This is a genomic window from Tepidimonas sp. (assembly GCF_036825565.1).
Classification (GTDB): Bacteria; Pseudomonadota; Gammaproteobacteria; order Burkholderiales; family Burkholderiaceae_C; genus Tepidimonas.
The window spans coordinates 1-44,836 of the sequence record NZ_DAISXZ010000008.1 but is presented as its reverse complement, the minus strand read 5'-3'; the positions used below and the strand labels follow the sequence as shown (position 1 = coordinate 44,836).

41 protein-coding genes and 2 pseudogenes are annotated in these 44,836 nt (G+C 69.4%); 18 read left to right on the top strand and 25 right to left on the bottom strand.

Annotated features, from left to right (window positions below):
- A partial coding sequence (locus V7026_RS02625; RefSeq protein ID WP_334153686.1) for an IS256 family transposase occupies nucleotides 1-680 on the bottom strand: 680 nt, incomplete at its 3' end.
- Between the two features lie 148 nt (nucleotides 681-828).
- On the opposite strand from V7026_RS02625, the pseudogene V7026_RS02620 reads away from it, so the two are divergent.
- The 8 genes and pseudogenes from V7026_RS02620 to V7026_RS02585 all read left to right on the top strand — a co-directional run.
- A pseudogene (locus tag V7026_RS02620) lies at nucleotides 829-2,013 on the top strand (urease subunit alpha); the annotation flags it as partial.
- Between the two features lie 8 nt (nucleotides 2,014-2,021).
- Complete coding sequence (ureE, locus tag V7026_RS02615; RefSeq protein WP_334153685.1) at nucleotides 2,022-2,537, top strand: urease accessory protein UreE; 516 nt, start codon at nucleotides 2,022-2,024, stop codon at nucleotides 2,535-2,537.
- A 30-nt stretch (nucleotides 2,538-2,567) separates the two neighbouring features.
- Complete coding sequence (locus tag V7026_RS02610; RefSeq protein WP_334153684.1) at nucleotides 2,568-3,242, top strand: urease accessory protein UreF; 675 nt, start codon at nucleotides 2,568-2,570, stop codon at nucleotides 3,240-3,242.
- Nucleotides 3,220-3,913: pseudogene (gene ureG / locus V7026_RS02605) on the top strand (urease accessory protein UreG). Before V7026_RS02610 ends, ureG begins: the two are co-directional and overlap by 23 nt.
- 324 nt (nucleotides 3,914-4,237) lie before the next feature.
- A complete protein-coding gene (locus V7026_RS02600; protein WP_334153683.1) occupies nucleotides 4,238-5,122 on the top strand; it encodes a prepilin peptidase in 885 nt (294 codons plus the stop codon).
- On the top strand, nucleotides 5,122-5,727 hold the full coding sequence (gene coaE, locus V7026_RS02595; RefSeq protein ID WP_334153682.1) for a dephospho-CoA kinase: 606 nt from the start codon (nucleotides 5,122-5,124) through the stop codon (nucleotides 5,725-5,727). The genes V7026_RS02600 and coaE overlap by 1 nt, the downstream gene beginning before the upstream one ends.
- Before the next feature lie 7 nt (nucleotides 5,728-5,734).
- Nucleotides 5,735-6,493: a cell division protein ZapD gene (zapD, locus tag V7026_RS02590; protein WP_334153681.1), complete on the top strand. Its 759-nt coding sequence runs from the start codon at nucleotides 5,735-5,737 to the stop codon at nucleotides 6,491-6,493.
- A gap of 17 nt (nucleotides 6,494-6,510) precedes the next feature.
- Complete coding sequence (locus V7026_RS02585; RefSeq protein ID WP_334153680.1) at nucleotides 6,511-6,717, top strand: DNA gyrase inhibitor YacG; 207 nt, start codon at nucleotides 6,511-6,513, stop codon at nucleotides 6,715-6,717.
- 168 nt (nucleotides 6,718-6,885) lie between these two features.
- On the opposite strand, the gene V7026_RS02580 is transcribed toward V7026_RS02585, so the two are convergent.
- The 7 genes from V7026_RS02580 to V7026_RS02550 all read right to left on the bottom strand — a co-directional run bounded on the left by V7026_RS02580 (nucleotide 6,886) and on the right by V7026_RS02550 (nucleotide 14,354).
- Nucleotides 6,886-7,365, bottom strand: a complete 480-nt coding sequence (locus tag V7026_RS02580; RefSeq protein WP_443082304.1) for an NUDIX domain-containing protein — start codon at nucleotides 7,363-7,365, stop codon at nucleotides 6,886-6,888.
- Nucleotides 7,362-8,240 carry an ATP-binding protein gene (locus tag V7026_RS02575; RefSeq protein ID WP_334153679.1) on the bottom strand — a complete coding sequence of 293 codons (879 nt, stop codon included), beginning with the start codon at nucleotides 8,238-8,240 and terminating at the stop codon, nucleotides 7,362-7,364. The genes V7026_RS02580 and V7026_RS02575 overlap by 4 nt, the downstream gene beginning before the upstream one ends.
- A 10-nt stretch (nucleotides 8,241-8,250) precedes the next feature.
- Nucleotides 8,251-9,486 (bottom strand): bifunctional glutamate N-acetyltransferase/amino-acid acetyltransferase ArgJ, encoded by a 1,236-nt coding sequence (argJ, locus tag V7026_RS02570; protein WP_334153678.1) that lies wholly within the window; start codon nucleotides 9,484-9,486, stop codon nucleotides 8,251-8,253.
- A 22-nt stretch (nucleotides 9,487-9,508) separates the two neighbouring features.
- Nucleotides 9,509-12,265 carry a preprotein translocase subunit SecA gene (gene secA, locus V7026_RS02565; RefSeq protein ID WP_334153677.1) on the bottom strand — a complete coding sequence of 919 codons (2,757 nt, stop codon included), beginning with the start codon at nucleotides 12,263-12,265 and terminating at the stop codon, nucleotides 9,509-9,511.
- Between the two features lie 165 nt (nucleotides 12,266-12,430).
- Nucleotides 12,431-12,730, bottom strand: a complete 300-nt coding sequence (locus V7026_RS02560) for a DciA family protein (protein WP_068608745.1) — start codon at nucleotides 12,728-12,730, stop codon at nucleotides 12,431-12,433.
- Nucleotides 12,731-12,764: 34 nt separating this feature from the next.
- Nucleotides 12,765-13,064 (bottom strand): hypothetical protein, encoded by a 300-nt coding sequence (locus tag V7026_RS02555; RefSeq protein ID WP_334153676.1) that lies wholly within the window; start codon nucleotides 13,062-13,064, stop codon nucleotides 12,765-12,767.
- Nucleotides 13,065-13,181: 117 nt separating this feature from the next.
- Complete coding sequence (locus V7026_RS02550) at nucleotides 13,182-14,354, bottom strand: PQQ-dependent sugar dehydrogenase (protein WP_443082305.1); 1,173 nt, start codon at nucleotides 14,352-14,354, stop codon at nucleotides 13,182-13,184.
- Nucleotides 14,355-14,522: 168 nt separating this feature from the next.
- Here V7026_RS02550 and rpoH point away from each other — a divergent pair, with 168 nt between their 5' ends.
- Entirely contained in the window at nucleotides 14,523-15,476 is a 954-nt protein-coding gene (gene rpoH / locus V7026_RS02545; protein ID WP_443082303.1) for an RNA polymerase sigma factor RpoH, read from the top strand.
- A 13-nt stretch (nucleotides 15,477-15,489) separates the two neighbouring features.
- Here the strand turns inward: rpoH and lysS are convergent, their stop codons facing one another.
- The 6 genes from lysS to V7026_RS02515 all read right to left on the bottom strand — a co-directional run bounded on the left by lysS (nucleotide 15,490) and on the right by V7026_RS02515 (nucleotide 22,297).
- Entirely contained in the window at nucleotides 15,490-17,040 is a 1,551-nt protein-coding gene (gene lysS / locus V7026_RS02540) for a lysine--tRNA ligase (RefSeq protein ID WP_334153674.1), read from the bottom strand.
- A 106-nt stretch (nucleotides 17,041-17,146) separates the two neighbouring features.
- Complete coding sequence (locus V7026_RS02535; protein ID WP_334153673.1) at nucleotides 17,147-17,872, bottom strand: ABC transporter ATP-binding protein; 726 nt, start codon at nucleotides 17,870-17,872, stop codon at nucleotides 17,147-17,149.
- 1 nt (nucleotide 17,873) lies between these two features.
- Nucleotides 17,874-18,644: an ABC transporter ATP-binding protein gene (locus tag V7026_RS02530; RefSeq protein WP_334153672.1), complete on the bottom strand. Its 771-nt coding sequence runs from the start codon at nucleotides 18,642-18,644 to the stop codon at nucleotides 17,874-17,876.
- A gap of 10 nt (nucleotides 18,645-18,654) precedes the next feature.
- On the bottom strand, nucleotides 18,655-19,755 hold the full coding sequence (locus V7026_RS02525; RefSeq protein ID WP_334153671.1) for an ABC transporter permease subunit: 1,101 nt from the start codon (nucleotides 19,753-19,755) through the stop codon (nucleotides 18,655-18,657).
- A 24-nt stretch (nucleotides 19,756-19,779) separates the two neighbouring features.
- Nucleotides 19,780-20,709 (bottom strand): branched-chain amino acid ABC transporter permease, encoded by a 930-nt coding sequence (locus V7026_RS02520; RefSeq protein ID WP_334153670.1) that lies wholly within the window; start codon nucleotides 20,707-20,709, stop codon nucleotides 19,780-19,782.
- A gap of 256 nt (nucleotides 20,710-20,965) precedes the next feature.
- Nucleotides 20,966-22,297, bottom strand: a complete 1,332-nt coding sequence (locus tag V7026_RS02515; protein WP_334153669.1) for a replication-associated recombination protein A — start codon at nucleotides 22,295-22,297, stop codon at nucleotides 20,966-20,968.
- Nucleotides 22,298-22,376: 79 nt separating this feature from the next.
- Between V7026_RS02515 and V7026_RS02510 the strand changes: the two genes are divergently transcribed.
- Complete coding sequence (locus V7026_RS02510) at nucleotides 22,377-22,988, top strand: LysE family translocator (protein WP_334153668.1); 612 nt, start codon at nucleotides 22,377-22,379, stop codon at nucleotides 22,986-22,988.
- Nucleotides 22,989-23,036: 48 nt separating this feature from the next.
- On the opposite strand, the gene lolA is transcribed toward V7026_RS02510, so the two are convergent.
- Complete coding sequence (gene lolA / locus V7026_RS02505; protein ID WP_334153667.1) at nucleotides 23,037-23,693, bottom strand: outer membrane lipoprotein chaperone LolA; 657 nt, start codon at nucleotides 23,691-23,693, stop codon at nucleotides 23,037-23,039.
- 67 nt (nucleotides 23,694-23,760) lie between these two features.
- Nucleotides 23,761-26,208: a DNA translocase FtsK gene (locus V7026_RS02500; RefSeq protein ID WP_334153666.1), complete on the bottom strand. Its 2,448-nt coding sequence runs from the start codon at nucleotides 26,206-26,208 to the stop codon at nucleotides 23,761-23,763.
- Nucleotides 26,209-26,285: 77 nt separating this feature from the next.
- Here V7026_RS02500 and trxB point away from each other — a divergent pair, with 77 nt between their 5' ends.
- The 3 genes from trxB to rpmG all read left to right on the top strand — a co-directional run bounded on the left by trxB (nucleotide 26,286) and on the right by rpmG (nucleotide 27,921).
- Nucleotides 26,286-27,239 (top strand): thioredoxin-disulfide reductase, encoded by a 954-nt coding sequence (trxB, locus tag V7026_RS02495; protein ID WP_334153665.1) that lies wholly within the window; start codon nucleotides 26,286-26,288, stop codon nucleotides 27,237-27,239.
- A gap of 252 nt (nucleotides 27,240-27,491) precedes the next feature.
- Nucleotides 27,492-27,725 carry a 50S ribosomal protein L28 gene (gene rpmB / locus V7026_RS02490; protein ID WP_132963501.1) on the top strand — a complete coding sequence of 78 codons (234 nt, stop codon included), beginning with the start codon at nucleotides 27,492-27,494 and terminating at the stop codon, nucleotides 27,723-27,725.
- 25 nt (nucleotides 27,726-27,750) lie between these two features.
- Nucleotides 27,751-27,921, top strand: a complete 171-nt coding sequence (gene rpmG, locus V7026_RS02485) for a 50S ribosomal protein L33 (RefSeq protein ID WP_043698878.1) — start codon at nucleotides 27,751-27,753, stop codon at nucleotides 27,919-27,921.
- A gap of 103 nt (nucleotides 27,922-28,024) precedes the next feature.
- Here rpmG and V7026_RS02480 read toward each other — a convergent pair whose 3' ends face one another.
- Nucleotides 28,025-29,254, bottom strand: a complete 1,230-nt coding sequence (locus V7026_RS02480; protein ID WP_334153664.1) for a DesA family fatty acid desaturase — start codon at nucleotides 29,252-29,254, stop codon at nucleotides 28,025-28,027.
- A 269-nt stretch (nucleotides 29,255-29,523) separates the two neighbouring features.
- Here V7026_RS02480 and V7026_RS02475 point away from each other — a divergent pair, with 269 nt between their 5' ends.
- From V7026_RS02475 to V7026_RS02465, 3 genes are read left to right on the top strand one after another with little or no spacing between them, the layout of a single operon-like run.
- The gene (locus V7026_RS02475) at nucleotides 29,524-30,267 is read left to right on the top strand and encodes a hypothetical protein (protein ID WP_334153663.1); all 744 of its coding nucleotides are present in this window, start codon (nucleotides 29,524-29,526) and stop codon (nucleotides 30,265-30,267) included.
- A complete protein-coding gene (locus V7026_RS02470) occupies nucleotides 30,209-31,540 on the top strand; it encodes a hypothetical protein (protein ID WP_334153662.1) in 1,332 nt (443 codons plus the stop codon). Before V7026_RS02475 ends, V7026_RS02470 begins: the two co-directional genes overlap by 59 nt.
- A complete protein-coding gene (locus tag V7026_RS02465) occupies nucleotides 31,537-34,785 on the top strand; it encodes an error-prone DNA polymerase (protein WP_334153661.1) in 3,249 nt (1,082 codons plus the stop codon). Before V7026_RS02470 ends, V7026_RS02465 begins: the two co-directional genes overlap by 4 nt.
- 13 nt (nucleotides 34,786-34,798) lie before the next feature.
- Here V7026_RS02465 and ispH read toward each other — a convergent pair whose 3' ends face one another.
- Nucleotides 34,799-35,740 (bottom strand): 4-hydroxy-3-methylbut-2-enyl diphosphate reductase, encoded by a 942-nt coding sequence (gene ispH / locus V7026_RS02460; protein WP_334153660.1) that lies wholly within the window; start codon nucleotides 35,738-35,740, stop codon nucleotides 34,799-34,801.
- Complete coding sequence (locus V7026_RS02455; RefSeq protein ID WP_334153659.1) at nucleotides 35,740-36,186, bottom strand: FKBP-type peptidyl-prolyl cis-trans isomerase; 447 nt, start codon at nucleotides 36,184-36,186, stop codon at nucleotides 35,740-35,742. Before V7026_RS02455 ends, ispH begins: the two co-directional genes overlap by 1 nt.
- A gap of 60 nt (nucleotides 36,187-36,246) precedes the next feature.
- Between V7026_RS02455 and radC the strand changes: the two genes are divergently transcribed.
- Together radC and V7026_RS02445 are read left to right on the top strand one after the other, a co-directional pair.
- On the top strand, nucleotides 36,247-36,918 hold the full coding sequence (gene radC / locus V7026_RS02450; RefSeq protein WP_334153658.1) for a RadC family protein: 672 nt from the start codon (nucleotides 36,247-36,249) through the stop codon (nucleotides 36,916-36,918).
- Between the two features lie 52 nt (nucleotides 36,919-36,970).
- Nucleotides 36,971-37,633 (top strand): Smr/MutS family protein, encoded by a 663-nt coding sequence (locus V7026_RS02445; protein WP_334153657.1) that lies wholly within the window; start codon nucleotides 36,971-36,973, stop codon nucleotides 37,631-37,633.
- Nucleotides 37,634-37,648: 15 nt separating this feature from the next.
- Here V7026_RS02445 and V7026_RS02440 read toward each other — a convergent pair whose 3' ends face one another.
- From V7026_RS02440 to V7026_RS02415, 6 genes are all read right to left on the bottom strand, one after another.
- Nucleotides 37,649-40,201 carry an ABC transporter permease gene (locus tag V7026_RS02440; protein WP_334153656.1) on the bottom strand — a complete coding sequence of 851 codons (2,553 nt, stop codon included), beginning with the start codon at nucleotides 40,199-40,201 and terminating at the stop codon, nucleotides 37,649-37,651.
- A 22-nt stretch (nucleotides 40,202-40,223) separates the two neighbouring features.
- Nucleotides 40,224-40,868, bottom strand: coding sequence for a uracil phosphoribosyltransferase (gene upp / locus V7026_RS02435; RefSeq protein WP_334153655.1), 645 nt, complete (start codon nucleotides 40,866-40,868; stop codon nucleotides 40,224-40,226).
- Complete coding sequence (locus V7026_RS02430) at nucleotides 40,865-41,740, bottom strand: formate dehydrogenase accessory sulfurtransferase FdhD (protein WP_334153654.1); 876 nt, start codon at nucleotides 41,738-41,740, stop codon at nucleotides 40,865-40,867. Before V7026_RS02430 ends, upp begins: the two co-directional genes overlap by 4 nt.
- Nucleotides 41,741-41,755: 15 nt before the next feature.
- The gene (locus V7026_RS02425; RefSeq protein ID WP_334153653.1) at nucleotides 41,756-42,070 is read right to left on the bottom strand and encodes a hypothetical protein; all 315 of its coding nucleotides are present in this window, start codon (nucleotides 42,068-42,070) and stop codon (nucleotides 41,756-41,758) included.
- Nucleotides 42,071-42,092: 22 nt separating this feature from the next.
- A complete protein-coding gene (locus V7026_RS02420; RefSeq protein WP_334153652.1) occupies nucleotides 42,093-43,508 on the bottom strand; it encodes a formate dehydrogenase subunit gamma in 1,416 nt (471 codons plus the stop codon).
- 132 nt (nucleotides 43,509-43,640) lie between these two features.
- Entirely contained in the window at nucleotides 43,641-44,633 is a 993-nt protein-coding gene (locus tag V7026_RS02415; protein WP_334153651.1) for a helix-turn-helix transcriptional regulator, read from the bottom strand.
- Between the last annotated feature and the right edge of the window lie 203 nt (nucleotides 44,634-44,836).

The window sequence follows — 44,836 nt, the reverse complement described above, 5'->3', positions numbered from 1 at the left end:
AGTTCCATCTGCAGCAGAACGCCGGCGCGCTCACTACCCGGCAGGAGGCGAGAAATCTCGGCTTCCGAGGTGGCGACCTCGCAGCCCAGCACACGGCGTTTGCCGGAAGCTTCGATGCCGACGGCGATCAAAACCGCGCAATCGACGATGCGGCCTTCCATGCGGACCTTCTCGTAGCGCGCATCCAGAAAAAGGTAAGGCGTCTCACCCAAGGGACGTTCGCGCCAAGCCCTGAGTCCCTCGTCGAGCTTGGCCGCAGCGCGGCTGACCTGGGCGCTGGAAAGCGAAATCTCCGGTCCGAGCAGGCGCTGCAGGACGTCGATGACGCGGCGGGTAGAGACGCCCTGGACATACATCTCGGCCAGGGCGAGATTGACCGCCTGGTCGGTGCGGGTGCCCTTCTCCAGGGCGGAAGGGTAAAAGTCGCCGGAACGCACTTGGGGCACCTGGAAGGTCACTTCACCCAGCCGGGTGAGCAGGGTCTTGGGCTTGAAACCATTGGCGTAATCGCGCCGTGTTTCGGTACGCTCGTAGGGGCGGGCGCCGAGAAACGCGCTTCGCTCGATCTTGGCGGCTTCATTGACGAGGATACGCAGGGCTTCGCCGGCGCCGTCCAGGCCATTTTCAAGCAGGGCGGCATAGGCGGCTTCCAAAGGATTCGTTTCGACACGCATCGCCATGAGGGATACACTCCTTTCTCGAAATCATGGCGTCAGACCCACCGTCGTGCCGCCTGCTGGGCGGTGACCTCCGGCGCTACGCGCCTACGCTCCCCGCCCAGCAGGCCACGGGCAAAACGGAATTTACAGAAAGAACGATACACAACTGGCCGCTGATGCCTTCCCCATGAACCTGGGCTTTCTGGGCAAGGGAAACGCCAGCCAGCCGCAGGGCTTCATGGAGCAGGTCGAGGCCGGCGCCATCGGCATGAAGCTGCACGAGGACTGGGGCACCACACCCGCGGCCGTCGACGCCTGCCTGGACGTCGCCGAACGCACGGACACCCAGATCTGCATCCACACCGACACGCTCAACGAAAGCGGCTTCGTGGAGGATTCCATCGCCGCCTTCAAGGGCCGCACCATTCACACCTTCCACTGCGAAGGCGCAGGCGGCGGCCATGCGCCAGACATCCTCAAGGTGTTGGGCGAAGCCAATGTGTTGCCGTCGTCGACCAACCCCACGCGCCCCTACACCGTCAACACGCTGGAAGATCATGTGGACATGCTGATGGTCTGCCACCACCTGGATGCGTCCATCCCCGAGGACCTGGCCTTTGCCGAAAGCCGCATCCGCAAGGAAACCATCGCCGCTGAAGACATCCTGCACGACCTGGGCGCCATCAGCATCATGAGCAGCGACAGCCAGGCCATGGGCCGGGTGGGCGAGGTCATCTGCCGCACTTGGCAGACCGCGCACAAGATGAAGGTGCAGCGCGGCTGGCTGGCCCCCACACCGGGTCGCGCCGAGAAGGTGGAACAAAGCGACCGCAACGACAACCTCCGCGTCAAGCGCTACATCGCCAAGTACACCCTCAACCCGGCGATTGCGCACGGCGTCAGCCACATCGTCGGCTCGGTGGAAGTGGGCAAATGGGCCGACCTGGTGCTTTGGAAGCCTGCCTTCTTCGGCATCAAGCCGGCGCTGGTGCTCAAGGGCGGCATGATTGCGGCCGCCGCCATGGGCGACCCGAACGCCTCCATCCCCACGCCGCAGCCGGTGCACTACCGGCCCATGTTTGGCAGCTTCGGCGGCGCCCTGCACCAAACGTCGCTCACCTTTGTGTCCCAGGCTGGACTGGCCGCCGACATCGGCCAGCGCTTTGGCCCGCAAAAACCATTGGTGGCCGTCAAAGGTTGCCGCACCATTGGCAAGCGCGACATGGTGCTCAACGACTACGCCCCGCGCATGGACATCGACCCCCAGACCTATGCCGTGCGCGCCGACGGTGTGCTGCTGACCTGCGAGCCCGCCGCCGAGCTGCCGCTGGCCCAGCGCTACTGCCTGTTCTGAACGCCGCCATGTTGACCGCTGCCCGCCTCACCCCCCGTGGCCAGGGCCTGGCCGCCGCCCTGCTGGACCGCAGCGCCTGGATCAGTCTGAACTGGGACCAGCGCCAGAAAAGCCGCTTCGACTGCGACGACTCTCACGGGCGCTGGGTGGGGGTGTTTCTGGCGCCCGGCACGGTGCTGCGCGGCGGTGATGTGCTGCTCACCGAGGATGGGGCGCTGCTGCGCGTGCAGACGGCCGCCCAGCCCGTCTTGCGCGTGACCCCGTGCCCCGAACACGGCACCCCGCTGGACCTGCTGCACGCGGCCTACCACCTGGACAACCGGCATGTGCCGCTGGAGGTGCAGGCCGATCACCTGAAACTCGAACCCGACCCGGTGCTGGCCGACATGTTGCGGCAGATGCAACTGATCGTGACCGAGGCGCGGGAGCCGTTCGAGCCCGAAGCCGGGGCCTATGCCGCTCACCCCCACGGGCATTCCCACGAACACTCCCACGGCCACCCGCACGACCAGCCCCCGCCGTGAACCCCGCCCGTGGCCGCCTCATCGACCCTTTTGCCCCTGCTCTGGCTGGCCTCGCCCGCCCTGCCGGTGGGTGCCTTCTCGTATTCCGAGGGGCTGGAAGCGGCGGTGGAGGCCGGCTGGGTGCATGACGAGGCCAGTGCTGGCGGCTGGATCGAGGATCAGCTGCACCTGAGCGTCGCCCGCGCCGACCTGCCAGCCGCGGCCCGCGCCTGGTCCGCCGCACGCGCGGGGGATGCGGCCGCCCTGCGGGCTGTGGACTACTGGGTGCGGCACAGCCGCGAGACCGCAGAACTACGGCTGCAGACCGAACAAATCGGCCACGGGCTTTGGGCCTGGCTGAACAGCCTGGATGCCCGCCCGACCGGCTGGTGGCCCCACCGCACGACCCCGACCCAGCCGGTCGCGCTGGGGATGGCCTTGGCCGTGCAGGCCCATCCCGACACGCCTCTCGCGGATGCGCTTGCGGCCATCGCCTTCGGCTGGGCCGAAAACGCCGTCCAAGCTGCCATCAAAGCCGTTCCCCTGGGCCAGGCCGCCGGCCAGCGCATCCTGCGCCGGCTCGTCCAGCAGATACCTGCCGCCGTCGACGACGCCTGCCGCCGCAGCCACGACGCCGACCCGCTGGCCCTGCAGGCCTACACCCCCGGGCTGGGCGTGCTGTCCAGTCGCCACGAAACCCAGTATTCGCTCCTCTTCCGCTCATGAACGCCCCCTCGTACCCCCCGCTGCCGCCCTGCACCGCATCCCTGGCCGCACCAAACGGCTGCCCCCGCTGCGCGTCGGCATCGGCGGGCCGGTCGGCTCCGGCAAAACTACGCTGCTGGAGATGCTGTGCAAGGCCATGCGCGACCGCTGGGACCTCGTCGCCATCATCAACGACATCTGCACCAAGGAGGACCAGCGCCTGCTCACCGCCAGCGGCGCGCTGCCGGCCGAACGCATCCTGGGTGTAGAAACTGGCGGCTGCCCACACACCGCCATCCGGGAGGACTGCTCCATCAACCTGGAGGCCATCGACCGCATGCTGCGCCAGTTCCCCAACGCCGACATCGTGTTCGTCGAGAGTGGCGGCGACAACCTGGCCGCCACCTTCAGCCCCGAGCTGTCCGACTTGACGATCTGCGTGATCGACGTCGCTGCCGGCGAGAAAATCCCCCGCAAAGGCGGCCCCGGCATCACCAAGATGCGACCTCGTCACCAACAAGATCGACCTCGCCCCCCACGTCGGGGCCAATCTGGTCGTGATGGCCGCCGACACCGCCCGCACGCGGCCCGATGCGCAACGCCGCCCGTGGGTGATGACCAACCTCAAGACCCTGCAAGGCGTGGACGAGGTGGTGGCATTCATCGAGCGGCGCGGGCCGCTCACCGCGTGACGCCTCGACCTCGCTCGGCCAGCGCACACGCTTCCGCTGGCGTCCACCAGGACCCATGGCCCTTCGCGCGACGTGCCCCATGTCGCATCCGATACAGTGTCCAGTATCGCGGTCACAGTGAACCGCACACGGCATGGGACCATGACCGCGCCATCGCCATCCGGGACGTGGTCATCGCCGGCTCACCGCAGGAGGCACAGCGCGAGTTGGCCTTGACGACAACGGTACCGTCGGCTTCACCCACCGCTGTGAGCCCAGCCGACCGGCGCGCGCCGAACGATCCCGGATGAGTGGACGGCGCCGCCCAGCCACTACACTGCGGACATGGTCACCTCCTACCTTGCCACCCTGCCCGAACCGTGGGGATGGGTCGTCTCTGCCATGCTGGGGCTCATCGTCGGCAGCTTCCTCAACGTCGTGATTCACCGCCTGCCGCGAATGCTGGAGCGCCGCTGGGCGGCCGAATGCGCCGCGCTGCAAGCGCCCGCCGCAGGCGGCACCGGGGATGCGGCCGCCCCGGCCCCAGCGCGCTACGACCTGCTGGCACCACGCTCGCACTGCCCGACGTGCCACACCCCCATCCGCTGGTACCACAACGTCCCGTTACTGGGCTGGCTGGTGCTGCGCGGCCGTTGTGCGGCGTGCGCAGCGCCCATCCCCTGGCGGTACCCGCTGGTCGAGGCGCTGACCGGCCTGGCCTTCGCCCTGGTGTTTGCACGCTACGGGGCCGGCGCGGCCACCGTCGCGTGGTGGGGTTTCATGGCCGCCGTGCTGGCCCTTGCCTTCATCGACTGGGACACGACGCTGCTGCCGGACGACATCACGCTGCCGCTGGTCTGGGCCGGCCTGATCGCCGCCGCTACCGACGTAAGCGGTGTTGCCCTGCCCGATGCGCTGTGGGGCGCCGTCGCGGGCTATCTGTCGCTGTGGAGCGTCTACTGGGCGTTCAAGTTGCTCACCGGCAAAGAGGGTATGGGCTACGGAGACTTCAAGCTGCTGGCCGCGCTGGGGGCTTGGCTGGGCTGGTCCGCGCTGATCCCGCTGGTGCTGGTTGCCTCGGCGCTGGGGGCCGTCGTCGGGCTGGTCATGAAGGCATCCAACGCCCTGCGCGAAGGCCGCTATGTGCCGTTCGGGCCCTTTCTGGCCTTTGGCGGTCTGCTGGTGTGGGGGGTGGGGCCGCAGCGCCTGCTGGGCGCGCTGGGGTTGTGATGGGCGCGCCCCTGCGCATCGGGCTGACCGGCGGTATCGGCAGCGGCAAAAGCACGGTCTCGGCCATGCTCGCCGCGCTGGGCGCGACCGTGGTGGATGCGGACGCCATCTCCCGTGCGAGCACCGCGGCTGGCGGCGCCGCGATCGAGCAGATCCGGCAGGCCTTCGGCGATGCCTTCATCACGCCTGCGGGTGCGCTGGACCGCGACCGCATGCGCGCGCGGGTGTTCAGCGACGCCGACGCCAAGGCGCAGCTGGAGGCCATCGTCCACCCCCTGGTGCGGGCCGAGATCGACCGCCGCATCGCCGCCTGCACGGCCGACGCCATCGTGCTGGACTTGCCGCTGCTGATCGAGTCGGCGGCGTGGCGGCAGCGCTGCGACCGTGTGTGGGTGGTCGACTGCGCGCCGCAGACGCAAATCCGCCGCGTCATGGCCCGCAACGGCTGGCCGCGCGAGCAGGTGCTGGCCGTGCTCGCCCAACAGGCCAGCCGGGCCCAACGGCTGGCCGCGGCCGACGTGGTGATCGACAACGACGACGTCGATCTGGACACCCTGCGCGAGCGCGTGCGACGTGCGTGGGATGCGCGGGGATTGCCGCTATGATGCCCGCGTGATCCTGTACGAATACCCCTTCAACGAGCGCATCCGCACCTACCTGCGTCTGGAGCACCTGTTGCGGCGGCTCGCCGAACTGATGGCGCGCACGCACGCGCTGGATCACCACTACGCGATCCAGACGCTGTTCGAGATCATGGACGTCGGCGCCCGCGCCGACCTCAAAACCGAGATCCTGAAAGACCTGGAGCGCCACAAGCAGATCTTCAACGGCTATCGGGGCAATCCCGCCATCTCGGAGGTGGCGCTGGACCAGTTCATTGCCCGCATCGACACCTGCTACGCGGCCCTGCGCGACGACGAGGGTAAGGCGGGCCATGCGCTGGCCGGCATCGAGTGGTTGACGGCCATTCGCAACCGCATCGCCATTCCCGGCGGCATCTGCGAGTTCGACCTGCCCGCCTACCACGACTGGCAACACCGTCCGGTCGAACAGCGGCAGGCCGACCTAGCCCGCTGGGCGGGCGAGATCGCCTGCTTGGCCGAGCCCGTGCGTCTGCTGCTGCGGCTGCTGCGCGAATCCGGCCTGGCGCAAAAGGTCTATGCCACGCGCGGCCAATACCAGCAAAGCCTGCCGCAAAGCCGCACCTTCCAGTTGCTGCGCGTGTGGATGGACCCCGCGCTGCATTTGATCCCGGAAATCAGCGGCAACCGGCTGCTGTTTTCGGTGCGGCTGCTGCGTCGCACCGACGACGGTCGACTGGAGCACGCCGCCGACGCCGAAGCCGAATTCGAAGTCCACCTGTGTGCCTGATGCCGGCGCGCGCCCCGATGACACAGCCCTTTGCCGCCCGCACCATCACCTGCCCCGCCTGCGGGGGACCGTCGCGCTATGCGCCCGACAACCCCTGGCGCCCCTTTTGCAGCAAGTGCTGCAAGCAACTGGACCTGGGCGCCTGGGCCAGCGAGCGCTTTCGCGTACTCGACCCGACGCCCCCCGATCCGGGCGAGCTGTCCGAAGGCCGCATCCCCTCGTGATCGCGCGGGCCGCGCGATCAGGGCCGCACGCTCGCCTTGCGTCTGGGCACGCGCAACCCCTTCGTCCTGCTGCCGTTCGCCCTTACCCTGCCCCCGGGGTGGGAGGTGGTAGCCCTGATCATCGTCCTGCAATCGCTGGTGGAACTGGTGGGGATGGTGGGCGGCGGCCTAGGCCATCGCGGGACCGCCCTCTCGCGCCATCCAGCGCAGCAGCGGCCAGGTGCCGGGCAGCACCGGCGCCACCGTCACCGGCAGCGTCTGCCACGCGTACGCCTGGCCCTCGTGCATCTGCAGCTCGCCGCGCCACTCGAACACACGGCAGACATGCAGCCGCACGTGCGCGTGCGGGTAGTCGGCCTGCAGCACGCGCCACGGTTGCGCCGCCCCGATCGTCACGCCGATTTCTTCCTGCAGCTCGCGGCGCAGCGCCTGCTCCACCGTCTCGCCCGGCTCCACCTTGCCGCCGGGGAATTCCCAGTGCCCGGCGTAGGCCTTGCCGGGTGGGCGTGTGGACAGCAGGAAGCGCCCGTCGCGGTCGATCAGCACGCCGACCGCCACGTCCACCAGCGGCCGCGGGCCGGGCGCGCGTGGCCGGTCCGCATCGACCACCAGCACCTCATCGGGGACCGGCGCGGCGGGCGCGCTCACGACCCCTCCGGCGGCGTGCGGCCTGCCCAGTCACGCGCGAACTGGTAGGCCACGCGCCCGCTGCGCGCGCCGCGCTCCAGCGCCCACACCAGCGCCGCGCGGCGCGCCTCGTCCCACTGCGCCTCGGGCGCGCCGTAAGCGGCCAGCCACTGCCGCACCACGGCCAGGTATTCGTCCTGGCTGAACGGGTAAAAGCTCACCCACAGGCCGAACCGCTCTGACAGCGACACCTTCTCCTCCACCGCCTCGGCCGGATGCAGCTCGCCGTCGTCGCCGTAGGTGGCGGCAAGGTTGTCGCGCATCTTCTCGGGCAGCAGGTGGCGGCGGTTGCTGGTGGCGCAGATCAGCACATTGGGGCTGGCTGCCGCCACCGATCCGTCGAGGATCGACTTCAGCGCCTTGTAGCCCGGCTCGCCCTCCTCGAAGCTCAAGTCGTCGCAAAAGACGAGGAAGCGCTCCGGCCGCGGCGCCACCACCTCGACGAGGTCGGGCAAGTCGGTCAAATCGGCCTTGTCCACCTCGATCAGACGCAGGCCCTGCGCGGCGTATTCGTTTAGGCAGGCCTTGATCAGCGAGCTCTTGCCGGTGCCGCGCGCGCCGGTCAGCAGCACGTTGTTGGCCGGCAGCCCGCGCACGAAGCGCTCCAGGTTGCGCTGCACTTTGGCCCTCTGATCGTCGATGGCCTGCAGGTCGGCCAGGCGGATCGCCGCGACGTGCCGCACCGGCTCCAGCGCCCCGTGCGCGCCGCGCTTGCGGTAGCGAAACGCCACCGAGGCGCCCCAGTCCGGGGCGGAGAGCGGCTGCGGCAGGATGGCCTCGATGCGCTCGATCAGCGCCTCGGCGCGCGCCAGCAGCCGTTCGAATCGTTCGTTCATCGGCTCGGGCTCAGCTGCGGTAGTCGGCGTTGATGCTGACGTAGTCGTGGCTCAGGTCGCAGGTCCAAACCGTCTCGGCGGCCGCACCGCACCCGAGGTCCACACGCACGGTGATTTCGCTTCGCTTCATCACGCGCTGGCCGTCCTCCTCGCGGTAGGCCGGGTGACGCCCACCACGCGTGACGACGTGCACGTCGTCCAGGAACAGCTCGATGCGCCCCTGGTCCAGGTCGCCGATGCCGGCATAGCCCACCGCCGCCAGGATGCGGCCCAGATTGGGGTCGCTGGCGTAGAAGGCCGTCTTGACCAGCGGCGAGTGGGCGATCGCGTAGGCGACCTTCAGGCACTCCTCGGCGTCGCGCCCGCCCTCGACGCGCACGGTGATGAACTTGGTGGCGCCCTCGCCGTCGCGCACGATGGCGTGCGCCAGCGTGCGCGCCACCTCCGTCACCGCGGCCAGCAAGGTCTGCCCGGCGGGGCTGTCGAGCGTCTCGATGCGCGCAAGCGGCGCACGCCCCGTGGCCATCACGACGAAGGAGTCGTTGGTGGAGGTGTCACCATCGACCGTGATGCGGTTGAACGAGCCGTCGGCGGCGCGGCGGGCCAGCTCCCCGATCAGCTCCGGGGCCACCGGCGCGTCGGTGGCGACGAAACCCAGCATCGTCGCCATGTTGGGCCGGATCATGCCGGCGCCCTTGGCGATGCCGGTCACCGTCACCGGCACACCGTCGATCGTCACGCGCCGGCTGGCGGCCTTCGGCACGGTGTCGGTGGTCATGATGCCCTCGGCGGCGCGCAGCCAGTGCGCGCCGTCCTCGGCTGCATCGGCCAGCGCCGCCGGCAGCCCGGCGACGATGCGCTCGACCGGCAGCGGCTCCATGATGACGCCAGTGGAAAACGGCAGCACCTGCTGCGGCGCCACGCCAAGGCGCTGCGCCAGCGCGATGCAGACGGTGCGCGTGTCGATCAGCCCCTGCTCGCCGGTGCCGGCGTTGGCGCAGCCGGTGTTGACCACCAGCGCACGGATGCCTTGCCCCGCGGCCAAGTGCTCGCGGCAGACCTGCACCGGTGCGGCGCAGTAGCGGTTGCGGGTAAAGACACCGCCGACAGCGCTGCCTTCGTCCAGCAACATGACGGTGAGGTCCTTTCGGTTGGGCTTGCGCACGTGCGCCTCGGTCACGCCCAGGCGAAGGCCGGACACGGGCAGCAGCTCAGCGGCGTCGGGGGCGGTCCAGTTGACGGCCATCGCAGCGTCCTTTCGCGGCAGATCAGGTCAGTTTGCCGTGGCAGTGCTTGTACTTCTTGCCGCTGCCGCACGGGCAGGGCTCGTTGCGGCCCACGCGCGGCAGGGCGGCGGCCCCCGCCTTGGCGAGCAGCCCCTGATCGGCGGTGGTCTCGGCCTCACCGGTTTCGGTGGGTGCGGTGTAGGTGACGTTGCTCAGGCGCTCCGCGTTCTGCTCCAGGCGTTCGGCGGCGTCGCTCACCTGCTCGGGCGATTGCACCTTCACATTCATCAGCACGCGCGTGACTTCGTTGCGCACGCCATCGAGCATCTGCGCAAAGAGCTGGAACGCCTCGCGCTTGTACTCCTGCTTGGGCTGCTTTTGCGCATAGCCGCGCAGATGAATGCCCTGTCGCAGGTAGTCCAGCGCGCTCAAGTGATCGCGCCAGTGGCTGTCCAGGGTTTGCAGCAGCACCACCCGCTCGAAGGGGGTGAACGCCGCGCGGCCCGCGAGCGCCACCTTGGCCTCGTAGGCGGCATGGCCCGCCTCGACGACCCGACGAACGATGTCCTCGTCGTCCATGGCCTCGGCGCGCTCCAGCTCGCCGACCAGATCGACGGCCAGTCCGTATTCCTCGGCCAGGGCCTGCTGCAGGCCGGGCACGTCCCACTGTTCCTCCACGCTGCCGGCCGGCACATACTGGCGGACCAGATCGGTCAAACAGCCTTCGCGCAGCGCCGCGACCTGTGCCGACAGATCTTCGGCATCGATGATGTCGTTGCGCTGCTGGTAGATGACCTTGCGCTGGTCATTGGCGACGTCGTCGTACTCCAACAGTTGCTTGCGGATGTCGAAGTTGCGGGCCTCGACCTTGCGCTGCGCGCTCTCGATGGAGCGGGTGACGATACCGGCCTCGATGGCCTCGCCTTCCGGCATCTTGAGGCGGTCCATGATGGCGCGCACCCGGTCGCCGGCGAAGATGCGCATCAGCGGATCGTCCAGGCTCAGATAGAAGCGGCTGGACCCCGGGTCGCCCTGGCGGCCGGCACGGCCGCGCAACTGGTTGTCGATGCGGCGGCTTTCGTGCCGCTCGGTACCGATGATGCGCAGGCCACCCAGAGCCTTGACCTTCTCGTGGTCGGCCTGCCACTGCGCGCGCAACGCCTCGACACGCTGGGCGCGCGTGGCCTCGTCCAGCGACGCATCGGCCTCGACGGCAGCGATCATCTTTTCCAGGTTGCCGCCGAGCACGATGTCGGTGCCACGGCCGGCCATGTTGGTGGCGATGGTGATCGCGCCCGGGCGGCCGGCCTGGGCGATGATCTCCGCCTCGCGCGCGTGCTGCTTGGCGTTGAGCACCTCGTGCGGCAGCCCCTCGCGCTGCAGCAGTTGGGCGATGACCTCGGAGTTCTCGATCGACGAGGTACCCACCAGCACGGGCTGGCCACGTTCGTGGCAGTCGCGAATGTCGGCAATGACGGCCTGGTACTTCTCGGCCGTGGTCTTGTAGACGCGGTCCTGCTCGTCGCGGCGCTGGCTGGGCCGGTTGGGCGGGATGACCACCGTTTCCAGGCCGTAGATCTCTTGGAACTCGTACGCCTCGGTGTCGGCCGTGCCGGTCATGCCGGCCAGCTTGCCGTACAGGCGGAAGTAGTTCTGGAAAGTGATCGAGGCCAGCGTCTGGTTCTCGGGCTGGATAGCCACGCCTTCCTTGGCCTCCACCGCCTGGTGCAGGCCGTCACTCCAGCGCCGCCCGACCATCAGTCGGCCGGTGAACTCGTCGACGATGACGATCTCGCCGTTTTGCACCACGTAATGCTGGTCGCGATGGTACAGGTGTTGGGCCTTGAGCGCCGTCACCAGGTGATGCAGCAGCGTGATGTTGGCCGGATCGTACAGCGACGCGCCCTCGGGCAGCAGCCCGGCGCGCGCCAGCAGTTGCTCGGCGTGCTCGTGCCCCTGCTCGGTCAGGTGGATCTGGTGCGACTTTTCGTCGAGCGTGAAGTCACCGGGCTTGGTGACCCCCTCGCCCGTGCGGGGGTCGGCCTCCCCTTCCTGCCGGGTCAGGGCCGGCACCAGCGTCTTGATGCGTTGGTACAGCTCGGTGTGATCTTCGGCCTGGCCACTGATGATGAGCGGCGTGCGCGCCTCGTCAATCAGAATGGAGTCCACCTCGTCGACGATGGCATAGTTCAGGCCGCGCTGCACCCGGTCGCGCGCCTCGTACACCATGTTGTCACGCAGGTAGTCGAAGCCGTATTCGTTGTTGGTGCCGTAGGTGATGTCGGCGGCGTAGGCGGCCTGCTTCTGCTCGCGCGGCATTTGGGGCAGATTGACCCCCACGCTCAGTCCCAGCCAGTGGTAGAGCTTGCCCATCCACTGGGCATCGCGGCTGGCCAGGTAGTCGTTGACGGTGACGACGTGCACGCCCTTGCCCGTCAGGGCATTCAGATACACCGGCAGCGTGGCCGTCAGCGTCTTGCCCTCGCCGGTGCGCATCTCGGCGATCTTGCCCTGGTGCAGCGCGATGCCGCCCATCAACTGCACGTCGAAGTGGCGCATCTTCATGACGCGCTTGCTGGCCTCGCGCACCGTGGCAAACGCCTCGGGCAGCAGGGCGTCGAGCGACTCGCCGTTGGCCAGCCGCTGGCGGAACTCGCCCGTTTTGGCCTGCAACTGCTCGTCGCTCAGCGCGGCGAACGTCGGCTCCAGCGCATTAATGCGCGTCACCGTTTTGCGGTACCCCTTGAGCAGCCGATCGTTGCGGCTGCCGAAAATCTTGGTCAGGAACGGGATGGCCATACAAACCCCGCCGCGCAACCGCCCGGAGACAGGCGCGGCTCAAGCATTTCTCGGATCGCTCCGCCAGCGGCGAAGCGCCATGACACGCGGCCCGGGGGCTTGCGCCCCCGGGACCGCCAGCGCGGGCATTGTAGCCCCGCGTGCCCGGGGCCACCGGACGGGCACTTACGACGCCTCGCGCCCCTGCACCCGCACCTGCAGGGTCTGCACCTCGCCGCCTGCCGAGCGCGCCGCCGCCAGCAACACCGGCGCGAGCTGCCGCACCTTGGCCGCCACCGACGGGTTGGCTGCCAGCAGGCACCACACCCCGTCCTCCAACGGCCCGGCGGTCACCCGCTCGCGCAGCAGGGGGGGCAAGTGCACGGCCACACGCTGGAGCAGCCGCCGCGACACCCAGGCACGCTCGGCCACATCGGCCAGCACGGGGTTGGCGCGCACGGCCTGCTGCAAGGTCAACACGGACATGGATGCCCCCTCGCGCCGCCAGCGCTCACCCGCTTCACTGCGGCGCCTGGCCCACGGCGTCGCGCAGGCACTTCTGCGCGAAGCTGGTCTTGGCCGCGCCGGCCAGCTTCTTTTCTGCCGCTCGGGCGTCGCAGGCGGTCTGGGCGTCTTGTTCGCACTTCCTCAGGAACGACGTCTTGGCGGCGCCCGCCAGCTTCTTCTGGGCCGCAGCCGCGTGGCAGGTGGGGCCTGCGCCATCGGCCGGACCGGCTGCCCAGGCCGGGCTGGCCGCCAGGCCCAGCGCCGTGGCGCCGGTGATCAAACCCGTGGCGAGACGAAGGGACAAAATGCGCATGGGACGACTCCAGACGGTTGGGGCCGGCACCCTGCTGGCCCCAAGCGGACAGTCTACGCCAGGATGCACCCTTTGCCACCCCCAGCCTGCCACCCACGCTGATACCCAGACCGTGGCTCAGGGCGCGGGGCGCAGGCGCAGCAGACGCCCGTCCGGGGCGTCGGTCAGCACATACAGCCAACCATCCGGCCCTTGGCGCACATCGCGGATGCGCTCGCCCAGCTCGGTCAACAGGCGGTGCTCGCGCACCACGCGCGCGCCATCCAGCTCCAGCCGCACCAGGTGCTGGCCGCGCAGCGCGCCAATGAACAGATTGCCGCGCCAGGCCGCTCCGTAGCGGTCGCTGGTCAGCCACGCCATGCCGGAGGGCGCGATCGAGGGCGTCCAGTGGTACAGCGGTGGGACCATACCGGGCTTGTGCGTGCCTTCGCCGATGCGCCCGCCGCCGTACTGCTCGCCGAAGGTCACGATCGGCCAGCCGTGGTTGCCGCCGCACTCGGGGCGGTTCAGCTCGTCGCCGCCCTGCGGGCCGTGCTCGTGCATCCACAGCCGGCCGTCTGGGCCCCAAGTGGCCCCCTGCGGATTGCGGTGGCCCCAGCTCCAAATCTCGGGCAAGGCGCCTGCGCGGCCCACCAGCGGGTTGTCGGGCGGGACGGCGCCGTCCTTGGTCACGCGCACGATCTTACCGTGGTGGTTGTCCAGCTTCTGCGCATCGGCCATGCGGTGGTAGCGCTCGCCCAGCGTCAGAAACAAGGTACCGTCGCTCGCCTCGACGATGCGGCAGCCGAAGTGCAGGCGACTGGTGACGCGCGGCTGCTGGCGAAAGATCACCCGCAGATCCTGCAACCGGGTCGTATCCGCCGACAGGACCGCGCGCGCCAGGGCGGTGGAATTGCCGCGCCCCTGCGGATCCGGCTCAGCGTAGCAGAAATACAGGGTGCGGTTGCGGGCAAAGTCGCTGTCCAGCGCCAGATCGAGCAAGCCACCTTGCCCCGCCGCATCCACCCGCGGCAGACCGGTGATCGGCGCGCCCAGACGGCCGTCGGCCCCGACCGCGCGCAGGCGCCCCGGGCGCTCGGTGACCAAAAAACGCCCATCCGGCAAAAACGCCAGCGCCCAGGGGTGCTCCAGCCCGATGGCCACCGCCTCGGCACGCAGACGAGCCGGCTCAGCACCAGCCGTCCGCACCGGCGACGCCGCCAGCACCAGGGCCAGCCCCGCGCCCAGCACCGCCCGGGGCAGCCCCCACCACCCCAGGCACCCAGCACACCAACGACCGAGGAGACGCATCGCCATGATGACGGGATGGTTTCCGATTGGCCGCCGGCCGTCAAGCAGCCCAAGGCCGCCTGAGGACGACCCACGTCGCCCCGACCGGGCATCGGGAAGGGAACTCCGCATTTAGCACTCGATCTCAGAGAGTGCTAATATGATGACCGATCCAGGAGAGGAGAGCCCATGACCGCGATGTCCCTTGCCCTCACACCTGCGTCCCGCGCCGCACCCGCGGCGTCGTGGTCCAGCACGTCGCTGACGCTGCCTCCGCTGGGCAACCTGGACGCCTACATCAGCGCCGTCAACCGCATTCCGCTGCTCAGCGCCGACGAGGAGCGCGATTGCGCCCAGCGCTGGCGCCAGCACCAGGACCTGGAGGCCGCCGGCAAGCTGGTGATGTCCCACCTGCGGCTGGTGGTGGCCATCTCGCGCCAGTATCTGGGCTACGGTCTGCCCCAGGCGGACCTGATCCAGGAGGGCAACATCGGCCTGATGAAGGCGGTCAAGCGTTTCGACCCGGCACAGGGCGTGCGGCTGGTCAGCTACGCGGTGCACTGGATCAAGGCCGAAATCCACGAATTCATCCTGCGCAACTGGCGCATGGTCAAGGTGGCCACCACCAAGGCCCAGCGCAAGCTGTTTTTCAATCTGCGGGCGCTCAAGCGGGGCTTCAAGGCCGATGCGCTGGACGAGGACGCGGCGCGCGAGCGCCTATCCGAGGCCGAAATCGACGTCGTGGCGCGCGAACTCAACGTGCGCCGCGAGGACGTGATCGAGATGGAAACCCGCCTGGGTGGCGCGGACGTGGTGCTGGACCCCCTGCCCAACGAGGATGGGGAGGAGGCCTACGGCCCGATCGCGTACCTGGCCGACCACCGCCACGAGCCCACCGCGGTGCTGGAGGCGCGCGAGCGCGAGCGCCTGGGATCGGAGGGCATCGAACATGCGCTGGCGCAGCTCGACGAGCGCTCGCGCCGCATCGTGACGGCGCGCTGGCTGCTGGTCAACGACGACGGCAGCGGCGGTGCCACGCTGCAGGAGCTGGCAGATGAGTACGGCGTGAGCGCCGAGCGCATCCGCCAGATCGAGGCGGCGGCCATGAAAAAGATGCGCCAGGCGCTGCGCGCGTACGCCTGATCCGCGCCCTGGTTCAGCCCTCGCGCCGCAGGGCTGGGAATAGGATCACGTCGCGGATGCTGGGGCTGTCGGTCAGCAGCATGATCAGCCGGTCGACGCCCACTCCGCAGCCGCCCGCCGGCGGCATGCCGTATTCCAGCGCCCGAATGTAGTCGGCGTCGAAGTACATGGCCTCGTCGTCGCCGGCGTCCTTGTTGGCCACCTGAGCGTGGAAGCGCGCGGCTTGATCCTCGGGGTCGTTCAGCTCCGAAAAGCCGTTGCCCACTTCCCGCCCGGTGATGTAGAGCTCGAAGCGCTCGGTGAGCGTCGGATCGGTGTCGCTGGCGCGCGCCAGCGGCGAGATTTCGGTGGGGTGGTTGCAGATGAAGGTCGGCTGCCAGAGCTTGTCCTCCACCGTCTCTTCGAAGTACAGAACCTGCAGACCGGCCAGGCTGCGGCTGTCCAGCCGGTCCTTGACGGGGTCCAGCCCCAGGCGACGCAATTGCTCGCGCAGCCAGGCCGGATCGTCCACGCGCTCGGCCGCGTCGGTGTGCTTGAGGATCGCCTCGCGGATGGTCAGGCGTTCGAACGGCGCATCCAGGTCCACGTCCCGCCCCTGGTAGACGAGCCGGCCGCCACCGCACACCGTGTGGGCCACGTGGCGGATGAGCTGCTCGGTAAACGCCATCAAATCCACGTGGTTCCAGTACGCCGCATAGAACTCCATCATGGTGAACTCGGGGTTGTGGCGAACGCTGATCCCCTCGTTGCGGAAGTTGCGGTTGATCTCGAACACACGGTCGAAGCCGCCCACCAGCAGGCGCTTGAGGTAGAGCTCCGGCGCGATGCGCAGGAACATCTCCTGATCCAGCGCATTGTGGTGGGTGACGAAGGGTTTGGCGTTCGCCCCCCCGGGGATGGGGTGCAGCATGGGCGTCTCCACCTCCAGAAAACCGTGCTGCACCATGAACTCGCGCAGGGCCGTGACGGCCAGGCTGCGCGCGACGAAGCGCTCGCGCGCCGCGACATCGGTCATCAGGTCGACATAGCGCTGGCGGTACTTCAGCTCCTGGTCGTGGATGCCGTGGAACTTGTCCGGCAGCGGGCGCAGGCTCTTGACCACCAGACGCAGCCGGTCGGCCTTGACGGACAGCTCGCCGGTGCGGGTCTTGAACACCGTGCCTTCGGCATAGACGATGTCGCCCAAATCCCAGTGCTTGAAGGCGTCGTAGGCGGCCTCGCCCAGCGCGTCCTTGGTGAGGTAGAGCTGGATGCGCCCGCCGGTGGGGCCGAAGGAGGCGTCCTGCACGGTGGCAAAGCTGGCCTTGCCCATCACGCGCTTGAGCATCATGCGCCCGGCGACGCTGACGCGGGCCTGCAGCGGCTCGAGCATCTCGTTGCTCATGTGGCCGTATTCGGCCTGCAGGGCCTCGGCCGTGTGCTGCGGCCGCACGTCGTTGGGGAAGGCCGGCCCGGCGCCCTGCGCGGCGGCAGCGCGCAGCGCGTGGAGTTTTTCGCGGCGCTCGGCGATGAGCTGGTTTTCGCTCGGGGCCTCGACGGGCACGGGATGGACGGAATCGGTCATGGCACCACCGGGATGCAAAAAACAAAGGGTTTTGCGGCCCACACCGCAAAACCCTCGATTGTAGGCGGCCCACGCCGGGGGCCGCCGTGCCCGCATCGGCGGGCCGTCAGACGGCCGCTTCGCCCAGGTAGGCGGCGCGCACCTTCGGATCGTCCAGCATGGCCTTGGCCTCGCCGTGCATGATGATCTCGCCCGAGTCCATCACATAGCCGCGGTCGGCCACCTGCAGCGCGCGGCGGGCGTTTTGCTCCACCAGCAGGATCGTCATGGCCTGTGCGTGCACGTCGCGCACCACTTCGAAGATTTTGTCCACCATGATCGGCGACAGGCCCATCGATGGCTCGTCCAGCAGCAGCAGCTTGGGGCGGCTCATCAGGGCACGCGCCATCGCCAGCATCTGCTGCTCGCCACCGGACATCGTGCCGGCGAGCTGATCCTTGCGTTCCTTCAGACGCGGAAACAGCTCGAACATGCGCTCGATGTCGCGCTGGATCTCGGCCTTGTCGGTGCGCACATAGGCGCCCATCAGCAGGTTTTCGGTGATGGTCATGCGCGTGAAGACGCCGCGCCCCTCCGGCACCATGGCCAGCCCGCGCTTGACCAAATCCCACGATCCGACCCCGCGGATGGACTGTCCCTGGTAGACGATGTCGCCGCCTTCGGACAGCAACATGCCGGTGATGGCCTTCATGGTCGTGGTCTTGCCCGCGCCGTTGGAGCCGATCAGCGTGACCAGCTCGCCCTCGCGCACCTCCAGGTCGATGCCCTTGACGGCCTTGATACCGCCGTAGGAGACCTTCAGGCCCGTGACTTTCAACAGGGTGTTCGCCATCTCAGTGTCCTCCGGTGCCCAGGTAGGCCTCGATCACCTTGGGGTTCTGTTGCACCTCGGCCGGCGTGCCTTCGGCCAGCTGCTTGCCATAGTCCAGCACGGTAACGCGGTCGCACAGACCCATGACCAGCTTGACATCGTGCTCGATCAGCAGGATGGTGCGCCCATCGGCACGAATGCGGTCGATCAGCTCGCGCAACTGCACCTTCTCGGTGGCGTTCATGCCGGCGGCGGGTTCGTCCAGCGCGATCAGCTTGGGGTCGGTGGCCAGGGCGCGCGCGATCTCCAGCCGGCGCTGGTCGCCGTAAGACAAGGTGCGCGCCTTGTAATCCGCGTATTTGGCGATACCGACGTACTCGAGCAGCTCCATCGCACGCTCGGCGATGGCTTTTTCCTCGGCCTTGAAGCCGCTCGTGCGCAGGATGGCGCCGAAGATGCCCGAGCGCGTGCGCACATGGCGGCCGACCATGACGTTTTCCAGCACCGTCATCTCGGCAAACAGCCGAATGTTCTGAAAGGTGCGCGCGATGCCAGCCTTCGCGACCTCGTGCACGGCGGTGGGCGTGTAGGGCTGGCCCGCCAGCTCGAACACGCCGCTGTCGGGCGTGTACAGGCCCGTCAGCACATTGAAGAAGGTCGTTTTGCCGGCGCCGTTGGGTCCGATCAGGCCGTAGACCTGGCCGCGCTTGATCTCGATACCGACGTCGGAGAGCGCCTGCAGGCCGCCGAAGCGCTTGGAGACGCCGCTGACTTTCAGGATGGTGTCTGTCATGGGGTGCTCCTCACTTGCTCAGCGACTTGCCGTGCTCGGGCGCGGGCCACAGACCACGCGGGCGCAGCAGCATGACGATGATCATGGCCAGCGCGATCAGCAACTGGCGCAGGATCTCGGGCGCCAGACGACCGTCGGTGAGGTGGTGCAGCGGACCGGCCAGGTGGCGCAGCAGCTCCGGCAGGCCGGCCAGCAGCAGCGCCCCCAGGATCACGCCCGGGATGTGGCCCAGACCGCCCAGCACGACCATGGCGACGATCATGACCGACTCCATGAGGATGAACGACTCCGGATACACCCCACGCATCAGCGAGGCGAACAACACGCCCGCGACGCCGCCGAAGGTGGCGCTGGAGCCGAAGGCCGCGAGCTTGAGGTTGCGGGTGTTGATGCCCATGGCCTTGGCGGCGATCTCGTCTTCGCGGATGGCCATCCACGCGCGCCCGATGCGGGAGTTGCCCATGCGGTGCGCGATGATCACCGTCATCACGACGAAGAACAGGATCAGGTAGTAGTACAGCGTCACCGACTCGAAGGTGTAGTTCCAATCCCCAAGCGAGATCGTCAGCCGCTGTCCCATGTTGTGGCCAAAGACCGTCACTGCATCGACACCGGCAATCCCTTTGGGCCCGTTGGTCAGGTTGATCGGGCGGTCCAAGTTGAGCATGAAGATGCGCACGATCTCGCCGAAGCCCAGCGTCACGATGGCCAGGTAGTCGCCGCGCAGCTTGAGCACCGGGTAGCCCAGCATCAGCCCGGTCATGCCGGCCAGGATGGCGGCCAGGAAGATAACGATCCAGAAGCTGAGGTGGATGCCGTTGGGGAACATCGCCGCGATCGCGGGGAAGTTGTCCGCCAGATGGCTAGAAGCCAACAGGCTGTAGAGGTAGGCGCCGACCGCGAAGAAGGCGATGAAACCCAGGTCGAGCAGGCCGGCGTAGCCCACCACGATGTTCAGGCCCAGCGCCAGCATCACGTACAGCAGCGCGACATCAACGATGCGCACCCACGAGTTGCTGCCCGTGGCCTGCAGCAGCAGCGGCAGGACCAGCAGGCCAATGGCCGCCAGGGCAAAGACGACCAGCTTGGAAGATGGTTTGGATTGGCTCATGTCAGCATCTCCTGTCCGGGCGCATCAGGCGCGGTCGGCTACCCGCTCGCCGAGCAGGCCCGACGGACGCAGCGTCAGGACGATGGCCAGGACGATGAAGGCGAAGATGTCGGAATACTGGCTGCCCAGGAAGCCGCCCGTCAGCGGCCCCAGGTAGCCCGCCCCCAACGATTCGATCAGGCCGAGCGAGATGCCGCCGACCACGGCGCCGGCCAGGTTACCGATACCGCCAAAGACCGCCGCCACGAAGGCCTTGAGCCCCGGCATGAATCCCATGGAGTGCTGCACCGTGCCGTAGTTGGACGCCCACATGATGCCGGCGATGGCCGCCAGCATCGCCCCGATGATGAAAGTGGCCGAAATCACCACGTCCGGCCGGATGCCCATCAGGCCGGCGACGCGCGGGTTCTCGGCGGTAGCGCGCATGGCCCGGCCCAGGCTGGTCTTGTTGACCATGAACATCAGCAGCGACAGCACGATGGCGGTGGTGGCCAGGATCGTCACCTGTGTGGGCGAGATGACCGCCCCGCCCAGGTTGAACGGCTCGCTCGACAACAGCGTCGGATACGACTTGGGATTGGGCTTCCACACGATCATCGCCAGCGTCTGCAGCAGGATGCTCATGCCGATCGCGGTGATCAGCGGCGCCAGACGAGGGGAGTTGCGCAGCGGTTTGTAGGCCAGTTTCTCGATCGAAAAGTTGATCGCCGCGCAGACGACCATCGAGATCAACGCAGCCAAAATCAGCAAAGCCCAGCCGGGCATGCCGGGCGCGGCCTCGCGGGCCTGGACGATAATCGTCCAGCTGGTCAGTGCGCCGATCATGAGCACGTCACCATGGGCAAAGTTGATCAGCCCGATGATGCCGTACACCATGGTGTAGCCAAGCGCCACCAACGCGTACATGCTGCCCAGCACCAGACCGTTGATGATCTGCTGTAGCAAAACATCCATGAGAGCTCTCCGTTGTGAGGAACCACCACCCCGGTGGCTGCTGGCTGACCGGGTTAGCAAAAAACCCGCCAGTTCCGGCCTGGGTGAGGCCTTGGGGCGGGTTCAGAATGGGCGGATTGTAGCGAAGCGTTTTTCGCCAACCGGTGCGTGTTTGCCCTAGCTGACCCGCCGAACCCTAGGGTTTACCCGGCAATTTCCGCGCCCCCCGGGGAAAACCAGAACGTTTATAAATGAAACTCTCTACACGTTAGGAAATCTAATGATGCGCACCGACCGGCGGCGCACCCGCCGCCGCTGCCGCACGCGCCTCGGCGTTGCGCCGGCGCAGCTCGGCTAGCTTTTCGCCGATGCGCAGCTCCAGCCCGCGCGGCACCGGCTCGTAAAAGCGCGGCTCGGCCATGCCGTCAGGGAAGTAGCGCTCGCCCACGGCGAAGGCGTCCGGCTCGTCGTGCGCGTAGCGGTAGCCACGGCCGTGGTCGAATTGGCGCAGCAGCGCCGTGGGCGCATTGCGCAGGCGCAAGGGCACCGCGCGTGTGCCGTCGCGCGCCACGAAGGTGCGCGCGGCCTTGTAGGCGGTGTAGACGGCGTTGCTCTTGGGTGCCACGGCCAGGTACACCACCGCCTGCGCCAACGCCAGTTCCCCCTCCGGGCTGCCCAGCCGCTCGTAAGTTTCGGCCGCATCCAGCGCCAGCCGCAGCGCGCGCGGGTCGGCCAGCCCGACGTCCTCGGTGGCCATGCGCACCAGCCGGCGCGCGACGTAGCGGGGATCCACGCCACCATCCAGCATCCGCACGAACCAGTACAGCGCCGCGTCCGGATCGCTGCCGCGCACGCTTTTGTGCAGCGCGCTGATGGTGTCGTAGAACTGGTCGCCCCCCTTGTCGTAACGGCGCAGCCGCTCACCCAGCGTCGCCAGCAACCAGGCCTCGTCCACCTCCGCACGGCCCTGCGCGCGGGCGGTGACGGCCAGCGTCTCCAGCGTGTTCAGCAGCCGGCGCGCATCGCCGTCGGCGTAGGCCACGAGCAGCCCTCGCGCTGCGGGGTCGAGCGCCGGTACCTCGCCGGTGGCCAGCGCGCGCTCGATCAGCGCCTGCAGGTCGGCCTCCGCCAGCGGCTGCAGCACATACACCGTGGCGCGCGACAGCAGGGCGGCGTTGACTTCGAAGCTCGGATTCTCGGTGGTGGCGCCGACGAAGGTGAACAGGCCGCTTTCCACGTGCGGCAAGAAGGCGTCCTGCTGCGCCTTGTTGAAGCGGTGCACCTCGTCGACGAAAACGAGCGTGGGCCGCGGGTGCAGTCCGCCGCGCGCGTCCTCGGCGCGCTCGACCGCGTCGCGAATGTCCTTGACGCCGCCCAGCACCGCGCTGATGGCGATGAATTGGGCATCGAACGCCTGCGCCATCAGCCGCGCGATCGTGGTCTTGCCCACGCCCGGCGGCCCCCACAGGATGCAGCTGTGCGGCCGGCCGCTTTCGAAGGCCAGCCGCAGCGGCATGCCGGGGCCGAGCAGGTGCGTCTGGCCGACCACCTCCGCGAGCGTGCGCGGGCGCAGCCGTTCGGCCAGAGGAACAGAGGGTGTCGGGACCATGCGGTGATTGTCGCCCAGGTGCACCCCGCGCCGCGGGCACGCCTTGACCGCCCCTGCCGCGCGGTGGCACGATGGCCGCATGGCTTTCGATACCTGGCTTCTGTACGCGCTGGCGGCCTTGGGGCTGTCGCTCTCGCCCGGGCCCAATGGCCTGCTGGCCCTCACTCACGGTGCGCTGTACGGGCGGCAACGCACGCTCTACACCATCGGTGGCGGGGCGCTGGGCTTCGTCGTGGTGATTGCGCTGTCGATGTTTGGCATCGGGGCGCTGCTGCAGACGTCGCTGGTCTGGCTCACCGTCATGAAGTGGGTGGGCGGTCTGTATCTGGTGTACCTAGGCATCCAGGTCTGGCGGGCGCCCCCGATCGGCATGGACATCCACCCCAGCCAGCAGCAGCGCTCGGGGCTGTCCATGTTTCGACAGGGGCTGCTGTCGGCCGTCACCAACCCCAAAGGGCTGCTGTTTTTTGCCGCGTTTCTGCCCCAGTTCATCGACCCGCATCGCAGCCTGTGGGGGCAGTTCGTGGTCATGGCAGGCACCTTTGCCGTCATCGAGGTGATCACCGAGGCCCTGATTGCGAGCACGGCCTCGCGCCTGACGCCGTGGCTGCGCCGCGTGGGCCGGCGCTTCAATCAGGCCAGCGGCGGCATCTTCATGGCCATCGGCGCGGCGCTGCCTCTGCGGGGCTGAGGCGGCTATGGCCCGGGCAATGCCCGGGCATGCAGGCCGGGGCGGCCGTCACTGGCGCAGCACCTCGGCGCCGGCGGGTGGCTGGAAGCGAAAGCTCGACGCCGTGAATTGGGTCGAACGGTCTAGGGGGCTGAACCGCATGACGGAGCGCTGGCCGAAGCTGTCCAGGATGTCCAGCACCTCGAGCTGGCCTTGGCGAAACCCGATGCGGATGCGCTGCACCTGACCGTCGCGCGCCTTGGGCGCGGCCTCCACCCAGTGCAGCCCGTCGCGTGACTCGCCCGCCGACAGCGTGAACGCCTGACGCACGGCGCGCAAATCGGGGGCGGCGGCCAACAACGCGGCCGGGGTGTTGGCCAACACATCGGCCTGCCGGCGCGCGGTCACCTGGTTGAGGTCCGGGTCGTACAGCCACAGCGTCTGCCCGTCCGCCACGATGACTTGCTCGAACGGCTGGGTGTAGCGAAAGCGAAAGCGGTCCGGCCGCAAAAACTCGAATTCGCCGCGGCTGGTGCGCGTGCGCGCCACGGTCTCGCCCTCGCGCAGGGGGGCGGTCACGGTCTGGGTGAATGCGGCGCGGCCCTGCTGCACGCCGGACAGAAAGGCCTCCAGCTCGCGCAGGCCCTCGGTTTGGGCCCAGGCGGACAGGGGCAGCCAGCCGAAGGCGGAACCCGACAAGGCAAGCAGTGCGAAGCGTCGTTGCATGGTGGTTGGAAAGGGTTGGGGGTGGCGGGGTTCCGCGCCTGCGCCGGGGCGCGGCGGCACGCTCGCCTCATTCGGTGCGGCCACCGACCAGGATGTCGCGCTGCCCGCTGGCGGTCAACGCACTGACCAGGCCCGCCTTCTCCATGTCCTCCAGCAGCCGCGCGGCGCGGTTGTAGCCGATCTTGAGCTTGCGCTGCACGTAGCTGATGCTGGCCTTGCGGTCCTGCAGCACGATGGCCACGGCCTGATCGTACAGCGGGTCCTTCTCGCCGCCGCCCGCCGCGTCGCCACCGCCCTCGGGGCCGCCGAAGCCGTCGCTGCCGGTGCTCTCCAGCACATCCTCGACGTAGTCGGGCTCGCCGTAACGCTCCTTCAGGAAGGCCACCACGCGGTGCACCTCGTCGTCGCTGACGAAAGCGCCATGCACCCGGGTCGGGAAGCCCGTGCCGGCCGGCATGTAGAGCATATCGCCCATGCCGAGCAGCGCCTCGGCCCCCATCTGGTCGAGGATGGTGCGGCTGTCGATCTTGCTGCTGACCTGGAAGCTGATGCGCGTCGGGATGTTGGCCTTGATCAGGCCGGTGATGACGTCGACGCTGGGCCGCTGCGTGGCCAGAATCAGGTGGATGCCGGCGGCGCGCGCCTTCTGCGCCAAGCGGGCGATCAGCTCCTCGATCTTCTTGCCGACCACCATCATCAGGTCGGCCAGCTCGTCGATCACCACCACGATGTACGGCAGACGCGCCAGCGGCTCGGGCGCCTCCGGCGTCAGGCTGAAGGGGTTGGGGATCGACTCGCCGCGCTGCGCCGCCTCGTCGATCTTGGCGTTGTAGCCGGCCAGGTTGCGCACGCCCAGCTTGCTCATCAGTCGGTAGCGCTTTTCCATCTCGGCCACGCACCAGTTCAGGCCGTTGGCGGCCTGCTTCATGTCGGTGACGACCGGCGCAATCAGGTGCGGAATGCCCTCGTAGACGCTGAGTTCGAGCATCTTGGGGTCGATCAGCAGCAGCCGCACATCCTTCGGCTCGGCCTTGTAGAGCAAGCTCAGGATCATGGCGTTGATGCCGACCGATTTGCCCGAGCCAGTGGTGCCGGCCACCAGACAGTGCGGCATGCGGGCCAGATCCACCACCACCGGATGGCCGGCGATGTCCTTGCCCAGCCCCATCGTCAACAGGCTGCGGGCCTCGTGGTAGACCTGGGAGCCCAGGATTTCGCTCAGGTGAATGGTCTGGCGCCGGGCGTTGGGCAGCTCCAGCGCCATCAGGCTCTTGCCGGGGATGGTCTCGATGACGCGGATCGACACCAGCGACAACGAGCGCGCCAGATCCTTGGCCAGGTTGACGATCTGCGATCCCTTGACGCCGGTGGCGGGCTCGATCTCGTAGCGGGTGATGACCGGGCCGGGCTGAGCCGCCACCACCTGCACTTCGACGCCGAAGTCCGCCAGCTTCTTCTCGATCAGCCGGCTGGTCATCTCCAGCGTCTCGGGCGCCACGGTGGTCTGCTGCCGCGCCGGCGGGTCGAGCAGATCCAGCCGCGGCAGCGGCGACTCGCCGTCGGCAAATAGCGCCTGCTGGCGCTCCTTGACGGCGCGGGCGCTGGGCTCCACCTCGGCCACGGTGGGCTCGATCTGCAACCGGGCGGCGGACTTGGATGACGCACTGCGGGCGCTCTCCCGCTCGGGCGGTACCGCCATGGGCGCCTCGCCCCGCGGGCCTGCGTCGGCCTCGGGCGCCAGCGGCGGCACGTCGAAGTGCGGCTCGTGCGGGGGATGCGCCGAGCGCGCCTCGGCCTCCTGGCGGCTGCGTTCGCGCGCGGCCCGCCGGCCGATGCGCACATCTTCGTCCACCTCGCGCCGCTCCCGCCGGGCTTCGATCCACTGGTCTACCGCCGCGCCGATACGCTCGGCCACCTGCGCCCACGAGAACCGAAACACCACCGCCACCGACACCGTCCACACGCCCAGCGCCACCAGGGCCGATCCGGTGTCCCCCAGCCAGCGCAGGGCGACCGGGCCGGCCAGCTCGCCCAGGACGCCACCCGCGATGCGCCCGGGCACCCAGGCGTCCCAGCGGGTCAGCCGGCTCCATTCGAGCACGCAACTGGCCCACATCAGCCCCACCACGGCCACGCCAAACGCCGCCGCGCGCCACGCGGGCGTCTGCCACCAGGCGGGCCCGGGCGGCGGTGCAGGCATGGCGCGCAACCAGCGCGCCAGCGACGCCAGCCAGGCGCGCGCGCCCGCGGCCAACAGCCACCAGACCGAGGCACCGAACAGGTAGTGGCCGATGTCCGACACCCAGGCCCCCAGCCGCCCGCCCCAGTTGCGGTAGCCCACCCCGGTGCCCGAGGTAGACCAGGCCGGATCGGCCGCATCGTGGCTGAGCATGGCCAGGAATGCAAAGGCCAGCACCACCGCGCCCAGGAACAAGCCAATCTCTTGCGCGAATCGCTTCCAGCCCCTCCCCGGGGGGGCCAGGTCGGCGTTGAGGGCATTGACGGATCGGCTCATGGTCAAACGGGCAAGCTGGGTGGCAGCCCCGAGCTTAACCCGAGCGCGGCGCCCAACACCTCCGTACAATCGTTGGCATGTCCATGCATGCTCACGTCCTCATCCTCGGCTCCGGCCCGGCCGGCTACACCGCGGCGATCTACGCCGCGCGCGCCAACCTGAAGCCGGTGCTGATCACCGGCCTGGCCCAGGGCGGCCAGCTGATGACCACCACCGAGGTGGACAACTGGCCGGCCGACGTGCACGGGGTGCAGGGCCCGGAGCTGATGCAACGCTTCCAGCAACATGCCGAGCGCTTCGCGACGCAGATCGTGTTCGACCACATCCACACGGCCGACCTGTCGCGCCGCCCCTTCACGCTCACTGGCGACGCCGGCACCTACACCTGCGACGCGCTCATCATCGCCACCGGCGCCTCGGCCAAGTACCTGGGCCTGCCGTCGGAGCAGGCCTTCATGGGCAAGGGCGTGAGCGCCTGCGCCACCTGTGACGGCTTCTTCTACCGCGGGCAGGACGTCTGCGTCGTCGGCGGCGGCAACACCGCCGTGGAGGAGGCGCTGTACCTGGCCAACATCGCGCGCAAGGTCACGCTGATCCACCGCCGCGACACCTTCCGCGCCGAGGCCATCATGGTCGACAAGCTGATGGACAAGGTGCGCGAGGGCAAGATCGAGCTCAAGCTCTGGCACGTGCTCGACGAGGTGCTGGGCGACGACAAGGGCGTCACCGGCGTGCGCATCCGCCATGTCGAGTCCGGCGCCACCGAGGCGCTGGCGCTGCAGGGCGTCTTCATCGCCATCGGCCACAGCCCCAACACGCAGATCTTCGCCGGCCAGCTGGAGATGAAGGACGGCTACATCGTCACGCGCGGCGGCCGCGACGGCATGGCGACGATGACCAGCGTGCCGGGGGTGTTCGCCGCCGGCGACGTGCAGGACCACGTCTACCGCCAGGCCATCACCAGCGCCGGCACCGGCTGCATGGCGGCGCTGGATGCGCAGCGTTTCCTGGAGCAGCAGCCACCGGCCTAAACCCGCCGCCGCGGAAACGGACTATAATCTAGGGTTTGTCGCTTTGGCGGGCCAACCCCCATCAGGGGGTTGGCCGCGCGGGCGGCAGATGAGGCCGCCCGCGAGCCGGAGCCGTCCACACGCCGTGTATTGTCCAGACGAGGCACTCCACGTGTGGCAGGCGGCACAGCACAGGACGCGGGCGAGGTACGGCGCGGCCAGCCTCCGAGGAGGCGCCCCGCACCGCTGACGTTGATTGGAGTGACCAGCATCATGGCACGTGTGTGCGAAGTGACGGGCAAGAAGCCCATGGTGGGACACAACGTTTCCCACGCCAACAACAAGACCAAGCGCCGCTTTCTGCCGAACCTGCAGACGCGCCGCTTCTGGATCGAGAGCGAGAAGCGCTGGGTGCGCCTGCGCGTCTCCGGCGCGGCGCTGCGCCTGATCGACAAGGTGGGCATCGAGGCGGTGCTGGCGGATCTGCGCGCCCGCGGCCAAGCCTAAACCCCAACGCAACGAGGAGTCCATCATGGCTGCCAAAGGCGGACGCGAAAAGATCAAGCTGGAATCGACCGCGGGTACCGGTCACTTCTACACCACGACCAAGAACAAAAAGACGACGCCGGATAAGCTGTCGTTCATGAAGTACGACCCGGTGGCGCGCAAGCACGTCGAGTACAAGGAAACCAAGCTCAAGTGACGGGCCAGCCGACCCGCGCGGCCGGCTATCCGTCGAGCGGTTTCCGATCACCGCAACAAAAAACCGCCAGCGTTGCTGGCGGTTTTTTATCGCTGCCTCAGGTTCAGGCGGCCGCAGGCGCCAGACGCGCCGCACGCAATCGCTGGGCAAAATCGCTCAGGGCCTGGATACCGCTGTGCTCGGCCCGGTGAATCCACGCCTGCAGCTCGCGAGTCATCTGCTCGCGCGTCAGGGCGGTGTTGGACCACAGTTGGCGCAGCTCCTCGCGCATGGCGTGCATTTTGGCCAGGGTAGGCGCGGCGCCGAGTACCTGCTGCAGCTTGGCCCGCACCGGGGCCGGCACTTGGTCATCGTCGCGGTGCAGCCAGCGACGCGCCAGCTTCAACAGCGACTCGTCGCCACCCGTCTTGGCCCGCAGGGTGTCCCATTCGGCCTGCATGGCCGCCCGCATCTGGCGCGCGTAGCGGGCCATCACCTCGTAGCGGTTGGCGACGATGGCCTCCAGCGTCTGCTCATCGGCCACCAGCTTGACGTCACCGAACGCCAACTTGGGCGGCACCTTCTTGGGCTTGGCCAGCCCCAGTTTGGCCAGCGCCTGGATGTACACCCAGCCGATGTCGAACTCATACGGCTTGACCGAGAACTTGGCCGACGTCGGAAAGGTGTGGTGGTTGTTGTGCAGCTCCTCGCCGCCAATGATCACCCCCCACGGGAACACATTGGTGCTGGCGTCGGGAGCCTCGAAGTTGCGGTAACCCCAGTAGTGGCCGATGCCGTTGATGACGCCGGCCGCCCAGAACGGAATCCACACCATCTGCACGGCCCACACGGCCAGCCCCGCGGCGCCGAACAGCGCGACGTCGATGATCAACATCAGGCTGACGCCCAGGCGCGAGTGCCGGGTGTACAGGTGGCGCTCGATCCAGTCGTCCGGCGTGCCATGGCCATAGCGGCGTAGGGTTTCCTCGTTCTTGGCTTCGGCCCGGTAGAGCTCGGCACCCTCCCAGAACACCTTGCGGATGCCGTACACCTGCGGGCTGTGCGGATCGCCCTCCTGCTCGCACTTGGCGTGGTGCTTGCGGTGGATGGCCGCCCACTCCTTGGTGACCATGCCGGTGGTCATCCAGAGCCAAAAGCGGAAGAAATGCGACACCACCGGGTGCAGGTCCAGCGCGCGGTGCGCTTGGTGGCGGTGCAAAAACAGCGTGACGCTGACGATGGTGATGTGCGTGAGCACCAGGGTGAACAGAACGATCTGCCACCACGAGGCTGCGGTCAGCCCCTGGGCCAGGAAGTCGATGAACAGACTCCAGGCCGACTCAAATCCAGACATGCAATCCCTTTACGCAAACCCAGCAAACTTGCCGATACGTCGCCACCCGCCCAACCCGGTTGCACGCCAACCGGCCTGACACGGCGGCCACGCTAGGCATTGTAGGGCGAGCGCCTGCCATCACCAAGCGGGCTGCCGCGCCGTTCGGCGGTTGCCGGCCACCTCCGGCGCCCTTTTTGCCTTCGCACCGCCTCGGCACCCTTCGCCAGCCATCCCCCGCGCGAGCCCACGGCGTTTGCTTGGATACTGTTTTTTTGTACAGTATTGGTATGGCACCGAACCCCCTGCGCCACGACGTCTGGTGGGCCGACCAGATGGCCCCCATCACGCTGGCCACCCACACGACCGGGTGGGCGGCGCTGGACGCCGTGCTGCCGGGCGGCGGATGGCCGCTGGGTGCCGTGGTCGAATGCGCGCTGGATGCCGACACCCTGCCCTGGCGGCTGCTGCTGCCGGCGCTGCAGACGGCCGCCCAGCAGGGCCCGCTGGTGCTGATCGGCCTGCCGCTGGAGCCCAATGTCCACGCCTGGGCCGCCCAGGGGGTGCCCCCGGAGCGGCTGCTGCGCCTGCAGACCACGAGCGATGCCGACGCCCTGTGGGCGGCCGAACAGGCTCTGCGCTGCCCCGACGTCAGCCTGTGCTGGGTACATTGGCAGCGGCCGACGGCGGGGCTAGTACGCCGGCTGCAACTGGCGGCCTCGACCGCGCAGCGCGACGGCACCCGGCCTGGCGCATGGCCGGCCCCGCTGGTGCTGGCCAGCCATGACCGGGCGCACGACTTGCCCGCCTCGGCCGCACCGCTGCGGCTGGACATCGGCGCCGGCGATGCCGATGGCCTGACGGTGCACATCCGCAAGCGACGCGGCCCACCGCTGGCGCACCCCGTGCGGCTGCAAGCCCCGCTGCCGCTGCGCCGGCTGCTGCCCCCATCCCCGCCGGAAGATCCCACCCGCCATGCCACCGAACGCCCTGTGGATCGCCTGCCTGCCCGCCTGCGGCTCGTCCGCCCCTGAACCCGCCGGCCCTTGGCTGGCCCGCTACGGCCCGAACCCCGTGCCGCGCGAGGACGGATGGCTGCTGGAGCTGTCGGCCAGCCAGCGGCTGTTTGGCGGACGGGTGGCCCTGCTGCGGCGCCTGCGACACGAAGGGGCCGCCCTGGGCTGGGGACGGCTGGGGGCGGCGCCGACCGCCCTGGCCGCCTTGGCGGTCGCCCGCGCCACCCCCGCGGCCGGCGGCTTCGGTCACGCCCTGGGGCCGGACTGGTCGGCCCGGCTGGATGCGCTGCCCGCCAGCCACCTGGGCCCCGCCCGGCCGCATCGACCGGTGTTGGACGCCTTGGGGCTACGCACGCTGGGGGACTTGCGCCGCTGCCCGCGCGCGGGCCTGGCGCGCCGCACCGCGCCGGACCTGCTGCAGGCGCTGGACGCACTATACGGTCAGGCACCGCTCGTGCTGCCCGGCTGGCAGGCACCGCAACGCTTTCACCGGACCTTGGCGCTGCCCGCGCCAAGCGCCGAGACCGCCGCCCTGGCCTTTGCGGGCCAGCGGCTGCTGGGCCAGTTGACGGCCTGGCTGCAGCAGCGGCAGGCCGGTGTGTTACATTGGCGCCTGGGCTGGCAGGGCCGCCCGGCGGCAACGCCCCTGGACTTTCGGCACCGGCGGCCCACGCGGGACAGCCAATTGCTGCGCTCGCAGCTCCACGATGCCCTGGCGCGCACCCGCCTCGATGCCGCGGTCGACGGGCTGTGGCTGGAAACCGTCCATGTCGTCCCGTGGAGCCCGGCACCTGCCACGCTGCTGCCGGACCGCCCAGCCGACGATGCCCTGAGCTGGGAGGCGCTGCTGGAACGCCTGTCGGCCCGGCTCGGACCGACACGGGTGCAGACCGTGCAGCGCGCCGCCCATTGGGATCCGGCACGGCGGCAGCGATGGCACGCCGCCCTCCAAGCCCGCCCGGACACCGAAGGACGCCGCGGCAGCGACCATGCGGTTGCGGCCCATGCGCTCGCCCTGGCCGCCATGGCCACCCTGTGGGAGCCCCCCTGGTGGCTGCCACAGCCACGGCGGCTGGACACCGGCCCCGACGGGCACCCGCGCCTGAAGGGCCAGCGCTTGCGGCGGGTGCTGGGGCCGCAGCGCATCGCCACCGGCTGGTGGGACACCCCGGTGGCATGGGAGATGGGCGTGGCCACCTCGGCAGATGGGCGCTGCTGGTGGCTGCACCGCCACGCCCAGCCCGGCCCAACCAGCCCGGGGGAGTGGCGGCTTGCGGGGGTGTACGCATGACCGCGCCGGCCGCCCTGTTCACGCTGAGCCACTTCAGCTTCCTGCGCGGTGCCGCCAGCCCCGAGACCTTGGTCAGGCAAGCCCACGCACTGGGGTACGCTGCGCTGGCACTGACCGACGACAACACCCTGGGCGGGGTGGTGCAGGCCCACGTGGCCGCGCGCGCATGCGGCCTGCCGCTGCTCGTGGGCAGCCACTGGCGGGTGCGCTGGCCGGTGCTGCCGGGTGGCGGATTCACGCTGGTGGCCTGGGCGGCGGACCGGACCGGCTATGGCCAGCTCAGCGCCTGGATCAGCCGACTGCGCCTGGGCCAGGCCAGCGCGGCAAGTGGCCGGGAACGCCACACCGACCCCCTCGCCGCAGACCCGCAGGCCCTGCCGCTGCACACGGGCATCGACGACGTCCCCTCCCTGCCCGGCTGCCTGCTCATGGCCGTGCCCTGGGCCTGGGCGCTGCCATTGGCCGACGACACCGCCTGGGCCACCGGCCTGCACGCTCTAGGGGGATGGCTGCGCGAGCAAGGGGCAGACCGGGCCTGGCTGGGCATCACGGCCGATGGGCGGCTGGAGGATGCCGCCTGGCAACGACGGCTGCTGGCCGCCGCCGGACAAGCCGGCGTGCCCGCCGTCGCCGCGCCCGAAGTGCGCATGAGCCACCCCGGCGAGCAACCCCTGCTCGACACCCTGACCGCGATCCGGCTGCAGCGCCCGCTGGCGGAGTGTGGATTGGCTCTGAGCGCGAATGCCGAGGCGCACCTGTGGCCCGCCGCCCGTTGGCAGCGCCGCTTTGCCCCGGGCTTGATCGAGGCCACACACACCATTGCGCAGCGCTGCACCTTCCGGCTAGACGAACTGCGCTACGAATACCCCCCCGAGATCGTGCCCGAAGGCCACTCGCCTGCGCAGCATCTGCGCGCCCTGGTGGAGGCCGGCGCGCGCCAGCGCTACCCCCAGGGGACGCCCGCTGCCGTGCAGGCCCAGATCGCGCACGAGCTGGCGTTGATCGGCGAACTGGCCTACGAAAAATATTTTTTGACCGTGCACGACATCGTGCGGTTTGCGCGCGAGCGCGGCATTCTGTGCCAGGGGCGTGGTTCCGCCGCCAACTCCGCGGTGTGCTACTGCCTGGGCATCACGGAGGTCGACCCCGCGCGCCACCATGTGCTGTTCGAGCGCTTCATCAGCCGGGCGCGGGCCGAGCCACCGGACATCGACGTCGACTTCGAGCACCAGCGCCGCGAAGAGGTCATCCAGTACCTGTACGCCAAATACGGCCGCCAGCGGGCTGCATTGGCCGCCAGCCTGATTCGCTGGCAGGGCCGCAGCGCCCTGCGCGACGTGGGCAAGGCGCTGGGATTTGCCCCCGACGTGGTGGATGCGCTGGCCCGCCAGTGCCGCCATCAGGCGCCACGGGATTTGGCCCCCGATGCCGTGGCAGCCGCCGGTCTGCGCCCGGACGATCCTGTGGTGCAGCGCTGGCTGGATCTGGCCCAGGCCCTGCTGGGCGCGCCCCGGCACCGCTCGCAGCACACGGGCGGCTTCGTGCTGACCCGCGAGCCGCTGACCCACACCGTGCCGGTGGTCCCGGCGGCGATGCCGGGACGCACCGTCATCGAGTGGGACAAAGACGACATCGATGCGCTCGGCCTGCTCAAGGTCGACGTACTGGCCCTAGGCATGCTCACCGCGCTGCACGGGGCGCTGCGACTGGTCAGCCAGTGGCGTGGCCGCCCGTTTACCCTGGCCGACATTCCGCCCCACGACGACGCCACCTTCGCCATGATCCAGCGCGCCGACACGGTGGGCGTATTCCAGATCGAGAGCCGGGCCCAGATGAGCATGCTGCCGCGCCTGCGGCCGGCCTGCTTTTATGACCTGGTGGTGCAGGTGGCCATCGTGCGGCCCGGGCCCATCCAGGGCGGCATGGTCCACCCCTATCTGGCCGCCCGGGAGCGCCAGCGCCGGGGCGAACCGCTGACCCTGCCCCGGGCGGAGCTGCGTCCCGCCCTGGAGCGCACGCTCGGGGTCCCCATTTTTCAGGAGCAGGTGATGCAGATCGCCATGCTGGCCGCCGGCTTCAGCGCCGAGGAAGCCGATGCCCTGCGTCGCGGCATGGGGGCTTGGCGGCGGCGGGGGGAGTTGGAGCGGTTCGAGCAGCGCCTGCTCGACGGCATGGCCGCGCGTGGCTACGCGCCGGACTTCGCCCAGGCCATCGTGCGCCAGATCCGTGGCTTTGGGGCCTATGGCTTCCCGGAAAGCCACGCCGCCAGTTTTGCGCTGCTGGCCTGGGCCAGCGCCTGGCTGAAGTGCCACGAGCCCGCGGCTTTTCTGGCAGCGTTGCTCAATGCCCAGCCCATGGGCTTTTATGCGCCCGCGCAACTGGTGCAAGACGCGCGGCGACACGGGGTGGTCGTACACCCGGTGGATGTGCGGATCAGCGACTGGGACTGCACGCTGGAGCCCGTCCACGGCGGCCCGGCCCCCGCGGTGCGGCTGGGGCTGCGGCTGGTCCACGGACTCGGGGAGGCGGCCGGACGGCGCGTGGTGGCCGCGCGCCGCGAATGCCCCTGGACCGACGTGGACGATCTGGCGCACCGCGCCGCCCTGGATCGCAGCGCGCTGCAGGCCCTGGCGCGGGCCGATGCCCTGCGCGGACTGGCCGGCCACCGACGCCGGCAGTGGTGGGCCGTCAGCGGCTGGCATGCACCGCTGGCGCTGGAGCAGGCAGCGACTGTCCCGACGCTCCCCGCCGGGGTGAACGGTAGGCACGAGAGAAACGGGCCGGACGACGCGGACTGGCAACCGTCCCCCGCCCCTTTGGGCGAGGAGGTCTGGCAGGACTACGCCAGCACCGGCCTGAGCCTGCGCGCCCATCCACTGGCGCTGCTGCGCCCGCGGCTGCCCGCCACTCAGTGGTTGTCCGCGCAGCGGCTGCAGACCCAGCCCCACGGCCGCCTGCTGGGGGCCTGCGGGCTGGTCACCGCCCGCCAGAAGCCCGCCACGGCCCAGGGCGTGCTCTTCCTGACATTGGAAGACGAAACCGGCACGGTGCCGGTGATCGTCTGGCGCCGCGTGCAAGCACACTTTCGGCAGGCGCTGCTGCAGGGGCGGCTGCTGGCCATCCGGGGCCAATGGCAGCGCCAGGGCGACGGCGTGCATGCGGTCTGCCACCTGATCGCCGGGCATGTGCAAGACCTCAGCCCCTGGCTGGGCGAGCTGGCAGTGGCCAGCCGCGACTTCCACTGACCGCGGGGCGGCGTCAATCCACCTTCAACCCCTTGGGCAGCGGAAAACGCATGGTTTCCACCGGCCCGTCCAGGCGACGCACGGCGGTGGCGCCCAACGATTTGAGGCGCTGCACCACGCCTTGGACCAGCGCTTCCGGGGCGGACGCGCCGGCCGTCACCCCCACGCGGGGGGCTTGGGCAAACCACTCGTCGCGCAGCTCCGTCGCATCGTCGACCATGTAGGTGGGCACGCCCAGGCGCTCGGCCAGCTCGCGCAGGCGATTGGTGTTGGAGCTGGTGGGGCTGCCCACCACGATGACGGCATCCACCTGCCGCGCCAGCGCCTTGACGGCATCCTGCCGGTTTTGCGTGGCATAGCAAATGTCCTGCTGCTTGGGCTCGCGCAGCGCGGGGAAGCGTGCGCGCACCGCCGCCAAAATCTCCGCCGTATCGTCCACGCTGAGCGTCGTCTGGGTGACGACGGCGAGGCGCTCGGTCTGCGCGGGCTGCACCCGCGCCACATCGGCCACGGTCTCGACAAGGTGAATGCCGTCGTCGAGCTGGCCCATGGTGCCCTCGACCTCCGGATGGCCCGCATGGCCGATCAGGATGAACTCGTAGCCCTCGCGACGCAGCTTGGCCACTTCCACATGAACCTTGGTGACCAGCGGACAGGTGGCGTCGAAGATCTTGAAGCCCCGGCGCTCGGCCTCGGCCTGCACCGCGCGGCTGACGCCGTGGGCGCTGAAGACCAACACCGCCCCGGGCGGCACATCGGCCAAGTCCTCGATGAACACGGCGCCGCGCTGGCGCAGATCGTCGACGACGTGGCGGTTGTGCACGATCTCGTGGCGCACATAGACGGGCGCGCCAAATTTGGCCAGCGCACGCTCGACGATCTCGATTGCCCGGTCTACCCCCGCGCAGAAGCCGCGCGGCTCGGCCAGCAGCACCTCCTGGACGGTGGCGCCCATCACAGCACCCCGATGATGTGAACCTCGAACCGCACCGGCTGACCGGCCAGGGGATGGTTGAAGTCGAACAACACGGCCCCGTCGTCGCGCACCTCGCGCACGAGGCCGGCGTAGCTGCCCCGCCCGTCGGGGGTGGGGAACTGCACCACGTCACCCGGGGCGTAGCGCTCGTGCGGATCGCCCAGCGCGTCGAGCAGCTTGCGCGCCACCCACTGCTGCATGTCGGGCTGGCGCTCGCCAAAGGCCTCGCCGGCCGGCAGGTCGATCACGGTGTGGGTACCTTCGGCCAGGCCGAGCAGACGCTGCTCCAGCGCCGGCGACAACTCCCCCGCGCCAAGCGACAACGTGGCCGGCTGGGCCGCGAATGTGTCGATGAAGGCGGTGCCGTCCGGCCCGGACAGGCGGTAGTGCAGGGTCAGGAAGGAACCGGGTTGGACGGCGGGCATGGTGGTCAGGCCGCACGGCGGCGCGCGAAAATGCGCATTTTAGAAAACAGGGAGAAAACCATGGTGCGTGAATTGCCCCCGGAGGCCCGTCCGCGCGAGAAACTGCTGGCGCGTGGCCCGCAGGCACTGGCCGATGCGGAGCTGTTGGCGCTGCTGCTGCGCACGGGCCTGGCCGGTCAGCCCGTGCTGCACTTTGCCCAGGCGCTGCTGAACCGCTGGGGCGGCCTGAGCGGCTTGCTGCAGGCGACGCCGGCGCAACTGGCCAGCGTCAAAGGGCTGGGACCGGCCAAGCGGGCCGAGCTGCTGGCCGTGACCGAGATGGTGCGGCGCGCCTTGAGCGAGCGGCTGCGCGAGCGCCCGGTGCTGGACGCACCGGCGGCGGTGATGGATGTGCTGCGGCTGCACATGGCCGACCGGGCGCACGAGGTGTTTGCCGTGCTGTTTTTGGATAGCCAGCATCGCCTGATCGCGCTGGAGGAGCTGTTTCGCGGCACGCTGGACCAGACCAGCGTCTATCCGCGCGAGGTGGCCCTGCGCGCCCTGCACCATGGCGCGGCCGCCATCATCCTGGCCCACAACCACCCCAGCGGCGTGGCCGAGCCCTCGCGCGCCGACGAAGCGCTGACCCGCAACCTGCAGGCCGCGCTGGGCTTGCTGGATATCCGGGTGCTGGACCATTTCATCGTCACGCGCGCGGGCTGCACCTCAATGGCCGAGCGCGGGCTAATCTGAACCACGCCTGCGCCGGCGCCGCTGGGGGACTTGCGGGACAATCGGCGCTGCCATGAAAGTGCGAACGCTGGCCGACCTGCGGCAGATTCAGAAGGCGATGGCCCAGCGCGCCGCGCAGGCCGCGGCGGCGCGGGCGGCTGCAGAAGCCGCCCGGCGTGAGGCCGAGGAGCGCGCACAGCGCGACCGGCTGCTGTTCGAGCGCGCCGTCGGCCCCGTGCACCGGCTGGCGCCGCACGGCCGCATCGAGCCGCAGCGGCCGCGCCCGAGGCCGGTGCCGCACCAGCGTCAGGCCGACGAACGCGCGGTGATGCAAGCCGCCCTGAGCGACGAATTCGACGTCGAAACCCTGCTGCACACCGACGAGCACCTGAGCTTTCGCCGCCCCGGAATCGGCCCCGACGTGGCCCGCCGCCTGCGGCAGGGGCACTGGGCCATCCAGGCCGAGCTGGACCTGCACGGCCTGCGCACGGACGAGGCGAGGGAGCGGCTGGCGGCCTTCATCCGCGAGGCGCACAAGCATGGCCTGCGCTGTGTGCGCGTGGTGCATGGCAAGGGCCTGGGCTCGCCGGGCAAGACGCCTGTCCTCAAGGGCCGGGTGCACAGTTGGCTGGTGCAAAAAAGCGAGGTGCTGGCCTTCGTGCAGGCCCGGCCGGCGGACGGCGGGGCGGGCGCTCTGGTGGTGCTGCTGCGCACGGCCAGCCACGGCCGGGCCTGAGCGGCGGTGAGCGGATCACTGCGCGGCGCGGCGCAGCGTCTGCACCACAGGCGTGCGCAGCACCCCGCGCAGGGGCCACCAGCCCGCCAGCAGCGCCAGCCCGGCGCCCACCCCCGTCCCGGCCAGCGGCACCCAGCCGGAGACGCGCCAGTCGAAATCGAACACGAAGCGCGCCAGCGCCCAGCCGACGGTCACCGCCACCGCCGAGGCCAGCGCCCCCGCCAGCGCGCCGACGCCCAGCAGCTCGGTGCGCTGCACCCGGCGCAGCAAACTGGACTGGGCCCCCAGCGCACGCAGCACGGCGTAGTCGCGCTCGCGCTCGGCCCGCGTGGCCCCCACCGTCGCCAGCAGCACCACCACCCCGGCCGCCAGACTGAATCCGAACAAGAACTCCACCGCCCGGATCACCTGCCCCAGCACACGCTGCACCTGGGCGACCGCGGCGCTGGTGTCCACATTGGTCACGTTAGGAAAGCGCTGCAGCAACAGCCGGTCGAACCCGGCTTGGGCCGGCGCTCGAAACGCGGCGATGTAGGTGTAAGGCACCTCCGCCGGCATGGACTGCACCGGAAACAGCGCGAAGAAATTCACATGCATCGAGGCCCAGTCCACCTTGCGCAGGCTGGTGATGCGGGCCTCGTGCGGCACGCCCGCGATGTCGAAGGTCATGCGATCGCCCAGGCGCAAGCCCAGCGTCTCGGCCAGACCGGTTTCGATGCTGATGGCCCCCGCTTCGTCGGGCTGCCAGCGCCCGGCGGCGAGCGGGTTGTGTGCGGGCAACTCGCGGCTGTAGGACAGGTTGAACTCGCGCTCGACCAGCCGCTGCGCGCGGTCGCCGCTGAATTGCTCCGGCCGCACGGGCTGGCCGTTGATGGCCACGAGGCGACCGCGCACCATGGGGTACCAGTCGTAGCGGTCCACGCCCTGCACCTGCAAATGGGCGCGGAAGGGCTCGGCCTGGTCGGGTTGGATGTTGATGACGAAGCGGTTGGGCGCATCCGGCGGCGTGGCCTGGCGCCAACTGTCGATCAGGTCGGTGCGCAGCAGCACCAGCAGCACCAGCGCGAGCAGCCCCACGGCCAAGCTGGCCACCTGCACGACGGCGTAGGCCGGACGGGCCGTGATCTGGCGCGTGGCCAGCACCAGCCAGCGGGGGGCATGGGTTTCACGCACCAGCAGGCGCAAGGCGCCCAGCGCCCCCCAGGCGGTCGCGGCAAAAATCCCCACCGCCGCCGCAAAGCCCCCGACCGCGATGGCCCCCAGCGTCAGGTCCCGGCTGGCGGCCAGCAACAGGGCGGCAAAGCCCAGCGTCCCGCCGCCAAACACCGCCAGCGTGGCCGGCTGCAGGCCGCCCACGTCGCGCCGGATGACCCGCAGCGGGGGCACCTGCGCCAGCTGCAGGACCGGCGGCAACCCAAAGGTGGCCATCAACACCAGCCCAACGCCCAGCCCCAGTGCCAGCGGGGCCCAGCCCGCCGCCGGCAACTGGGCCTGCATCAACCCGGACAGCCACCACACGAACGCGAAGTGCACGCCAAACCCGACGGCTGTGCCGACCGCGGCCGCCGCCAGCCCGGCCAGCCCAAACGCCACGGCATACGCACGGGCCATCGTCCCCTGCGCCAAACCCAGCACGCGCAGCAGCGCGCAATCGTCCAGATGGCGCAGCGCATACTGGCGTGCCGCCACGGCCACCGCCACGGCGGCCAGCAGCGCGGCCAACAGCGCCACCAGACTCAAAAATTGCTCGGCCCGCTGCAGGGTCTGCTGCAATTCCGGCCGGCCGGACTCGAAGCTCTCGATCTGGGTGCCGCGCTCGCCGGTGTCCGCCAAACGGGCTTTGGCCCATGCCTCGAACCGGCGCACCGCCGCAGCGTCGCCGGCCGCGACCAGCCGGTACTGGATGCGGCTGGCGGGTTGCACCAGGCCCGTGGCCGCCAAATCGGACTCGGCAATCAGCACGCGCGGCGCAAACGACAGAAAACCCGCGCCCCGGTCCGGCTCGAGCGCCACGATGCGGGTCAGGCGAAACTGCCGGTCACCCAACCACACAGGCTGCCCCAGGCGCAGATCCAGCACCTCCAGCAACGCGGCATCCACCCAGGCCTCGCCCGCCGGCGGCGTGCCTGGGCCGGCCTGTCCGACCAAGTCCTCCGGATCGGTCGTGGTGCGCAGTTCGCCGCGCAGCGGGTAGCCCGCGGCCACGGCCTTGAGCGAGACCAGCCGCGCTTCGCCACCGTCCGCATCGTCGGCGCGGGCCATGGTGGGGAAGGTCAGATGCCGCGTGACCGCCAGCCCCAACGACCGGGCCTGAGCTTCGTATTGGAGCGGCACGGGATGGTCGCTGCGCAGCACCACGTCGCCCCCGAGCAGTTGGCGCGCGTCGCGCTGCAAGCCGGCCTGCAGGCGATCGGCAAAGAAGGCCACGGCCGTCAGTGCCGCCACCGCCAACGCGATCGCCAGCACGAGCACGGTCAGCTCGCCGGCGCGCCAGTCGCGCCACAGGGCGCGCCAGCCCAGGGTCCAGGCGGACGGGCCGGCGCGGGAACGGTCGGTCGGGGTCGTCACGCGGGTACGACCGGGCGACGCCTCACTTGGTTCCGAAGATGCGGTCACCGGCGTCGCCCAGGCCCGGCACGATGTAGCCGTGCTCGTTCAGGCCGCGGTCCACCGCCGGGGTGCAGATCGGCACGTCCGGGTGGTGGGCGTGGAAGTTGGCGATGCCTTCCGGGCACGCCACCAGGCAGACGAAGCGGATCGAGCGCGGCGTCAAGCGCTTGAGCAAATCCACCGCCGCCACCGCCGAGTTGCCGGTGGCCAGCATCGGGTCGAGCACGATGACGTCGCGCTCCTCCATGCCGGACGGCATCTTGAAGTAATACTCCACCGGTTTGAGCGTGGCCGGGTCGCGGTACAGGCCGATGTGGCCCACGCGGGCGCTGGGTAGCACCTCCAGCATGCCGTCCAGAAAGCCGTTGCCGGCGCGCAGGATCGAGGCCAGCACCGTCTTCTTGCCGTCGATCATGCGGCCGGTGGTGGACTCCAGCGGGGTTTCGATCGCCACCTCGTGGGTGGGGATGTCGCGGGTGACCTCGTACGCCAGCAAGGCGCTGAGTTCGTGGATGAGCTGGCGAAAGGTCTTGGTGCTGGTGTCTTTGCGCCGCATCAGCGTCAGCTTGTGCTGCACCAGCGGGTGATCGATAACGTGGACTCGACGTTCGGCGGCTTCACTCATGGCAGCGGAGTATCCCACACCAACCGCTCGGGGTGCGTGTAGCACAGGAAGCGCGTGTGGGTGGCGCGGCCGATGGCGCACAGACCCAGCCGTTCGGCCACCTCCAGCCCCATCTGGGTGATGCCGCTGCGCGACACGACGATCGGCACGCCCATCTGCGCGGCCTTCAGGATCATCTCGCTGGTCAGCCGCCCGGTGGTGTAGAAGACCTTGTCGTCGCCGCGCAGCAGCGCGCCGCCCTGCAGCCAGGCCCAGCCGGCGATGGTGTCCACCGCGTTGTGGCGGCCGACGTCTTCGACGAAGATCAGCAGCTCCTCGCCCCGCAACAGCGCACAGCCGTGCACCGAGCCGGCGCGCTTGTAGACCGATTCCTGCTCGCGCACCGCGCGCAGGATGGCGTACAGCTGCGACTGGCACAGCCGCGCACCGGGGTCGAGCCGGATCGTGTCGGCCGCCTCCATGACGCTGGCGAACACGCTACCCTGCCCGCAGCCGGTGGTGACGATGCGCTGTGCGGTGCGCACCTCCAGCTCCGGCAACCCGCCGCGCGTGCGCACAGCGGCGGCGCCCACGTCCCAATCGACCGTGATCGACTCCACCTGCGTCGGCGACTCGATCAGCCGCTGGTTGCGCAGATACCCCAGCACCAGCCACTCGGGGTGCGCGCCCAGCGTCATCAGCGTGACGAGTTCGCGCTTGTCGACGTAGACGGTGAGGTCGCGCTCGGCCGGAATATAGATCGTGCGGCGCTGGCCGAATTCGTCGACCACCTCCACCGCGCGCGTCAGCGGGGCGGCGGCTGCCGACAGGCGCGGCGGGCGTGGCGCCGCCGGCAGCGGCGCGCCAAACGAGGCCGGTTCGGACAACCACATGGGGCGGTGGGCGGATCAGGACTTTTTGGCCGGCGCGGCGGGCGCACCGGGTTCGGCAAACGGGCCGGGATCGGCACAGGACGGTGCCCCCGCCGGCTTGGCCGCCTGCGGATGCTGCTTGAAGTAGTGCTCCGCCGCGCGCTCGGCGGCCTTGCAGGTCTTGAACGCATCGACCTTGGCCTGGTGCGCGGCCTTGGCCTTGGCCAGTTCGGCGGCGGCCTTCTGCTCCTCGGTCAGCTGCGGCGTCGGCAGTTTGGCCCAAGCGGCGGTGCTGCCCAGCAGCGCGGCCGCCAACAGCGCCAGCCGCCATGTCGGGGTGATGGATCGCATGGTTCGGTCCCTCCTGCAAGGCTTAGGTGGTGGCGCGCACCGGGGCCACGGGTTGTGCGGCCGGGGCACTGCGCTCGGCCGGGATGCGGCCGGCCTGGATGTCCTCGTACCAGAGCAGATGGTGCTCGCGCGCCCAGGTCTCGTCGACGTAGCCCGTCTTCATCGCCCGGTAGGCACCTTCGGTGCCGACCGTGCCCATGTAGATGTGGCCGATGAACAACGCCACCATCAGCAGCGCGGCGCTGGCGTGGATCATGTGCGCCAGCTGCATCTGCGCACGCAAATACTCCAACCCCGGCACCAGCTTGTCCAACACGAGGCCGGAGCCGACCACCACCAGCCCGAGCACGAAGACGCCCGCCCAAAAGATGATTTTCTCGCCGGCGTTGAAGCGGTGTGACGGCACCTCGCGATCGCCGAACAGGCCGCCGAAGTGCACCAACCACGCCCAGTCCTCGCGCCGCGGTAGGTTGTCGCGCACGAAGGTGGCGATGACGATGACCAGCGAGACCGCGAACAGCGGCCCGACGAAGTTGTGCACATTCTTCAACGCGTACGTCAGCCAGCCGAACAGCGTGGCGCCGATGACGGGCCGCAGCACGTACTGGCCCAGTGCCATCACCAGCCCAGAAACGGCCAGCAGCACGAAGGCGGCCGCGTTAACCCAGTGCGCTGCACGCTCGAATGGTGTGAAGCGCTCGATCTTGCGTCCGGTCTCGGGCGCGTGCAGCTTCAGCGACCCTTTGGTGAAATAAAAAATTGCCACCGCCAGCAGCGCAATCAGCACCAGCGCGCCGCCATAGGGCAGGATGACGCGGTTGCGCACCCCTTCGACGCTGGTGCAAAAAATATCCGCCAGGTCGTGGCGCACCTTGCGCTTGTCGGTCACGCGCGTCAGCCCACCCGTGCCAGGCAGCACGCCCAGCAGCGGCACCTCGGGCAGGCTCACGGCGCTGGAGCGGTCGTCCACCAGCAGGATCTCGTCACAGGCCAGCGCCAGCTCGTAGCCGCCCCCCGCGCAGGCGCCGTTGAGCGCTGCCAGAAACTTCAGGCCATCGTGGCGGCTGGAGTCTTCCATGCCGTTGCGCGTCTCATTGGTGAACTTGCAGAAATTCACCTTCCACGCATGGCTGGACAGGCCGAGCATGAAGATGTTGGCGCCGGAGCAAAACACCCGGTTCTTCAGGCTCGTCACGACCACGGTGCGCACCTGCGGGTGCTCGAAGCGGATGCGGTTGAGCGCATCGTGCAGCTCGATGTCCACGCCCAGGTCGTAGCTGTTGAGCTTGAGCTTGTAGCCCGGCCGCAGCCCGCCGTCCTCGTCGATGTCGAGCGCCAGGGTGGCGATCGCCCCCTCCACGCTCAGGCGCACATGGCGGTACTGGGTCGGGTGCGTCTGGTAATCGACGACCGGGTTGGTGTTGGGATTCTGGGTCATGGCGGGGTCCTGCATTCGGGGGGGCATCAACATGCATTTCGCTGCATGCTTAATGTGCATCATAGTGCATATACCCGGCCCACACAAGCCCCGCCATGGCGTCCGTGGACTAGGACAAACCCGTAGAGCCGGTCAGCTGTCGCGGTGCAGCAGCGCGTACACGCCGTCGCGCAGACGCACGAAGGTTTCCTCCAGCGGCTGGGCGCTGGTGTCCACGGTCAAATCCGCCTTGGAATAAAAGGCCGAGCGCCCCGCCAAGATGCGTTTGAGGTCCTCCATCGCCTCGGCGCTGGCGGCCATGGGGCGCAGGTCGCCCTGGGCGGCGACGCGGCGCATGTGATCGACGGGATCGGCCTTCAGCCACACCGTCGTGCAGTGCTGCAGCAACAGATTGAAATTGGTCGAGTCCGACACCAGGCCGCCGGGCGTGGCGATGACCACCTCGGGATAGATCTGGATCGCCTCCTCCAGCGCCCGGCGCTCGTAGCGCCGGTAGGCCGTCGCGCCGTATAGGTTGTGGATTTCGCTGATGCTGCAACCGGCAAACTGCTCGATCTCGCGGCTCAGTTCGATGAAGGGGTAGCCAAGCGCCTCGGCCAGCCGCCGGCCCAGCGTGGACTTGCCCGCGCCGCGCAAACCGATCAGCGCAATGCGCGACTGGCGGCCCGTGGCATCCGCCCCGGTGGAACCGAACAGCTCGGTGAGCCTCAGGCGCGCGCGCCGCAGCTCGCCCTCGTCGCGACCCTGCAGCAGCTCGCGGATCAGCAACCACTCCGGCGACGAGGTGCTGACATCGCCCAGCAGCTCCGCCAGCGAGCACTGCAAGGCCCGCGCCACCTGCAACAACACCAGGATGGACGCATTGCCCGCTCCGTACTCCAGATTGGCCAGGTGCCGCTCCGACACATCGGCCGCCAGAGCCACCGCCTTGCGCGTCATGCCGCGGCGCGAGCGCAGGGTGCGCACACGCTCGCCCAGCGCCACCAGAAACGGCACCCGCGGCTCACCCCCGGCGGGGTCGGCCTCGGGCTCTGTGCCCACGGGCAGGGTGAGCTGCAACACCGCATCCGGCCGCACCTCGGTCAGGGGTTCGGGCGGGCGCAAGGCGTCAGACGTGGGCGACATGTCGTTCTCGTGGGGGTTGCATCGGCAGCTCGGCCTGCCATCGACCGCATCGAATCGGGAAAACCCCAAGTCTAGCGCCCCGTCACAACATGCAGTTTAGTGCATACTGCGGAACAGGCACGATCTTACATTTATACCCGCAATCCCAGGGCCTGAACAGCATGCCGCTGCATGTGCCCCGCATACCCCCCACAACCGAGGAG

Excerpts from the sequence above, each read along its gene's own strand:
- V7026_RS02550 (WP_443082305.1), bottom strand. The coding sequence starts at position 14,354 with ATGCGTCTCCTCGGTCGTTGGTGTGCTGGGTGCCTGGGGTGGTGGGGG.
- upp (WP_334153655.1), bottom strand. The coding sequence starts at position 40,868 with ATGAGTGAAGCCGCCGAACGTCGAGTCCACGTTATCGATCACCCGCTG.
- rpmB (WP_132963501.1), top strand. The coding sequence starts at position 27,492 with ATGGCACGTGTGTGCGAAGTGACGGGCAAGAAGCCCATGGTGGGACAC.
- coaE (WP_334153682.1), top strand. The coding sequence starts at position 5,122 with ATGGGCGCGCCCCTGCGCATCGGGCTGACCGGCGGTATCGGCAGCGGC.
- V7026_RS02465 (WP_334153661.1), top strand. The coding sequence starts at position 31,537 with ATGACCGCGCCGGCCGCCCTGTTCACGCTGAGCCACTTCAGCTTCCTG.
- secA (WP_334153677.1), bottom strand. The coding sequence starts at position 12,265 with ATGGCCATCCCGTTCCTGACCAAGATTTTCGGCAGCCGCAACGATCGG.
- V7026_RS02470 (WP_334153662.1), top strand. The coding sequence starts at position 30,209 with ATGCCACCGAACGCCCTGTGGATCGCCTGCCTGCCCGCCTGCGGCTCG.
- radC (WP_334153658.1), top strand. The coding sequence starts at position 36,247 with ATGGTGCGTGAATTGCCCCCGGAGGCCCGTCCGCGCGAGAAACTGCTG.
- V7026_RS02445 (WP_334153657.1), top strand. The coding sequence starts at position 36,971 with ATGAAAGTGCGAACGCTGGCCGACCTGCGGCAGATTCAGAAGGCGATG.
- ureE (WP_334153685.1), top strand. The coding sequence starts at position 2,022 with ATGTTGACCGCTGCCCGCCTCACCCCCCGTGGCCAGGGCCTGGCCGCC.
- V7026_RS02535 (WP_334153673.1), bottom strand. The coding sequence starts at position 17,872 with ATGGCGAACACCCTGTTGAAAGTCACGGGCCTGAAGGTCTCCTACGGC.
- V7026_RS02555 (WP_334153676.1), bottom strand. The coding sequence starts at position 13,064 with ATGCGCATTTTGTCCCTTCGTCTCGCCACGGGTTTGATCACCGGCGCC.
- V7026_RS02415 (WP_334153651.1), bottom strand. The coding sequence starts at position 44,633 with ATGTCGCCCACGTCTGACGCCTTGCGCCCGCCCGAACCCCTGACCGAG.
- V7026_RS02600 (WP_334153683.1), top strand. The coding sequence starts at position 4,238 with ATGGTCACCTCCTACCTTGCCACCCTGCCCGAACCGTGGGGATGGGTC.
- rpoH (WP_443082303.1), top strand. The coding sequence starts at position 14,523 with ATGACCGCGATGTCCCTTGCCCTCACACCTGCGTCCCGCGCCGCACCC.
- V7026_RS02530 (WP_334153672.1), bottom strand. The coding sequence starts at position 18,644 with ATGACAGACACCATCCTGAAAGTCAGCGGCGTCTCCAAGCGCTTCGGC.
- V7026_RS02425 (WP_334153653.1), bottom strand. The coding sequence starts at position 42,070 with ATGCGATCCATCACCCCGACATGGCGGCTGGCGCTGTTGGCGGCCGCG.
- lysS (WP_334153674.1), bottom strand. The coding sequence starts at position 17,040 with ATGACCGATTCCGTCCATCCCGTGCCCGTCGAGGCCCCGAGCGAAAAC.
- V7026_RS02515 (WP_334153669.1), bottom strand. The coding sequence starts at position 22,297 with ATGGTCCCGACACCCTCTGTTCCTCTGGCCGAACGGCTGCGCCCGCGC.
- rpmG (WP_043698878.1), top strand. The coding sequence starts at position 27,751 with ATGGCTGCCAAAGGCGGACGCGAAAAGATCAAGCTGGAATCGACCGCG.
- ispH (WP_334153660.1), bottom strand. The coding sequence starts at position 35,740 with ATGGGCGCCACCGTCCAGGAGGTGCTGCTGGCCGAGCCGCGCGGCTTC.
- V7026_RS02500 (WP_334153666.1), bottom strand. The coding sequence starts at position 26,208 with ATGAGCCGATCCGTCAATGCCCTCAACGCCGACCTGGCCCCCCCGGGG.
- V7026_RS02525 (WP_334153671.1), bottom strand. The coding sequence starts at position 19,755 with ATGAGCCAATCCAAACCATCTTCCAAGCTGGTCGTCTTTGCCCTGGCG.
- V7026_RS02510 (WP_334153668.1), top strand. The coding sequence starts at position 22,377 with ATGGCTTTCGATACCTGGCTTCTGTACGCGCTGGCGGCCTTGGGGCTG.
- V7026_RS02575 (WP_334153679.1), bottom strand. The coding sequence starts at position 8,240 with ATGAACGAACGATTCGAACGGCTGCTGGCGCGCGCCGAGGCGCTGATC.
- V7026_RS02455 (WP_334153659.1), bottom strand. The coding sequence starts at position 36,186 with ATGCCCGCCGTCCAACCCGGTTCCTTCCTGACCCTGCACTACCGCCTG.
- lolA (WP_334153667.1), bottom strand. The coding sequence starts at position 23,693 with ATGCAACGACGCTTCGCACTGCTTGCCTTGTCGGGTTCCGCCTTCGGC.
- V7026_RS02585 (WP_334153680.1), top strand. The coding sequence starts at position 6,511 with ATGACACAGCCCTTTGCCGCCCGCACCATCACCTGCCCCGCCTGCGGG.
- V7026_RS02475 (WP_334153663.1), top strand. The coding sequence starts at position 29,524 with ATGGCACCGAACCCCCTGCGCCACGACGTCTGGTGGGCCGACCAGATG.
- V7026_RS02520 (WP_334153670.1), bottom strand. The coding sequence starts at position 20,709 with ATGGATGTTTTGCTACAGCAGATCATCAACGGTCTGGTGCTGGGCAGC.
- V7026_RS02430 (WP_334153654.1), bottom strand. The coding sequence starts at position 41,740 with ATGTGGTTGTCCGAACCGGCCTCGTTTGGCGCGCCGCTGCCGGCGGCG.
- V7026_RS02560 (WP_068608745.1), bottom strand. The coding sequence starts at position 12,730 with ATGTCCGTGTTGACCTTGCAGCAGGCCGTGCGCGCCAACCCCGTGCTG.
- trxB (WP_334153665.1), top strand. The coding sequence starts at position 26,286 with ATGTCCATGCATGCTCACGTCCTCATCCTCGGCTCCGGCCCGGCCGGC.
- argJ (WP_334153678.1), bottom strand. The coding sequence starts at position 9,486 with ATGGCCGTCAACTGGACCGCCCCCGACGCCGCTGAGCTGCTGCCCGTG.
- V7026_RS02480 (WP_334153664.1), bottom strand. The coding sequence starts at position 29,254 with ATGTCTGGATTTGAGTCGGCCTGGAGTCTGTTCATCGACTTCCTGGCC.
- V7026_RS02420 (WP_334153652.1), bottom strand. The coding sequence starts at position 43,508 with ATGACCCAGAATCCCAACACCAACCCGGTCGTCGATTACCAGACGCAC.